Source organism: Pantoea rodasii (assembly GCF_002095465.1).
GTDB classification, from domain to species: Bacteria; Pseudomonadota; Gammaproteobacteria; order Enterobacterales; family Enterobacteriaceae; genus Pantoea; species Pantoea rodasii.
This window is the reverse complement of the sequence record NZ_MLFP01000004.1, coordinates 346,030-391,314: the sequence shown is the minus strand read 5'-3', so window position 1 is coordinate 391,314 and position 45,285 is coordinate 346,030. Positions and strand designations below refer to the sequence as shown.

At 54.1% G+C, this 45,285-nt stretch carries 38 protein-coding genes, 3 tRNA genes and 6 pseudogenes (1 of these 47 only partly in view); 19 read left to right on the top strand and 28 right to left on the bottom strand.

The annotated features are described in order from the left end of the window. Positions 1-307: 307 nt before the first annotated feature. The 4 genes and pseudogenes from HA45_RS08280 to rbsK form a co-directional block, all read right to left on the bottom strand. A pseudogene (locus tag HA45_RS08280) lies at positions 308-1,892 on the bottom strand (methyl-accepting chemotaxis protein). A 154-nt stretch (positions 1,893-2,046) separates the two neighbouring features. Further along, positions 2,047-3,060, bottom strand: coding sequence for an aldose 1-epimerase family protein (locus HA45_RS08275; RefSeq protein ID WP_100704517.1), 1,014 nt, complete (start codon positions 3,058-3,060; stop codon positions 2,047-2,049). Further along, the gene (gene fucP, locus HA45_RS08270; RefSeq protein WP_100704516.1) at positions 3,057-4,382 is read right to left on the bottom strand and encodes an L-fucose:H+ symporter permease; all 1,326 of its coding nucleotides are present in this window, start codon (positions 4,380-4,382) and stop codon (positions 3,057-3,059) included. The genes HA45_RS08275 and fucP overlap by 4 nt, the downstream gene beginning before the upstream one ends. 9 nt (positions 4,383-4,391) lie before the next feature. Further along, a pseudogene (gene rbsK / locus HA45_RS08265) lies at positions 4,392-5,308 on the bottom strand (ribokinase). 353 nt (positions 5,309-5,661) lie between these two features. Between rbsK and deoR the strand changes: the two are divergent. After that, positions 5,662-6,426, top strand: coding sequence for a DNA-binding transcriptional repressor DeoR (gene deoR, locus HA45_RS08260; protein WP_100704688.1), 765 nt, complete (start codon positions 5,662-5,664; stop codon positions 6,424-6,426). Positions 6,427-6,429: 3 nt separating this feature from the next. Here deoR and HA45_RS08255 read toward each other — a convergent pair whose 3' ends face one another. Both HA45_RS08255 and HA45_RS28050 read right to left on the bottom strand, forming a co-directional pair. Then, positions 6,430-7,119 carry an NAD(P)-dependent oxidoreductase gene (locus HA45_RS08255; RefSeq protein ID WP_244563423.1) on the bottom strand — a complete coding sequence of 230 codons (690 nt, stop codon included), beginning with the start codon at positions 7,117-7,119 and terminating at the stop codon, positions 6,430-6,432. Beyond that, positions 7,050-7,376, bottom strand: coding sequence for a Rossmann-fold NAD(P)-binding domain-containing protein (locus HA45_RS28050; RefSeq protein WP_244563422.1), 327 nt, complete (start codon positions 7,374-7,376; stop codon positions 7,050-7,052). The genes HA45_RS08255 and HA45_RS28050 overlap by 70 nt, the downstream gene beginning before the upstream one ends. A gap of 185 nt (positions 7,377-7,561) precedes the next feature. Here HA45_RS28050 and ettA point away from each other — a divergent pair, with 185 nt between their 5' ends. Then, positions 7,562-9,229: an energy-dependent translational throttle protein EttA gene (gene ettA, locus HA45_RS08250; RefSeq protein WP_100704513.1), complete on the top strand. Its 1,668-nt coding sequence runs from the start codon at positions 7,562-7,564 to the stop codon at positions 9,227-9,229. A gap of 53 nt (positions 9,230-9,282) precedes the next feature. Here the strand turns inward: ettA and nadR are convergent, their stop codons facing one another. From nadR to serB, 3 genes are all read right to left on the bottom strand, one after another. Continuing rightward, entirely contained in the window at positions 9,283-10,509 is a 1,227-nt protein-coding gene (gene nadR, locus HA45_RS08245) for a multifunctional transcriptional regulator/nicotinamide-nucleotide adenylyltransferase/ribosylnicotinamide kinase NadR (RefSeq protein ID WP_100704512.1), read from the bottom strand. 146 nt (positions 10,510-10,655) lie between these two features. Next, entirely contained in the window at positions 10,656-12,038 is a 1,383-nt protein-coding gene (gene radA / locus HA45_RS08240) for a DNA repair protein RadA (RefSeq protein WP_100704511.1), read from the bottom strand. 13 nt (positions 12,039-12,051) lie between these two features. Then, complete coding sequence (serB, locus tag HA45_RS08235) at positions 12,052-13,029, bottom strand: phosphoserine phosphatase (RefSeq protein ID WP_100704510.1); 978 nt, start codon at positions 13,027-13,029, stop codon at positions 12,052-12,054. 107 nt (positions 13,030-13,136) lie between these two features. Between serB and HA45_RS08230 the strand changes: the two genes are divergently transcribed. Next, a complete protein-coding gene (locus HA45_RS08230; RefSeq protein ID WP_100704509.1) occupies positions 13,137-13,820 on the top strand; it encodes a YtjB family periplasmic protein in 684 nt (227 codons plus the stop codon). 126 nt (positions 13,821-13,946) lie between these two features. Here the strand turns inward: HA45_RS08230 and yjjG are convergent, their stop codons facing one another. The 3 genes from yjjG to HA45_RS08215 are packed head-to-tail and all read right to left on the bottom strand — an operon-like array spanning position 13,947 to position 15,464. Next, on the bottom strand, positions 13,947-14,630 hold the full coding sequence (yjjG, locus tag HA45_RS08225; protein ID WP_100704508.1) for a pyrimidine 5'-nucleotidase: 684 nt from the start codon (positions 14,628-14,630) through the stop codon (positions 13,947-13,949). An 11-nt stretch (positions 14,631-14,641) separates the two neighbouring features. Then, complete coding sequence (rimI, locus tag HA45_RS08220; protein WP_100704507.1) at positions 14,642-15,082, bottom strand: ribosomal protein S18-alanine N-acetyltransferase; 441 nt, start codon at positions 15,080-15,082, stop codon at positions 14,642-14,644. Next, positions 15,054-15,464: a DNA polymerase III subunit psi gene (locus HA45_RS08215; protein WP_100704506.1), complete on the bottom strand. Its 411-nt coding sequence runs from the start codon at positions 15,462-15,464 to the stop codon at positions 15,054-15,056. The genes rimI and HA45_RS08215 overlap by 29 nt, the downstream gene beginning before the upstream one ends. A 106-nt stretch (positions 15,465-15,570) precedes the next feature. Here HA45_RS08215 and rsmC point away from each other — a divergent pair, with 106 nt between their 5' ends. The 4 genes from rsmC to HA45_RS08195 all read left to right on the top strand — a co-directional run bounded on the left by rsmC (position 15,571) and on the right by HA45_RS08195 (position 17,070). Continuing rightward, complete coding sequence (gene rsmC / locus HA45_RS08210; protein WP_100704505.1) at positions 15,571-16,605, top strand: 16S rRNA (guanine(1207)-N(2))-methyltransferase RsmC; 1,035 nt, start codon at positions 15,571-15,573, stop codon at positions 16,603-16,605. A gap of 140 nt (positions 16,606-16,745) precedes the next feature. Beyond that, a tRNA-Leu gene (locus tag HA45_RS08205) sits at positions 16,746-16,832 on the top strand. A 30-nt stretch (positions 16,833-16,862) separates the two neighbouring features. Then, positions 16,863-16,949, top strand: a tRNA-Leu gene (locus tag HA45_RS08200). Between the two features lie 34 nt (positions 16,950-16,983). Then, a tRNA-Leu gene (locus HA45_RS08195) sits at positions 16,984-17,070 on the top strand. A 97-nt stretch (positions 17,071-17,167) separates the two neighbouring features. On the opposite strand, the pseudogene HA45_RS08190 reads toward HA45_RS08195, so the two are convergent. After that, positions 17,168-17,453, bottom strand: a pseudogene (locus HA45_RS08190) (DUF1435 domain-containing protein). 229 nt (positions 17,454-17,682) lie between these two features. On the opposite strand from HA45_RS08190, the gene HA45_RS08185 reads away from it, so the two are divergent. The 3 genes from HA45_RS08185 (at position 17,683) to HA45_RS08175 (ending at position 20,214) form a co-directional block, all read left to right on the top strand. Next, a complete protein-coding gene (locus tag HA45_RS08185; RefSeq protein WP_100704503.1) occupies positions 17,683-18,777 on the top strand; it encodes a GGDEF domain-containing protein in 1,095 nt (364 codons plus the stop codon). Between the two features lie 82 nt (positions 18,778-18,859). Then, positions 18,860-19,654, top strand: a complete 795-nt coding sequence (gene fhuF / locus HA45_RS08180) for a siderophore-iron reductase FhuF (RefSeq protein WP_100704502.1) — start codon at positions 18,860-18,862, stop codon at positions 19,652-19,654. A gap of 95 nt (positions 19,655-19,749) precedes the next feature. Continuing rightward, positions 19,750-20,214 (top strand): YbaK/EbsC family protein, encoded by a 465-nt coding sequence (locus tag HA45_RS08175; RefSeq protein WP_100704501.1) that lies wholly within the window; start codon positions 19,750-19,752, stop codon positions 20,212-20,214. On the opposite strand, the gene HA45_RS08170 is transcribed toward HA45_RS08175, so the two are convergent. The 4 genes from HA45_RS08170 to HA45_RS08155 form a co-directional block, all read right to left on the bottom strand. Further along, positions 20,211-21,464 (bottom strand): MFS transporter, encoded by a 1,254-nt coding sequence (locus HA45_RS08170; protein ID WP_100704500.1) that lies wholly within the window; start codon positions 21,462-21,464, stop codon positions 20,211-20,213. The genes HA45_RS08175 and HA45_RS08170 overlap by 4 nt on opposite strands. A gap of 241 nt (positions 21,465-21,705) precedes the next feature. Next, positions 21,706-22,689 (bottom strand): nucleoside hydrolase, encoded by a 984-nt coding sequence (locus HA45_RS08165; RefSeq protein ID WP_100704499.1) that lies wholly within the window; start codon positions 22,687-22,689, stop codon positions 21,706-21,708. 12 nt (positions 22,690-22,701) lie between these two features. After that, the gene (locus HA45_RS08160; RefSeq protein WP_100704498.1) at positions 22,702-23,724 is read right to left on the bottom strand and encodes a LacI family DNA-binding transcriptional regulator; all 1,023 of its coding nucleotides are present in this window, start codon (positions 23,722-23,724) and stop codon (positions 22,702-22,704) included. 77 nt (positions 23,725-23,801) lie between these two features. Then, a complete protein-coding gene (locus HA45_RS08155; protein WP_100704497.1) occupies positions 23,802-25,196 on the bottom strand; it encodes an MFS transporter in 1,395 nt (464 codons plus the stop codon). A gap of 582 nt (positions 25,197-25,778) precedes the next feature. On the opposite strand from HA45_RS08155, the gene HA45_RS08150 reads away from it, so the two are divergent. Continuing rightward, complete coding sequence (locus HA45_RS08150) at positions 25,779-26,333, top strand: histidine phosphatase family protein (protein WP_100704496.1); 555 nt, start codon at positions 25,779-25,781, stop codon at positions 26,331-26,333. On the opposite strand, the gene HA45_RS08145 is transcribed toward HA45_RS08150, so the two are convergent. Continuing rightward, on the bottom strand, positions 26,326-27,276 hold the full coding sequence (locus HA45_RS08145; protein WP_100704495.1) for a YncE family protein: 951 nt from the start codon (positions 27,274-27,276) through the stop codon (positions 26,326-26,328). The two genes, HA45_RS08150 and HA45_RS08145, sit on opposite strands and share 8 nt — an antisense overlap. A 415-nt stretch (positions 27,277-27,691) precedes the next feature. On the opposite strand from HA45_RS08145, the gene HA45_RS08140 reads away from it, so the two are divergent. Next, the gene (locus HA45_RS08140; protein WP_100704494.1) at positions 27,692-28,705 is read left to right on the top strand and encodes a glycosyltransferase family 32 protein; all 1,014 of its coding nucleotides are present in this window, start codon (positions 27,692-27,694) and stop codon (positions 28,703-28,705) included. Here the strand turns inward: HA45_RS08140 and HA45_RS08135 are convergent. Further along, entirely contained in the window at positions 28,679-29,602 is a 924-nt protein-coding gene (locus tag HA45_RS08135; RefSeq protein ID WP_100704493.1) for a LysR family transcriptional regulator, read from the bottom strand. The genes HA45_RS08140 and HA45_RS08135 overlap by 27 nt on opposite strands. 120 nt (positions 29,603-29,722) lie before the next feature. Between HA45_RS08135 and HA45_RS08130 the strand changes: the two genes are divergently transcribed. From HA45_RS08130 to HA45_RS08120, 3 genes are all read left to right on the top strand, one after another. After that, complete coding sequence (locus HA45_RS08130) at positions 29,723-30,112, top strand: tautomerase family protein (protein ID WP_100704492.1); 390 nt, start codon at positions 29,723-29,725, stop codon at positions 30,110-30,112. Between the two features lie 214 nt (positions 30,113-30,326). Beyond that, positions 30,327-32,618 (top strand): phosphatidylglycerol--membrane-oligosaccharide glycerophosphotransferase, encoded by a 2,292-nt coding sequence (opgB, locus tag HA45_RS08125; protein ID WP_100704491.1) that lies wholly within the window; start codon positions 30,327-30,329, stop codon positions 32,616-32,618. Positions 32,619-32,817: 199 nt separating this feature from the next. After that, a complete protein-coding gene (locus HA45_RS08120) occupies positions 32,818-33,330 on the top strand; it encodes a hypothetical protein (RefSeq protein ID WP_240629318.1) in 513 nt (170 codons plus the stop codon). Between the two features lie 32 nt (positions 33,331-33,362). On the opposite strand, the gene HA45_RS08115 is transcribed toward HA45_RS08120, so the two are convergent. Next, positions 33,363-34,067, bottom strand: a complete 705-nt coding sequence (locus tag HA45_RS08115; protein ID WP_100704489.1) for a GNAT family N-acetyltransferase — start codon at positions 34,065-34,067, stop codon at positions 33,363-33,365. A 102-nt stretch (positions 34,068-34,169) separates the two neighbouring features. On the opposite strand from HA45_RS08115, the gene pdxR reads away from it, so the two are divergent. Beyond that, a complete protein-coding gene (pdxR, locus tag HA45_RS08110) occupies positions 34,170-35,636 on the top strand; it encodes a MocR-like pyridoxine biosynthesis transcription factor PdxR (RefSeq protein ID WP_100704687.1) in 1,467 nt (488 codons plus the stop codon). 20 nt (positions 35,637-35,656) lie between these two features. On the opposite strand, the gene HA45_RS08105 is transcribed toward pdxR, so the two are convergent. From HA45_RS08105 to HA45_RS08090, 4 genes and pseudogenes are all read right to left on the bottom strand, one after another. Further along, a complete protein-coding gene (locus HA45_RS08105; protein ID WP_100704488.1) occupies positions 35,657-36,151 on the bottom strand; it encodes an RcnB family protein in 495 nt (164 codons plus the stop codon). A gap of 160 nt (positions 36,152-36,311) precedes the next feature. Beyond that, complete coding sequence (locus HA45_RS08100) at positions 36,312-37,493, bottom strand: serine hydrolase domain-containing protein (RefSeq protein ID WP_100704487.1); 1,182 nt, start codon at positions 37,491-37,493, stop codon at positions 36,312-36,314. Positions 37,494-37,636: 143 nt separating this feature from the next. Next, the gene (locus HA45_RS08095; RefSeq protein ID WP_100704486.1) at positions 37,637-38,419 is read right to left on the bottom strand and encodes a MetQ/NlpA family ABC transporter substrate-binding protein; all 783 of its coding nucleotides are present in this window, start codon (positions 38,417-38,419) and stop codon (positions 37,637-37,639) included. An 18-nt stretch (positions 38,420-38,437) separates the two neighbouring features. Beyond that, positions 38,438-39,453: pseudogene (locus tag HA45_RS08090) on the bottom strand (isopenicillin N synthase family dioxygenase). Positions 39,454-39,661: 208 nt separating this feature from the next. On the opposite strand from HA45_RS08090, the gene HA45_RS08085 reads away from it, so the two are divergent. Further along, complete coding sequence (locus HA45_RS08085; protein WP_100704484.1) at positions 39,662-40,339, top strand: YecA/YgfB family protein; 678 nt, start codon at positions 39,662-39,664, stop codon at positions 40,337-40,339. A gap of 130 nt (positions 40,340-40,469) precedes the next feature. Here the strand turns inward: HA45_RS08085 and HA45_RS08080 are convergent, their stop codons facing one another. Continuing rightward, a complete protein-coding gene (locus HA45_RS08080) occupies positions 40,470-41,519 on the bottom strand; it encodes a DUF1176 domain-containing protein (protein WP_100704483.1) in 1,050 nt (349 codons plus the stop codon). 387 nt (positions 41,520-41,906) lie between these two features. Here HA45_RS08080 and HA45_RS08075 point away from each other — a divergent pair, with 387 nt between their 5' ends. Together HA45_RS08075 and HA45_RS28045 are read left to right on the top strand one after the other, a co-directional pair. Further along, positions 41,907-43,052 carry a helix-turn-helix domain-containing protein gene (locus tag HA45_RS08075; protein WP_100704482.1) on the top strand — a complete coding sequence of 382 codons (1,146 nt, stop codon included), beginning with the start codon at positions 41,907-41,909 and terminating at the stop codon, positions 43,050-43,052. Next, positions 43,049-43,546 (top strand): annotated as a pseudogene (locus tag HA45_RS28045) (DUF4411 family protein). The gene HA45_RS08075 and the pseudogene HA45_RS28045 overlap by 4 nt, the downstream one beginning before the upstream one ends. 40 nt (positions 43,547-43,586) lie before the next feature. Here the strand turns inward: HA45_RS28045 and HA45_RS08065 are convergent. From HA45_RS08065 to cheA, 3 genes and pseudogenes are all read right to left on the bottom strand, one after another. After that, entirely contained in the window at positions 43,587-43,916 is a 330-nt protein-coding gene (locus tag HA45_RS08065; RefSeq protein ID WP_100704481.1) for a DUF1493 family protein, read from the bottom strand. Positions 43,917-44,064: 148 nt separating this feature from the next. Then, the gene (locus HA45_RS08060) at positions 44,065-44,559 is read right to left on the bottom strand and encodes a chemotaxis protein CheW (protein WP_100704480.1); all 495 of its coding nucleotides are present in this window, start codon (positions 44,557-44,559) and stop codon (positions 44,065-44,067) included. Beyond that, a pseudogene (gene cheA / locus HA45_RS08055) lies at positions 44,556-45,285 on the bottom strand (chemotaxis protein CheA); it runs 1,252 nt beyond the window's last position. Before cheA ends, HA45_RS08060 begins: the two are co-directional and overlap by 4 nt.

The following is a 45,285-nucleotide window of genomic DNA, read 5'->3' as shown; positions in this document are numbered from 1 at the left end:
CCTCTGCTGCTGCAAGGGCTATCCGCAGCGCTGAGGCTTTTACGTTGGGCCAGGACGGCCTTACCCGAACGGTCCGTAGGCACGACGTGGAAGACGAAGGCACCGCGTCAGCGGCGCGAGGACGGCCCGGCAGCAGCAGAGGCGCTCGGGCCCGCACTCCGGAATGCCCACCAAAACGAAAAAAAGCTGCCACTATTAACAGTGACAGCCTTTGCAAATATCGCCCTAACTAACAAGCTTTACGCTATAAATAGCGCCGCCACAGGCCAGTGCCTATCGGTATAACGGCGTAGTTTGTTGCGCGACGTTACTGAGCCGGTTTCGTCTCCAACTGGAACACGCTGATATTCTCCACCAGCGAGCCGACCTGCTGATTCAGCGCGCGTGCCGATTGAGCGGACTGCTGCGACAGCGTGGCGTTCTGCTGGGTGGCGGCATCCAAATGGGTTACCGCCAGATTCACCTGCTCAATGCCGACGCTCTGTTCCGCGCTGGCGGATGAGATGTTCTCCATCAATTCACACAACTGCTTCACGCTTTCGACGATCTCCTGCATCGACGATCCCGCGCCTTTCACCAGCGTGTTGCCCTGCGCAATCAAGCTCACCGAACGATCGGTCAGGCCACGGATGTCGCGTGCCGCTGAAGCCGAGCGCTGTGCCAGCGCACGCACCTCCGACGCCACCACCGCGAAGCCACGGCCATCATTCCCGGCTCGTGCCGCTTCAACTGCGGCATTGAGTGCCAAAATGTTGGTCTGGAACGCGATGCCATCAATCACCGTGACGATCTCGTTGATCTCACGTGAGAACTGATGAATTTCGTCCATCGCCACCACCACTTTTTCCACTACCTCACCCCATCGCCGGCGCGCTGGCGGGTATCACGGGCGATATCGCTGGCATGGCGTGCGTTATCGGCATTGTTTTTCACCACTGACGTCAGCTGTTCCATTGAAGCGGCGGTCTCTTCCAATGCGCTGGCCTGCGCCTCATTGCGCGCCGACAGTTCGCGGCTGCCGTGCGCCACGTGGTCGGTGGTATCGGCAATCGCTTCGGTGCCGGAACGCACACCCGTGACAATGCGCGTAAGGTTATGGTTCATATCACGCAGCGCCGCCATCAGCTGTGCGGTTTCATCACGCCCTGAAACCTCAATCTGGGTGCGAAGGTCGCCCGCAGCGACAGTTTTCGCCACATTGATCGCTTGCTTGAGGGGACGCGTAATACTCTGGATCAGCCAGGCGGTAATGCAGATACCCACCAGCAAAATACAGCCCATGGCGATCAGCAGCAGCGTGCGGGTTTTCTGGTAATGCGCGAGGTTATTGGCTTCGATTTCCTGATGCATCTGCTGCGCGCGTTGCAGCGTGGCGGCCACCAGATCGTCAATTTGCTGCGTTGGGGCGCGGTCAATGCCGGTGACCAGGCGATCAACGCGTGCTGCGCTGTTGATATCACTAATGCTGTAGTTTTCCAGTGCCGCCAGATATTTGCTCTCCAGCCCGGCATGCACGTTGCGCGCCTGTTCAACCGGTGCGACAGGTAAGCCCAGCGCAGTTTGTATCTGACTCAACTTGCTCAGCAGCGCCTGCGTTTGCTGGCTCTCTTTTAAAAACGCCTTTTTGTACTTATCGAAGGCTCCTGCCCTTGAGTACCGCGCAGCAGGGTATTTTTCCACTCCTGTACCTGTATCTTGAACTGCACCTGCGCACTGCGCGCGGTGTCGATGCTGTCGGCAATCAAAACTTCACGTGCCATCACGTCCTGATTGTTTTCCAGCGCCTGCATATTGACTTGCAGTCCGTGCAGTCCCATCAACAACGTAGCGAGCAGCAGCAGCGTGGCGAGAAACCCCAGACGCTGGCCAATTTTAAACTGGTTGAGCTTCATAAATCTGAACCCTGGTGAAAAGAAATGTGACAAATGTCGCAGGGGTTATCGTCCAACAGGGCATTAGGCTTTATAGAATGAGCGAGGATATTGCGTGACAGTTTTATGAATAGCGAAGCGGTAGAAATCGAGGCGGCACAAGGGCCGCCGGTATTTACAGAATGCCGGTCTCCACGCTGAAATGGCGTTGCTCACCGGGAATCAACTCAATCAGCGTGCCGGCACGCTGCGCCGCCTTCAATCCTTCCGGCCGGCAAGTTGAGGGCAGCACGTAAGCCGCCACCTGCTGATCGTGATTGTGCAGCAGCCAGCGCGTGGCGTGAGGGAACTGTCGGCTGTCGAAGCGCGTCATTAAGGCATAGCCTTCCGGCGCATGCAGTTCGAACTGCACTTCGTTGCCGTACTGCGCCAGATCGTCGGCAAAGAACACGATCTCCGGATCGCACATCGCTGGCTGATCCAACTGCTGCAATGCCTGCGGATCGCGCGCCAGCTGTTCGGTGTACGCGCTCCACTGCGGCGTCGGTTTCACATGCGCCGGGATCGAGGTGCGCAGCTTGAAGGCATCCTGTGGGATCGACTGCTTAAAGCGCCCATTGCCCAGCCAGGCACTGTTCAGATGGCACATGTACTGCAGCGGCATCGGTGCGCCCGCCAGATTGGTGATGTTCATTTCGATGTGCAGGCGCGGCGTGTTAGCGTGCAAACGCACCGCTGGAGAGGCCAGATAGTGATGGCCAAAGCCTTTCACATATTCGGCTTCTCCTTCCAGCGACACGCGATCCTGCTCCAGCACCATCCATGCGCTGTCCATGCGCGCGCAGGCCATTTCACCGTGCAGCGGATGGTCGTCATCCGGCGCCGGACAGCCGTTCGCCAGCAGGCCGGAATGGAAGGCAAAACAGCCGTAGGTATCAATAATCGAGCTGCCCAGCAGCGGCTGTTTAAAACTGTGCCCCATGGTCAGCGAATGGCCATCGAAGGTCGCGTCCCACACCATCTGACCGTAAAACGGCAGCACGATCACCGTGCCACGCTGATTACGGATACGCACCGCTTCCACGCCCGCCGGATAGCGGAACAGCTCGACGTGGAAATACTCATTTTGCAGCAGCGTGCTGGGCGTTTCATGGAACTGTTCACGACGCAGCGGTAAACGGGTTTTCATGACATATCCTCAACCAGACGGCCAGCCTGCATCGCCTGATTTTTATGACGCAGCTCGCCCCAGAAATAGAAGCCGACCCACGCGAAGCACAGCAACGAGACACCAAATGCCAGCTGCATCGAACCCAGATGATCGGAGACGAAGCCCTGAATCGCCGGGATAAACGCCGCGCCAACAATCGACATGACGATAAACGCACCTGCCACTTCGGTGTACTTGTTATCCACCGTGGCCAGCGTGCCCGCGTAAATCGTTGCCCAGCAGGGTCCGAACAGCACGCTGACAAACACTGCCGCGTACACTGCGGTAAAGTTTGGCACAAACATCACCCACGCGAGGGTGATCACACCGAGCACCGAGTAGGCAATCAGCACTTTTTCTGCACGGAAGCGCGTCATCAGGAAGTTGGCGACAAACTTACCGATAAAGAAACAGATAAAGCTGTAAATCATAAAGTTAGAGGCATGACGTTCGTTTGCTGCACCCAACGTCAGCGCCAGACGAATGGTGAAGGACCACACCGCCACCTGCATGCCGACATACAAGAACTGCGCGACGATACCGCGTTTAAAGTGACGATTACCGGCCAGATAGCGGAAGGTTTCGCCCAGCGATGGCAGTGACTTTTCACTCGACGCAGGTTTGCAGCGTGGATAACGGGTAAACAGGAACAGCAGCATCACCACCACTAATACCATTACCAGATATTTGTACGGCTCAAGAGTATGTTCCAGCATGCTGAGGCGGAAGGCATGCGCCTGCTCGGCATTCATGGTCGCCATCTGCGTATGCAGACTTTCACCGTCCTGGAACACCAGATATTTGCCCAACACGATGCCCATCAGCGCGCCGATCGGGTAGAACGTCTGGCTGATATTGAGGCGCAGCGTGGCGTGATCGCGATGGCCAATCATTGAGCTATAGGTATTCGCGGCGGTTTCGAGGAAGCTGAGACCAATGGCGATGGCAAAGATCGCCGCAAGGAACATGGTGTACGTCGCCATGTGCGAAGCAGGATAGAACAGCACGCAGCCCACGATGTACAACACCAACCCCATTAGGATCGCCAGCTTGTAGGTGGCTTTGCGGATCACCAGCGAAGCCGGAATCGCAATCAAAAAGTAACCGCCGTAGAACGCGCTCTGCACCAGCGCGCTGGCGAAGTCGCTCAACGCAAACACGCTTTTGAACTGGGTGATCAGGATGTCGTTCAGGCTCGCGGCGCAGCCCCACAACGGGAACAGGCACGACAGCAAAATGAACTGGAACAGCGGCGTTTTATTCAGATAGCCGTCGGGTTGCTGAACAATGTTCGGTTGCATGGCTCGACCTCAGTTTACGTTGAGAAAACGCTGGAAGGTTTCCGCGTCAGGATAGGAGCGCTGCGTACCGCGACCGGTCACGCTGCAGGCAGCGTAGGCCGAGGCTTGCGCCATCGCTGCTGGAATATCGCCGGTTTTCACCAGCGCGTGGGCAAAGCAGCCAATAAAGGCATCACCGGCACCGCTGGTATCGACGGCTTTTACTGATGTGGGTGCAACCTGATGCAGCGTGTCGCCTGTCATCCACAGCGAACCACGTGCGCCGAGGGTGATAATCAGGTTTTGAGGCCACGCTTGAGCAGCGTCTGGCCCGCCCGTTTTACCTCATCATCGGTACCGACCGGCATGCCGGTCAGGATCTCCAGTTCGGTTTCGTTAGGCATAAAGAAGTCGCACTTGCAGGCATAATCAATATCCAGATTCGCCACCGCCGGTGCCGGATTGAGGATCACTTTGATGTCGTGCTGACGGGCAAAATCAATCGCGTAATAGACGGTTTCCAGTGGGATTTCGAGTTGCAAGATGATCAGTTGGCAGGCTTTTAGTGCCTCAGCGGCGGCATCGATATCAGCGGGTTTTAACTGTTGATTGGCACCTTTGATGATCAGAATGCGGTTCTGCGACTGATCGTCCACGAAGATCGGCGCCACGCCGCTGGAAGTGCCCGGCGCGGTGGTAACAAATTGAGTATCGACGCCCTGCTGTTTGAGGTTAGCCACCGTGTTGGGCGCAAACAGATCGTCACCGACTTTGCTCACCATCATCACGTTGCCGCCCATTTTCGCGGCGGCCACCGCTTGATTCGCCCCTTTGCCGCCACAACCGATGGCGAAATCAGGCGCCTCCAGCGTTTCGCCCGCTTTCGGCATCTGATTGGTGTAAGTAATAAGGTCGACCATATTTGACCCAATAACCGCGATATCCATTGCTCACTCCCCGGTGAATTTTTAACTTTAAAATGTTATTAAAATCACACTAGCAGGTAAATACAGAGAGTGATGTGACAAATTTCACATCCTGAGCCGGGAATTAAAACCATTTTTGCGGTGATTCCGCATGCGAAGATGTTATTATTCTAACAAAACAACATCAGCGTAGTTGACGCTTTTATCCCGCTATGGGAAGTTTGCGGGGCGATCTCATTACAGGTAATATTGAAAAATTGCCTGCTGGATGCGTCGCAAATCATTAAATTCAGAGAGATTTGTCGGTTGTACTCATACTGCCTTCACGGCCGAAAACCTTTCACCTTCAGGATACTCATTACACAGAGATGCTCATGGAAACCCGGCGCGACGAACGCATTCACAAGCTGGCGCAAGCACTGAAGCGCACCGATAAACTGCACCTGAAAGATGCGGCGCAACTATTGGGCGTCTCAGAAATGACGATTCGCCGCGATCTCACCGAACCGGCCTCCAGCGTGGTGCTGTTGGGTGGCTATATTGTTAGCGATCCGAAAAGCCATGCCGGGCACTATTTCGTCTCCGATCAGCATGGGCAAAATGCCGCACGCAAACAGCGTTTGGCGCAGGCTGCAGCCAGCCTGATTAACGAAAACGATACGGTGTTTTTTGACTGCGGCACCACCCTGCCTTATATCGTGGACGCGATTCCCGACACGCTGACGTTTACCGCGATTTGCTGCGCCATGAACACCTTTCTGGCGTTGAAAGAGAAACCAGCCTGCAATGTGATCCTCAGCGGTGGCGAATTTCATGCCGATAACGCGTTGTTCACGCCGATTGGCGCGCATTCGATTCTTGACGACCTGTGTCCCACGCTGGCCTTTATCTCGGCGGCGGGCATCGACCAGGAGCAAGGTGCAACGTGCTATAACATCAATGAATTAGCGATGAAACACCACGCCATGCTGCGAGCACGCACGCGGGTTTTGGTGGCCGACAGCAGCAAATATGGCAAAGTGCTGCCCGCCCGCATTGGCGAGCTGCGACATTTTGACATGCTGGTGAGTGACAGTGCGCCTGATGCGGCGCTGAAGGATTGGCTGGCGCAACAAAATATCCCGCTGCGCCTGCCGTAACGCTTAGGCCCAGCGATCGATAACCGCTTCGCCATCACGCAGACGGCGCAGGTTATCGCAAATCCCTTTGATATTGCCCGCCAGTGAAATGTCGGTCACGCCGCCAATGTGCGGTGTGGCAATCACGTTATAGCTGAACACCGGATCCTGTGGATCGGGTGGCTCCTGCCAGAACACATCCAGCCCGGCGCCCGCCAGTTTTTTGCTTTCCAGCGCCGCCAGAAAGGCCTGCTTCTCAATCAACCCACCGCGTCCAAGGTTAATCAGATAGCTATCCTGCTTCATCTGCACCAACGCATTGGCGTCGATGATGTTATGCGTTTCAGTATTGTCCGGCAGGCTAAGCACCACAAAATCGGCCTGCTGCAACAGCTCCGGCAGTTGCGCCATGGTTCCCAGCCAGTCGAGCTGATGCTGACGCGCAAAAGCCTCATCCGCCTCACGTTTCACGCCAATCATGCGCATGCCAAAAGGTGCAAGGCGCTTGGCTAGCGCTTTGCCGATGCCACCCAATCCTACCAGCCCCACCGTTTTACCCATCAATCCCAATCCAATGGGCTGGCCAAGTTTCTGCTGCGCCAGGCAATCCGCGATCTCGTGCTGACGCCGCGCCAGGCCAATCATCATCCAGATACCCAACTCGGCAACCGAATCCGCATTGCCTGAATGGTCGGAGGGAACATTCGCCACCATAATGCCGGCTTTTTTGCCGCATCGAGATCGACACCTTCCAGCCCCACGCCTGCCTGCTGTACCAGCTTCAGGCGATCGGCGGTGGCAATCAGTCGCGCATCCACACGGCACATGCCGGGGATCAGCGCATCAAATCCCGCCAGGCTTTCCGCCGCATGGCCCGCAGAGGCGACAAACTCCACATCGGGTAACGTCTGACGAATTGAAGGAATCAATCCGCCCCAGGCATGTTCATCGGCCGCAATTAGCACTCTCATCGAACCCTCCCGTTTTCAGGCAAAAAGGCAGCATAGTCCGGCAGTTGAGTGAGAATCAATCAGTTATCGGGTTGTGAGCCCGGCTTCAGAAGATTCAACGCCGTGTGGCTGTGATTGCAGGGTGAAAACGGCTAAACTTCAGCATCTGACGTTCACCACTCACTGACCAAGAGGCTCAATACAACGTGGCTCAATTCGTCTATAGCATGCATCGCGTCGGCAAAGTCGTTCCGCCGAAGCGTCACATCCTGAAAAATATTTCTCTTAGCTTCTTCCCTGGCGCCAAAATCGGCGTGCTCGGTCTGAACGGTTCCGGTAAATCCACTTTGCTGCGCATCATGGCCGGCATTGATACCGATATCGAAGGGGAAGCACGCCCACAGCCGGGCATTAAAGTCGGCTATCTGCCACAGGAACCGAAACTGAACCCAGAGCACACCGTGCGTGAATCTGTGGAAGAAGCGGTATTTGAAGTGGTTGGCGCGCTGAAACGTCTCGACGAAGTGTACGCACTGTATGCCGATCCCGATGCCGATTTCGATAAGCTGGCCGCCGAGCAGGGCCGTCTGGAAGAAGTGATCCAGGCACACGACGGTCACAACCTCGATACGCAGCTGAACCGTGCTGCCGATGCCATGCGTCTGCCAGACTGGGATGCCAAAATCGAGACCCTGTCCGGTGGTGAACGCCGCCGCGTCGCGCTGTGCCGTCTGCTGCTGGAAAAGCCAGACATGCTGCTGCTCGACGAACCAACTAACCACCTGGATGCCGAATCGGTAGCCTGGCTGGAACGCTTCCTGCACGACTTCGAAGGGACTGTTGTGGCGATTACGCACGACCGTTACTTCCTCGATAACGTTGCCGGCTGGATTCTGGAGCTGGACCGTGGTGAAGGTATTCCATGGGAAGGTAACTACTCTTCCTGGCTGGAGCAGAAAGATCAGCGTCTGGCGCAGGAAGCTTCTTCTGAAGCGGCGCGTCGTAAGTCGATTGAGAAAGAGCTGGAGTGGGTACGTCAGGGCGCGAAAGGCCGTCAGTCTAAGGGCAAAGCCCGTCTGGCACGCTTTGAAGAGCTGAACAATACCGATTACCAAAAGCGTAACGAAACCAACGAATTGTTCATTCCACCAGGCGCACGCCTCGGTGACAAAGTGTTGGAAGTCACCAACCTGAGCAAATCGTATGGCGATCGCGTGTTGATCGACGATCTGACCTTCGCGGTACCAAAGGGCGCGATTGTCGGCATCATCGGTCCGAACGGCGCGGGTAAATCGACTCTGTTCCGTATGATGTCAGGCCAGGAGCAGCCGGATTCCGGTACCATCGAGCTGGGCGAAACCGTCAAGCTGGCCTCTGTGGATCAGTTCCGTGATGCGATGGACAACTCTAAAACCGTGTTTGAAGAAGTGTCTGGCGGTCAGGACATTATGCGCGTCGGTAACACTGAGATGCCAAGCCGTGCGTATGTCGGTCGCTTCAACTTCAAAGGCACCGATCAGGGCAAACGCGTTGGCGAGCTGTCCGGTGGTGAGCGTGGTCGTCTGCACCTCGCGAAACTGCTGCAGGTTGGCGGCAACCTGTTGCTGCTCGATGAACCCACCAACGACCTCGACATCGAAACCCTGCGCGCGCTGGAAAACGCCCTGCTGGAATTCCCAGGCTGTGCCATGGTGATCTCGCATGACCGTTGGTTCCTCGACCGTATCGCCACCCACATCATCGATTATCAGGATGAAGGTAAGGTGGAGTTCTTCGAAGGTAACTTTACCGAGTACGAAGACTACAAGAAACGCACCCTCGGCGCAGATGCGCTGGAGCCAAAGCGTATCAAGTACAAGCGTATGACGAAGTAATTGTTATGCTGTGAAAAAGGCGCCGATAGGCGCCTTTTTTGTGGCTGAAGCGTTTAGGCTCCGAGCATCTGCTTCACCAGCTCGACACAGCGCAGGAAGCGCGCATCGTAGTCATCCTCTTTCACGTGCACGAACTCAATGTTGTTTTCACGCAGCATGGTCACCAGCATTGACTGAAACTCGCGGCGATCCATCGAACTGCCGAGGCTGCGTAAGCCATCGGCCACCCATGGCACATTATTCTCCAGCAGGATTACCAGATCGAAACGGTACTCATCGATCAGCGCCTGCACGAACGGATGCTCGCGCCCCTCATACTTAAGGCAGAACGCCTGCGTGGTAACAAAGTCGGTATCGATAAACGCCACTTTGCTGGCATATTTCACCGCGAAATCAATGTACTGTGCCTGACCCAACGCGATCTTGTCGTAATCGGAATACTGCAGCGCCATCTCATCGCCACCGAGATGCGAGAAGACATAATCGCGGCCATATTCCCACGCACTGGTGGTATTGAAGATATTCGCCAGCTTGTTCACCAGCGTCGACTTCCCACTCGATTCACCGCCGAGGATCGCCACGGTGCGCACGAAAAACGGCTTCACTTCAGTCGGAATGTATTCCCAGTAGCGGAACGGATCTTGGCGGATCTGCCCGCCGCTGATGCTCATAAACGACCGGTTGGGATCGATCACCACCGTTGGAATGCCGAGATGCTGTTGATACATGGCGGCATCGGGTTCTTCGCTGGTGTAGATGCAGTCCGGTTCGATGCCCTGCTCGGCGAGAAATTTCTTTACCCCCGCGCTCCACACATCCCAGCCGTGCGGATAAGGCTCGATTCCCTCTTCATCAAACGAGTGGATGCGGATGTTCTTCTGGTATTTGAAGGTCTGTAACAGCCAGCGTAAACGATCGCTGATGGTCGGCTGCTGCGACATCGCGCTGTTTTCAAACAGTTCACGATCGCGCGGATCGTCGTGTCCCATGATGATGTGCAGCTCATCCACCTGGCTACAGGCACGCTGAATCAAATAGATGTGGCCGGTGTGCAGCGGATAAAACTTACCGAACACCACGCCGACAGTTTTGTCGCGGCGCGGGAATTCCAGCCCAAGAAAACGGTGCAGCGCTTCCAGCTTCTGCGCGCTCGGGCTTTTGATTTTGGCATTCAGCAGCTGGCTTAAGTAGCCTTTGGTCATCCCGCTGGCATCTGCGACCTGCTGCAGCGTATGACCCTGCTGGCGTATGGCAGTTTTCAGGTAGTCGAACGATGACATTTAGTGCCTCCTGCATCGGCTGTAGCGGCGCAATGTATTGCGCATCTGCCAGCAAAATGGTCGCTTTCCGGCACGCGCGATACATCGCGCCGCGCCGGATAAGTGCTTATTGTGGGCCATTGCTAAAATAAAACGTCCGGGCGAGATTACAACTCGTCAAAAATCGCCAATGCATCTGACAGCTTTTTCGCGCTGTACACTTTCATGCCTTCGATCGCTTTCTTTGGTGCATTGCCCGCCGGCACAATCGCCCGCTTAAAACCGTGTTTGGCGGCTTCGGAAATACGCTCCTGACCACTCGGCACCGGACGAATCTCGCCCGCCAGACCCACTTCGCCGAAGATCACCAGATCCTGCGGCAGTGGGCGGTTACGCAAACTCGACACCATCGCCAGCAACAATGCCAGATCGGCACTGGTCTCGGTGACTTTCACGCCACCGACCACGTTGACGAACACATCCTGATCCGCCATCTGCAAGCCGCCGTGACGATGCAATACTGCCAGCAGAATCGCCAGACGGTTCTGCTCCAGACCCACGGCGACACGACGCGGATTGCCCATCATCGAGTGATCTACCAGCGCCTGAATCTCCACCAACAGCGGACGCGAACCCTCCCACACCACCATCACTGAACTGCCGGCGGTGACTTCATCACCACGTGACAGAAAAATGGCTGACGGGTTGCTGATTTCACGCATGCCCTGTTCGGTCATGGCAAACACGCCTAATTCATTCACCGCACCGAAGCGGTTTTTATGGCTGCGCAGCGTGCGGAAGCGCGAATCGGCATCGCCATCCAGCATCACCGAACAGTCGATACAGTGTTCCAGCACTTTCGGACCCGCCAGCGAGCCGTCTTTAGTCACGTGGCCGACCATCACAATCGCCACACCGCGCGTTTTGGCGAAACGCGTCAGGTAAGCAGCGGTTTCACGCACCTGCGCGACGCTGCCGGGCGAAGATTGGATATCCGCCATGTGCATCACCTGGATCGAGTCGATCACCATCAGTTTCGGCTGCTCCTGCTCGGCGATCAGACAGATCTGCTCGATGCTGGTTTCCGACAACATATTCAGGTTTTCCGTGGGCAATCCCAGACGATGGGCGCGCATCGCCACCTGTTGCAGTGATTCTTCGCCCGTGACGTACAGGGTTTTCATCCCTTCGGCCAGCTTACACATCACCTGTAGCAGCAGCGTCGATTTACCGGCACCCGGGTTACCGCCGATGAGAATCGCGCTGCCCGGCACCACACCGCCGCCCAGCACACGGTCAAACTCTTTGAAACTGGTGGAGAAGCGCGGCACGGCTTCCAGGCTGATTTCTGACAGCTTCTGCACCCGGCTGGGTCCGGCGCTACCGGCATAACCGCTTAAACGCTCGTTGCGCGCAGCCGCAGGCGAGGCGGCAATCCGCACCTCGGTGATGGTGTTCCACGCGTTGCAGGCGCTACATTGCCCCTGCCAGCGTGGATAATCTGCGCCGCATTCGTTACAAACGAAGGCGCGTTTTGCCGCTTTGGCCAAATCAAATCCTCTGTTAACGCTCTTCGTGAATCAGGCTGCCGCTCAGGATGCAGAACACCCCCATCAAATCGGCGTGGCGGATAATAATCGACGCCTGCTCATTCACTTTCGGTTTAGCATGGTAGGCGATACCCAATCCCGCCGCTTTGATCATCGGCAGATCGTTGGCACCGTCGCCAATCGCCACGGTTTGCTCAGGCGCAATCTCATAACGTTCGGCAAGGCTTTTCAGGGTATCGGCTTTAAATTGAGCATCGACAATCTGTCCCAGCACTTCGCCAGTCAGTTTGCCATCACGCATTTCCAGTTCGTTGGCCACCGCCGCCGTCAGGTGCAGCGTCTGACGCAGATAATCGGCATAGTAGGTGAATCCACCGGAAGCAATCGCCACTTGCCAGCCCAGCGCCTGCAGTTTCTGCACCAGCGTGGTCAAACCCGGCATTAATGGCAGCGTATCACGCACCTGCTTAAGGATGTTGGCATCCGCACCCGCCAGTTTCCCCACGCGTTCGCGCAGGCTGGCTTTGAAGTCCAACTCGCCGCGCATTGCGCGTTCGGTGACTTCAGATACCTGCTCACCACAGCCCGCCAGTTTGGCGATCTCGTCGATGCATTCGATCTCAATCGCGGTGGAATCCATGTCCATCACCAGCAGCCCTGGGGTTTTCAGGTGTGGGATTTTGCCGAGTGGCGCGACGTCAAAGCCCGCGTCATGCGCCAGTTTGGCAGCACGCGGCGTCAGCGAACCCGCCAGACGAATCACCTGATACTCATCGACATTCCAGGCGCTGACGATCACCATCGCCGCACCCAGCAGATGCTGGTAATCGGTGAGTTTTTGTTTATCGAGTCCGCGCCCATACAGCAACCAGCCAGTTCGACCGGCACGGTAATCCAGCGGCATCACTTCATCACCGCTGAGAGAAAGGGGTAGACCCGGCCAAAGTGAAACATCGGCGGGCAGATCGCACCAGGTAAGTCGATTTGGCATTACAGCTCCTGTAGGGACAACAAAACCACGCAAGAGGCTACCTTGTCTGCGCGGGTTCTGGCAACATAATTGCCAGCCTTTCTGCTGTTACGTCACACGGGTTTCTGATGGTTAAAACCGCACTGAAATTTCGCCTGCATCGCACGGTGATCGTTCTTATCTCGCTGGCCCTGTTAGTGGTGCTGATGCAAGGGGCATCCTGGTTCAGTCTCGGCCATCAAATGGCCCGCTCTGAGCAAGTGGAAGAACTGGCGCATACGCTGACGCGTCAGGTGGCGTTTAGCCTGAAACCGTTGATGGATAACAGCGACGACAATCGCACGCAAATCGAAGCCATCCTTAATCAGATGACCGACAACAGCCGCATTCTCGATGCCTCAGTGTATGCCGACGACGGCAGTCTGGTGGCGCACAGCGGCGAAAGCATTAACGTGCGCGATCGTCTGGCGCTGGATGGCAAACGCGCCGGCAGTTACTTCAACCATCAAATCGTGCAGCCGCTGGAAGGCAAAGAGGGGCCGCAAGGTTTCCTGCGCGTTACGCTGGATACCCACGTGCTGGTCACCGAATCTCGCCAGGTGGATAACACCACCAACATTCTGCGTTTGATGATGCTGCTGGCGCTGGCGATTGGCATCATCCTGACCCGCACCCTGCTGCGCGACCGCCGCACCCGCTGGCAGCAATCACCTTTCCTGCTCACCGCCAGTCGCGCGGTGAAAGAAGATAAGGAACGCGAGGAAGAAGAAGTGGCCAGTAACGTAACGCCAGAAAAAGAGAAAGATCACTGATAACGTACTCGTGAATAGATACATGAATAGATTCGTGAATAGATTCGTGAAGAGATTTTCCAATAAAAAAAGCCCGCACAGCGGGCTTCTTCGATTCATCACAACGTTAACGGTGAATAGATACTGTTAGCGTTCTGTCAGCAATACTTGCAGCTCAGCCAGCGTCTTCACCTGCCAGGTTGGCGTGATGTGTTCCGGCAACGGACGCGTGCCGTGATCAATCCAGCAGGTTTTCACTCCCGCGTTCATACCGCCCAGAATATCTGATTCTGGCGTATCACCGACCATCAACACCCGGCTGCGATCCGGGTTGCCGAGCAATTGCAGCGTGTGGTCGAAAATCGCCACATCCGGCTTCGGTACGCCGACCTGCTCTGAAATCACCAGCTCATCAAAGAACTCGCGGAATCCGGTACGTTCCAGACGCGCCTGCTGCAAAGCGGTAAAACCGTTAGTGATGATGGCGATCTTCACTTTTCCTTTCAGCGTGTTAAGCAATGCGGCTGCGCCCTCGAGTGGCAAGCAAATCTCCGCCATCGCGCTGAGAAAATCGCTGTTCAGCACTTCAGGCGCTACGCTAAGTTTCTCGCCCCACAAGGTGAAACGACGCGTTTGCAGCTGCAACGCCGAAATGGTGCCGTTTTGATAATCGACCCACAGCGGTTTGTTGATCGCCTGATAATCGGCGTAATCCTGATCGTTAAAATGAACGTCATAGCTGGCAAACATGCGCTGTAAACCGGCATAGGCGTCAAAATGAAAAAGCGTGTCATCCGCATCAAACAGGATGCAGTCCCAATCGTTTAACATAGTGTCCCTTTTTACAGTGTTAGCGCCATGATAATGGCATCTTCACGGCCGTTGGCGGTGGGATAGTAGTTGGGTCGTACGCTGACCTGATGAAAATCGAGCTGTTCGTACAGCGCAATCGCCGGATGATTCGAGGCTCGCACTTCCAGCCACAGCGTCATCACATCGCGCTTTTCCAGCTCGACAATCAAATGTTGCAGCAGCTGGCGCGCATAACCGCGGCGCTGGAAATCGGGATCGACCGCAATGTTGAACAGTGAGGCTTCATCCAGCACTACCTGCGTAATGGCGAATCCCGCCAGTTTACCTTCGGCTTCCAGACGATAATTCATAAAACGTTCGCCCTGATTACTGGCAAAGGTTTGCTCGCTCCACGGAAACGCGTGGCTGCGACGTTCAATGGCCAGCAGCTGCGGCTGGTCTTCAGGGGTGACTAAAGAGATGGCTGTCATGGTTACACATCTGTTGCCACAGGGCGCGTTTGGCGGCGCCGCTGCTGATTAATTCATTGAAAACGGCAGTGGAAAACGTGATGCCGTTAAAGGAGTATTCACTTTCGACGCCCAATAACCAACCGGCACAATCCACCTGCTCGGGCAGCATCGGTAGCTGTTCCGGCGTCAGCGTCATCACCTGCGAAGGCTGAATATTCAGGGCACGCAGGACATCGCGAATCAAAGGTTCCTGTAGCGCGGGTGCATGTTCCGCCACCATCACCAGACGCGTATCCGGTGCCAGCGTCACCGCAATTTCGCCCTGCAGCACGCGCGGACGCCGCAATTGGTACTGCGTAATCCCCATTTGCTGTAGAAGCCAGTCGCGCCTTGTGCTCATGCTATTACCCGTTATGCTGCCAGAATGCGACGCTATGCTAGCAAACCCATCGAACATGCGCCAACAAAGCACTATAATCCCCGCTCTGATTTAACAGGAGCGTTCCATGTCTGCTTTTACCCCGGCCAGCGAAGTCATTCTGCGCCACAGTGATGAATTTACCGCCCGCAATGTTTTGTTTGCTGGCGACCTGCAGGATGACCTGCCCGCCCAGCTGGAAACCGCGTCTACACGCGTGCATACCCAGCAATATCATCATTGGCAGAACCTGAGCCGTCGCCTCGGTGAACGTGCGGTTTACAGCATGGTGGCCACTGCCGCTGATGTTGAAGGCTGCGATACGCTGGTTTACTTCTGGTCGAAGAACAAACCGGAAGCACAGTTCCAGCTGCAGAATCTGCTGTCACTGATGCCGGCTGGCTGCGATATTTTCGTGGTCGGTGAAAACCGTGCCGGTGTACGCAGTGCTGAAGGCATGCTGGAAGCGTGGGCGAAGCTGGAAAAAGTCGACAGCGCGCGCCGCTGTGGTCTCTATCACGGCCGACTGGATACACAGCCGACCTTTGATGCCAGCGGCTATGGCAACACTTACATGATCGAACATCTCACCATTCATACCCTGCCGGGTGTGTTTAGCCGCGATGGATTAGATATCGGCAGTGACCTGCTGCTCTCTACGCTGACGCCGCACTTCCGTGGCAAAGTGCTGGATATCGGTTGCGGTAGCGGCGTGCTCGCCACCGTGATGGCGCAGATCTCCCCGCGCATTCGTTTGTGGCTGTGTGATGTGCATGCCGCAGCCATCGAAGCCAGTAAACTGACGCTGGCCGCTAACGAACTGGAAGGTGAAGTGTTTGCCAGTAACGTCTTCTCGGATGTCACCGGCCGTTTCGATATGATCATCTCCAACCCGCCGTTCCACGATGGCCTGCAAACCAGCCTCGATGCAGCCAATACGCTGATCCGCGGAGCGCTGAAGCATCTGAACAGCGGGGGTGAACTGCGCATTGTCGCCAACGCCTTCCTGCCTTATCCGCAGATTCTGGACGAAACCTTCGGCAACCACGAAGTGCTGGCACAGACTGGACGCTTCAAGGTGTATCGTGCGGTGTACGGTCGCGGCGCCAAAACGCGTAAATAACGCATTTTGATCTTCATGACGGTGAAAATGTTGTTTTTTGCAGCAATCGTTTCATCGTCGTGAAATATGTATTGACGCAAAGAGTAAAATCTCTAGAATGCGCCTCCGTGGTTAGCAATACTTAGGGTGTTGCATGGTACGCGACGGTGGCGGAATTGGTAGACGCGCTAGCTTCAGGTGTTAGTGTCCTAACGGACGTGAGGGTTCAAGTCCCTCCCCTCGCACCAATAATCACAAAGTTTATATCATAGCACTGAGCGATGGTGGCGGAATTGGTAGACGCGCTAGCTTCAGGTGTTAGTGTTCTTACGGACGTGAGGGTTCAAGTCCCTCCCTTCGCACCAATGCGATGGTATAAACAAAAAAAGACAACACAATGCGATGGTGGCGGAATTGGTAGACGCGCTAGCTTCAGGTGTTAGTGTTCTTACGGACGTGAGGGTTCAAGTCCCTCCCTTCGCACCACGTTGTCTTACTTTTCTGGCAGTACATCCCAAAAAAGTCAGAAAAAAATATCACGCGCTAAGCGTGATTTTGTCATTTCTGCCGTCCGGGAACGGCATCAGATAATGTGGAAGTTTACGGTGACCGCCGCCGCACCACCCGCTAATGCCAGGCAAGAAGGCAGCAATAAATAGTGCCGCAGGCGATGATGGAACAGCATCACCACGGTCATTAACAGCGCAACGATCATCACCACTCGCCACTGGCTGAAACTTGGTTCCCACAGCGCGAAAATCGGCAATGCCGCACAGGGCAGTAATACCCCCCCAGCCGCTGTCCAGACGTTTACCCATTATCCAGCTCACGCCCCATAAGCCACAGGCAGCCAACATCGCCATGATCATCGCGCAACCCTCAAATGATAAATATTCGTATTATCATATGACAATATTTCTCATCTTGCAGCGAATTTTTTAATATAAGTCACGCCAGATGACAGATTTACTGGAAAATGCTAAATTGCCGCCGATAACTCTTTCGATAACACGACTATAACGTGCTCACTATCCAATTTTCGGGAATATTTCCCTCGGGTAGCGCTTTGATATATCAGGGCTGTCACGAGTAATAATAATGAAATTACAATCTTATGATGAGTTGAAACACAGCAAATATCGGCTTTCGCTGATGCTCTTTTTGTTTTTAAATGTCGCCGTTTCGCTTTTTTGCCTGTTGCCTTTTTTAGGCACAGATAGCCCGGTAAGCTCGCTGCCCGTGGGGATTGTCGCCGCTTTCAGCCTGACGTTGCTCACCGTTTGCTTAGTGGTGCCAAAACAGAAATTACCGCTATTAAATCCTGTCGCATTGATATTAGGTGCGCTGTGGGCGTGGCATATTAACCACAGGTATCATCAGGTTTTTTATTTTGACGGCAGTTTTCTTATCATCAGCCTGTTAAGCGTATTTTTTGTCAGTGCCATTGCGCTAAGTGATTATTTGATCGCATTTTGTTTGCACATTACGCCGCCCGTATTAACCGTGCTGTTATTAGATGATGGTCAGCATTTAATGATGATTATCTTCACGATAACCCTGCCATTAATCGGTTTTTCACTACACCATTTAATGCGCCGCCGTTTTGATACGTTCACCCGTCGCCTGGTGAGCCAGTTGTATGAAGAAAAAGAGAGTTTCAGCGATTTAAGCATGCTGGATCCGCTCACCGGTTTATATAACCGTCGCGGACTGAAGAATCGCCTCGATACCATCCTGGAAAACCATGCGGGCAGTCATTATGTGCTGCTGCTGGATATCGATCACTTCAAAGCCTATAACGACAATTACGGTCACGCGATGGGCGATCAGGCGCTGGCACGAGTCTCAGTGGCAATTCGTGATGCGGTGCGTTCCCGCGATGTGGTGACGCGCTATGGTGGCGAGGAGTTTCTGGTGCTGATGACCAACGTTAACGCGTCGATCGCCATGAAGCTGGCCGAGCGCATTCGTCAGTACGTGGTGGATTTAGAAATCCCGCATCGCTTTAATGAAAAGGTTTCCACTCACGTCACCATCAGTGCCGGCATTGCGCCCATTTTCGCCGATGACTTTGACCAGGCCGTGTCTAACGCGGACCGCGCCCTGTATGTGGCGAAAAATCAGGGACGTAACACCATCCTCGCATGGGAAGATTTGCCTAAGCTGACCCAGGTTTCGAACGACCTTATCTGATGCCATGTTGATGGCATCTTGTACGTATTGTCGGTAACGATTATCATTTGCCTCACGATTCCCGTTTACACTCAGGACCGGCATGCCGATCATCACGCGTCAGGATCATCGCTTCAGCGAACATCCCCTGATCTTTATGCAGAGCGACCGCAGTTTAGCGAGCGCGCTGGAAGATCTGATGCGCGAGCAACGCAGTTATATGCTGGACAACGTCAAACTCGGCCAGGCCGCGCCAGCAGGCACGTTAACGCTGGCAGATTGGTCTACACCTGTACACTATCGCCGTCTGACGCAACGCTACAGCGATTATCTCTATCGTAACCACACCGATGTCCAGCCGGAAGCCAAGCCACTGCAATCACTGTGGGCGCAATGGTATTTTGGCTTACTGTTACCGCCGTTGATGCTGGCGCTATTGCAGGAACCGCGCGCGCTGAAATGCGCCCCGCATCTGATTCACGTCGAGTTCCATGAGAACGGCCATCCTTGCGCGTTCTGGATTGATGTGCAGGAAGATGACGAAGCGCGTTACCTCGGCGCACAACAGCGAATTGATCGCCTGATTCAGCAATGCCTGATCCCCGCCGTCAACGGCATGGCGCAGCACGGTGATATCAATGCCAGGCTCATCTGGAACAACATGGGATTCTCGTTTTACTGGTTCCTGGGCGAATTAAAAAACCAGTTAGCAGAGCCGGTGGTATCGCAACTGGAACTGGCGCTGTTCTATAGCCAAACGCTGCTGGATGGCAGTGATAATCCACTCTACCGCACCATGATCCCGCGTAATGGCAAGATGGAACGCCGCAGCTGCTGCCAGCGCTATCGCATCCCGGATGTTGAACGCTGCGGTAACTGCACGTTAAAAGTGGTTTAACCTGCGCGCATTCTGTTACAGATTCTCTTTTTATCCCGTTTACACTTTTCCGCCCTTGTGGCAGCTTTTAGGCTCTGTTTTTACCGGAGAAAAAAATGAGCCTGGAGTCGGTACGGCACTTCTTTGCCGAACATGCACCGGATATCGACATCATCGAGATGCCGGAGAGCACCGCCACTGTTGAACTGGCCGCACGCGTACATGGCGTGGCGCCGGGACAAATCGCCAAAACCCTGTCGCTGAAAGTGAAAGACGCGATTGTGCTGATCGTCACGCGCGGAGATGCCCGCCTCGACAACCGTAAGCTGAAAGCCGCGCTCGGCGCCAAGGCACGCATGTTAAGTGTCGATGAGGTGGTGAACTGGACCGGGCATCCGGTAGGCGGCGTCTGCCCGTTCGGGTTAGAAAATCCGCTGACCGTCTATTGCGATGTGACGCTGCGCAATTTTGATGAAGTCCTGCCCGCTGCGGGCTCAATTCACAGCGCCGTGCGCATTTCGCCGCAGCGTATGGCTGAATTGACTGCGGCGAAATGGGTCGACGTCTGCGAGGCGATCTAACGCGGTTCGCGCGCCACCGCACCGGATATCTCGATGCCGCGCGTCTCTCGTCCGAAGGCAACAAACACGCAAATCAACACCGCTACCGTGCCGGCAACGATCGCCATTCCGAGGCCATAGTTGCCGCCGTGCGCCTCGGCAATGCGTGACTGCAAGGTGGCATTGACCGAGGCAAGCAGATTACCTAATTGATATACAAATCCGGGCAGCACGGCGCGCGCATTGGAAGGCACCAGCTCGGTGAGATAAGTCGGTACCACACCCCATGCGCCCTGCACCATAAACTGCATCAGAAACGCGCCAATGCCAATCATCCAGGTTCCGCTGGAAAACGCCCACAGCGGCAGTACCGGCAGCGCGAGGAAGGACGCGAGCATAATGGCTTTTTTGCGGCCAATACGTTCTGACAGCGCACCAAAGGTAATTCCGCCCAGCATCGCCGCAATGTTATAGCTGATGGCGATAATGCTCACCGTATGCGGATCAAACTGGTGTTGCACTTTCAGGAAGGTGGGATAGAGATCCTGTGTGCCATGACTGAAGAAGTTAAAGCACGCCATCAGCAACACCATATAAATACAAATTTTCCAGTGTTGGCGAATAATCGGTAAGAGTGCAGTGCTCTCTTTGCGCTCACGCGCCGCCAGCCAAACCGGTGACTCTGGCACTTTGAAATAAATAAACGGCAGCAGCAGAATCGGCAGTGCGCCAATTAAGAACATGCCTCGCCAGCCAATCGCCGAGAAAAACAACCCAAACACAATGGATGCCAACAGATAGCCACACGGATAACCCGCCTGGAAGATGCCGGACATCAGACCGCGCGAGCGATCCGGGATGGTTTCCAGTGCCAAAGACGAGGCAACACCCCAGATACCGCCCATCGCCACGCCGTAAATCACGCGGAAAGCGAGGAACGCCGTGAAGGTCGGTGACCACGCCGAGAGCAGTTCAAACAGCGAGAACATCACAATATTGAGCATTAAAATCGGACGTCGACCATATTTTTCGGCCAGACGACCAAAGATCAATGCACCAATCGGTCGCACCGCCAGCGTGAGCATGATGGCAATGGAAATATCGGAGACGCTGGTGTTGAAATACTGGGCAAGATCGCTGAGTACAAACACCAGAATAAAGAAGTCGAACGCATCCAGCGTCCAGCTGGCGAAACTGGCAAATGCCACGTTTCGCTGGGTCGCAGTCCAGTTGAACATAGGGGTATCCTGTCTGATTAGCTTCCGGTTCATTGACCAGAATTTATTGGAACGTTATCCGGCGAATGATTTCGCTGGTTATTATTGTGTTAACTATTTGTATATAGCATGTCAGAAAGGTGGGCGGCGGCGGGGAATTGTCAGGGAGTGATTCGCGGTGTAAGGAAGCATGTCATTGCACTGCAGGGCAACAGTGCAATGTGTCAGGCCAGGATAAAAGCGGCATTGCAGAACAACCGGTGCGACAACATACGCCGCACGCAGTCATCGGCAATCAGCGTTGTAGCTGATTAAACGCCTTCTCAATCATCTCCAGCAGCAGCGGATTGTTAACGCTGTGCATCACATGCACCAGCGCCCCGGAATGCTCCGGCACGCCAATGTCCAAACGCAGTGGCGAACGGTAGCGCCAGCTCTTGCCGCGTGTGGCTCCTGCACGCAGTTCGATATCAACAAAGTAATCTACGCCATCGGCCACGCGCTGATTCAGCAACCAGGCGATCACCAGCGCATCATGGATCCAGCAGCCCGGCAAATGACGAGTCCGAATCGAGTAGTCAATCCACGGGCGCAGCGTTTCGCGCACAAACTGCGGCAACGGATGATCGTTAGCGGTAAGACGATTAAGATCCTGATGGGTCATCAACGTCTGCGTGGTGGCATCCATCGGCACCAGCGTAATGGTCGCGCCGCTATGCAGCACTTGATGCGCAGCCTCGGGATCAAGACCAAAGTTGGTATCCTTAATGTAATCATCCAGCGCGAAGACCCCGCCCATGATCACAATCTCTGCTACCGATTCGGCCATCTGTGGATAACGCTGCAGCGCCAGCGCCACATTGGTCAGCGGACCAATGGCCACCAGGGTAAACTCACCGGGATTGTCGCAAATCAACTGGCCCATCACGCCTGCGGCATCATTGCCATCCGCGGCAATCAGCTGCGGTTTACGCACCCCTCGCCATAGCTCACCCAACGCCGCGTCCTTGACACCATCCAGGCGCGCGCGCCAGGGGGCGGGATCTTCACGTAGCGCCTGCAACGCGCCCTGCACCACCGGAATGTTGAGTCCCAATCGCTTGAGTAAATCTTTGGCGACCTGGGCGCCCACCGCGCTCGGCGTATTGCCCGTCACGGTGGTAATCAGTTCAACCGATAACGACGGTGACGCCAACGCCAGTGCCAGCGCCAGGCCGTCATCGGTGTTCGCACCCGCTATTCCATTCCCCGGATCACAATCAATAATCAGTCTTTTCATCGTCTTATAGGTTTATTTATGTTGAATAAGCGGGCAACCGCAGGACTCACCGATCTCAAGATGGTGAGGAAACTCCGCGAGTTTTGCCTCGCCATCCCAATTTTTCAGCATGGCGATGGCGCTGCGTGCCATTTCGCGCAATGGCTGGCGTGCAGTGGTCAGCGTGGGCACGTGGAAGGCGGACTGATCGGTTCCGTTAAAACACACCAGCGCGACATCCTGCGGTACCCGTAAACCGTGCTCAGAAAGCGCGCGGATGCAGCCAATCGCCTGGCCTTCATTACTGGTAAACAGCGCGCGCGGTACGCGTCCGCTGGCAACCATACGTTTGGCAGCGTCATAACCGCCCTGCCGCGTGTAGCTGGCCGGGAAAATCAGCGCCTCATCGACCTGCAGGCCTTGTTCTGCCATGGCATCGCGCCAGCCTTCAATACGATCCTGCGCGTTGAGCATCTCCAGCGGACCGCTGATCATGCCAACTTGCTGATAACCGTGGCTGAGCAGATGCGCTGTGACCTGTCGTGATGCCTCGCGCTCGTTCACCCGCAACATACTGACGCCGGGACGCGGCTCCACACGATCCAGCATCACAAACGGGGTTCCGCTGGCCTGAATCACATCAATGTAAGGATGGCGGTCAACGCTGTTGTAAAACAGGCCATCGACCTGACGATTCAACAGGCCCTGAATCAGCTCCAGCTCGCGTTTACGATCGTCTCCGGCATCGCCCAGCAGCATGACGTGACCGTGATCCAGCGACTCCTGCAGCAGCACATGCGCCATGGAAGCCACGAACGGGTTACTGATATTCGGCACCACCAGACCAAAGGTTTTGGTGCTGCCGGAAGCTAATGCACGCGCCACCGCATTTGGCCGATAGCCCGTATGCTTGATCGCCTCCAGCACGCGCTGGCGGGTGGCTTCTGCCACCGGGCGCGGACCGTTATTAATCACGTAGCTCACCACCGCCACTGAGGTGCCAGCGGCTTTTGCCACATCACTGCGTGTCACATTTCCAGTTGGGGATTTCGCCAATGCTCTTGCCTCTGCATCAAATGCCTTAGGCCGGAATATCCGGCCTAAGCAATATTTCATTCACCTTTGCATGCGTGTCAGATCGCATCTTCCGGCAGATTCAGATCGCGTCCACGCGTTTCCGGTGCCACAAACGTCGTGAGGAAACCGATGGTCGCCATTGCCGAGAAGTAGACGGCTATTGCCCACCAGTGTCCGGTGAACGACAACAATGCCGCTGCCACTAAAGGTGCTGTACCACCCGAAAGAATAGACCCCAACTCTTTCGCCACCGCCATTTTGGTGTAACGGTGTTTGACACCAAACATCTCCACGCCCCAGGCCGCCTGAACACCAAAGATGCCCAGCGAAGCCAGGGCCATGCCGACCACCATCACGCTGATTACAATCGCCGGATCGCGGCTGTCCATCAGGCTAAAGGCCGGCCAGGCGTAGATCATCAGCAGCAGGCAAAAGCCGCGATAGGTGATGCGCCGACCGAACCGGTCTGATAACCAGCCGGCAAAAGGAATGATCAGGAAACCGAGTAACGAGGCGATGAATACCGCTTTGGTCGGTACCGATTTATCCAGCATCAGTACTTTGGCGACGTAACCGACGATAAAGCCCTGAGCTAAATAGGATGGGCCGTTTTCGCCGATGCGCAGACCCACCATGGTCAAGAAAGCACGACTGCGCTGCCAGAAACCGCGGGTATCCACCTCGACTGCAGCCTGCTGCAGAGTGACCTGCCGTTCGGCCTGCAGTTCTGCCTGCTGGCGTTCAAACACCGGCGTTTCACGCAGATGACGACGCAGCCACAAAGCCACCACCGCAATCAGCACACTGCTGAGGAACGGAATACGCCAACCCCAGGCGAGCAAACTCTCTTTATCCATTTGAATCACTGCCAGCCACACCAACGAGGCAATCAGCGTGCCGCTGTTAGAACCCAAAGCAATGACAGAAGAGACCAGACCACGACGCTCAACGGGTGCATATTCACCCAACATCACGGTGCCGCCAGAAAGCTCAGCGCCCGCACCCAGCCCCTGGCTAAAGCGCAGTAATACCAGACAAGCCGGTGCCCAAACGCCAATGGTGGCATAGGAGGGAATCAAACCAATTAATGTGGTGGATGCGCCCATCAGGATGATAGTGGCGATCATCACCGTTTTGCGGCCTTTGCGATCGCCAATCCAGCCAAACAGCAGTGCGCCTATCGGACGGGCAATAAAGCCCACCGACCAGGTGGCGAAACTGGAAAGCAGCGCCATGGTGGGTGTGGCATTAGGGAAGAAAACATCGCCAAAAATAATCCCCGCAGCCAGACCATAGAGCGCGAAATCCGCGTACTCCATTGCCGTGCCCAGCCAACAGGAGAAGGTGGCGCGCCAGAAATCTTTGCGGCCAGAGGGAGTTTCCAGCCGCGCATCGGCAGCTGAAGAGGAACTCAGTGAGGTTTGTTGCGAAACGGATTCATGTACCGTCATAACCCTTTCCCTGAAAATAGGTGAAAACAGCAAACGCCCTTCCGTGGGACGGTTTCCATGCAACAAGCGAAACACCCCGGTGACGACGTTCAGTAGGCAAACCTGGATGAAAGTAAAAGAACTCCCTGGTGTTGGAATTCACTCATCCGCCTTTTCTCGCCGATGTTTTTTCCATCGATCGCATTAGCAAGGCAAATGTAACTGGGTCATCTCAAGGCCAACGTTGTCTTCGGCACCGCGAGCTATCACTGTGGATACAGTCTATCTACGCGCGTAGATAAATCAAGTGATAAAAGTGAAAACAATTAATTTATCTTCACTATAGTTCGAGATTAAAAGACAAAAATGGCGTTAATTCATGACATTACATCTAATGCGCGCAGGCAAATAATCGTTGAACACCCTGAAATTAACGATTATTGCTTATCATTAGCTGAGTGGCGGCTGATTCTTCATCGCGTTTTTTTTTCGCACAAATCAGTTAAGCTTTGATGACAATTGCGAATTATTCTTAAATCCCTGCCGCACATGCCGTTCGGCTACCACCTGCATTACACTGGATAAAAATGACTCAGGACGCTTATGACTATCATCCTCATGCGACATGGCAAACCTGACCATCCAGTGAGCGGACGCTTTTCGGCGCAAGCGCTGGCCGACTGGTGTGAAGGTTACGATTTGGCCGCTATCTGCGACTCGCCGCCGCCGCGCAGTATGGCGATTGCCCGCGAGGCTAGCGTGATTGCCTCCAGCCCGCTGCCGCGTGCTCGTTCGTCGCTGGCGCGCCTGGGTTTGCAACCGCATGACGTGGATGAGGTGTTTAGTGAAGTCGCCATGCCCATGCTGCCGTTTGAACGGCTGCATTTGCCCCTCACCGTCTGGCTCGCGCTGCTGCGTCTGCTGTGGTTATGCGGCTATGCCGGACATGTCGAATCGGTAACACATGCGCGTCAACGTGCACGCCAGGCAGCAGACAAGCTGGTGGCATTATCCAAACAGGGAACGGTATTGCTGGTTGGCCACGGCATCATGAACAAGTTAATTGCCCGTGAACTGCGTAAACGCGGCTGGCAGGCAGAAAAACATGCCAGCAGCCGCCACTGGAGCAGTGCGATTTACCACCGACCGTTTATTTGAGATGGAAATAGCTCAGCACTTCACAGCCCGTTCCCGCCGTCGGCGTGGCAATCACCTTCATCTGCTGTAAATCAATCACACTCAGCGAACCATCGCCTTCGTTGGCGATTAACAGCGTGTGGTTGTCTGCGCTGAAACAGCCATCCATTGGCTTATTGCCCACCTGAATGTCACCTAATGGATTGAGCAGATCGTCAAACAGCGTGATCAGCGGTTCCTGATCGCCAATCGCCACCAAACGCTCACCGTTGGCGCTGAAGCGCACGACCTGGCACGGCTGTTGGTGAGCCGGTAATTTAATGCGCTGGCGAACGCGATGACTTTGGCGATCGACCACATACAGTAACGGCGCATCTGCAGCACTTGCCACCAGATAGGGATGCTTAGGAGAAGCCGCGATCCCTGAAATGGGTCCGGGCAGCAAAATGTTGTCGATGATGCGCCCTTCTGTCTCGCATAAATCCACTACCGTAATGCTGGCGTCCTCTTCGTTTTCGGTAAACAACTTACGCCCGCTGGGGGAGAGCGTCAGACGATGGGCATTGTGCGATGGCAGCTTAATGATTTTCTCTACCCGATCGCTCTGCGGATCGATAACTGCGACGGCCGCGCTGTTTTCACAGCACAGATACACTTTCCCATCGCGCCCCAATTGCCCACTGTGCGGCGACTGCAAAGGCGATAAATCTATAAATCCGCTGATCTGCCGCAAGCGCAAATCGATGACGGCCACTTTGTGACCTGGGTGCGGGTTATCCCCGTGAATGCCGTCACCGTAAATCGGCACATACGCTTTCTCAAGTTCGGGCAGCATCAGCAACTCATGCGGACGCGGCGGAAACGCATTCAGCTCCTGCTGCACGGCAAAGGTGTCGGGATCGAGAAACAGTACCCGATTCCCTTGTTTATCGACCGCCAGTAATCCACGGTTGTGTGGCTGCATAGTGCCTCCTTTGTGTTAACCACCTTGTTTAAGCGTAGTTAACCTGCATCAACAAGGGGAAAATCCAGACCAGGCCAACGAAAAATGCAGTCCTCTTAAACGGTTTCATTCTGGACGATTTTTATCTAAGCCACAGCCTGTGCTGTGCCCAGGTTATTTTATTAGGAATAGTCCTAACGCCGATTAATTATAGAATTAGTCATCCATTCAATTATTTCTGCGAAATTTTATGCTTAACGGATCCTTCATTTTCCGGTTTATCTGAAAGCAAAAAAAGTGATAGCCTCTAAGGCCAGAATGTTTTATTAAGCTGAGGTGAGTACTTTTTACACACAGCCGTGAGGAAACATAAGAGCGCAAAAGCTGCCAGCATCAGGGAATCCTTGCCACCATAATCACAATAATCAGGTGCATCATGAATAAAAAACGTCTCCAGCCAGCGCTCGCGCTCTGGCACAACTGGAAAAGAATTGCCTTTACCAGCCAGACATTACTGCAGAAAAAACAGCATACTGCGCTCTGCGCGCCGGAGTACGATCCCAGCGAAGAGGACAATATCGTGTTGTTTTCTGGCGAGAAAGCATTGCCAGAAATCCCGAAAAAAGTCTGGATGTATTGGGACGATGAATATTTGCCTAAATCGATGATGTTGAATATTCAAAAACTACGCAAAGATAATCCTGACCACGATATTCATTTACTTAACCGATTAACGGTAAAAGAAGTTTTGCCCGATTTTATTTTCACTTCAACCCAATTAAGCGAACAACAAAAAAGTGAAGTGATTCGTCTGGAACTGTTATTACGTTATGGCGGCATTGCCATTGATTGCAGTACGCTGTTATTTGAAGATTTGTCGTGGGTGCATCGTGCTCATCAAGAACGCAGCATGGATGTGATTGGTTACTATCGTGAAATTTCCACCGTCAATTATCTGGCGCCGGTGATTGAAAACTGGTTCCTGGCAGCAGCACCGAACAACCCGTTTATTCGTGAATGGCAGAAACAGTACGCGCCAATCAAACATCTTGGTGAACAGAATTACTTTCATGAACTGACTAAGCGCGATGACTATGCACTGCTGACGCAAAAGATTGACCAACCGCAGCAGCAATTAGGTTCTCTGGCGCAGCAAGCGGCGATGCGGGAATACCGTCGAGTGAATCTCTACCTGCGCAAGTGCGAAGCCAACGCTTACTATTATCAGCGGTTGAGCGGCTGGAAAAGCGAAGCGTTTGCCCATGCCATCCTGTTCAATCAGCGCCCACTGACACCCCCGCCGGTGATTAAGTTAAGCGGCAACGAGCAGTTGCACCTCGACTTCAACCTGCGGCTGGGAAATTACAACCGCAGCAGCCTGTTAGGTGAAATGATGCAACCGCCGGCTACCCTGACGCTGGCATCACCCATCAACAAAGCGCGCGCGTAACCAGTGGATAAAAGTGGTCACCGCCCGTGGCACCTGTGCGGCATACGGGCGTACCACCCAAAGTCTATCGGCGAAGGCATCCACGGTACGCCACTGCGGCAATACCTGTTGCAGCGTACCTGCGGCCAGCGCCGCAGTGGCACTGAAATCCGGTAGCATCGCAATACCTAATCCCTGCAGTGCCGCGTCACGAATGGATTCGCTGTTATTGGTGGCAAAGTTGCCCTGAATCTTCACCTGGACCGTTTCGCTCCCGCCGCTCACCGGGCGAAAGCGCCACTGGGGTGATTCCAGCCCGCGCGGGTAGTACAAACAGTTATGCTGCTGCAACGCTTCGGGCGTTTGCGGTACGCCGTTTTGTGCCAGATAAGCCGGTGACGCCACCAGCAGCGCCTGTGTTTCACACAGTGGCAGCGCCACGTGGGTTTCAGGCAGCGTCTGACTGTGGCGGATAGCCAAATCAAACCCTTCACTACCCAGCGATACCAGACGGTCAGTGACATCCAGCTGCAAGCGCACCTGCGGATATTCCCGCAGAAAATCACCAATCATCGGCACCAGCTGCTGGCGTGCAAACGCCACCGGCGCGCTCACCCGCACTAAACCACGCACCGGCCCCGCCTCATCACGCACGCTAAAAAAGCTCTGGGCGATGCGCGCGAAGGGATCGCGCAGCTCATCCACCAGCTTTTCGCCGGCCGAGGTCAGACGCACGCTGCGCGTGGTGCGTTGCACCAGTGACACGCCCGCCATCTCTTCCAGCTCTTTAATTTTTTGGCTCATGGCCGCTTTGCTGACATCTAATCGTTCAGCAGCACGCGTAAAACTGCCCAGTTCAGCCAGCACCGTTAACCAGTGCAAATGCACCCAAAGCGCATCAGTTTTGATTTCTTTCATATGGATTGTTCAAAATAATAAATAATCATTTCAACCAGCGCGCTTTTTCTTTCCTGCAGCAAGCGGCAGCATAGAGCCACATCCTACTCTTATCTTGTGAGCAAAAACGAGGGTTTATTTATGCCATTACTGACATTTGACGTGATTCAGGGCCGTTCTGAATCAGAGTTACGCACTTTATTGGATGCCGCGCACCGCGCCGTATTAACCGCGTTCAAAGTACCCGCACGCGATCGCTATCAGATTGTTCATGAAAATAAACGCTACCAGATGGTATTCCAGGATACCGGGCTGGGTTTCGAACGCAGCGATAATCTGGTGATGGTACGTGTTTACACCAGCCCGAGAAGTGAAGAACAGAAGACGCTGTTTATGGCAGAGTTAGCCCGCGAGTTGCAGGAAAACTGTGGCGTGAAGGGTAGCGATCTGATGATCAGTTTTATCACCAACAGCAAAGGTGACTGGAGCTTTGCTGACGGTGAAGCACAGTATCTTACGGGTAAACTCTGATCGCACTTCCTCCCCCTCGCTGGCAGCAACCCGAGCGTTGCTGCCAGGTCAAACCATAGCCAATCTAAACCCGTCTTAAACGAATCGGAACGCGCCGCACAAATCTGTTTGCTTATGTTGCAGCCCTGTGACAGCCCATATAAATTGTCGCATAACCCCCAAAGAGGGCCGAGGGCGCAAGGATGGCGTCACTATTTAATGTGAGGATCAAACCTTGTCCGAATTGGTTTCGGTTATACTCTTTTTGGCTGCGATCGCCGTTTACTCCTACAAAGCCGGGCGAAATAAATTCTGGTTTATCCTGATCTTAGTGTTACTCACGCTGTTTATCGTGCTCAATGCCACGCTGTTCGCCAGTAACTATTTTACCGGCGATGGCATCACCGATGCCGTGCTGTACACCCTGACCAACAGCCTGACCGGCGCGGGTGTCAGTAAATATGTGGTGCCCGCGATTGGATTAATCATTGGCCTGTTTTTGCTGTTTTGCCTGCTTTCCTGGCTACTGCGCCGCCGTAAACGGCCGCATCACCTAGGCTGGAGTCTACTGGCTATTGCCTGCGCTGCCGGTTCAGTGCAAACCACACCTGCATTTCGCCAGGTGAAGGATCTGATTGCCTCGCACTCACGTCTGGCCGACTCTGATTTCGACAACTACTACATCGCGCCCGGTAAAGTGATTCAGGAGCCAAAGCTCAATTTGGTCTATATCTACGGTGAAAGCCTGGAACGCACTTACTTTGATCAGCAAGCATTTCCTGGACTGGCACCTGAACTGAGTCGGGAGAAAGACCAAAGCATTGATTTCAGCGAAACCGAGCAGTTACCCGGCACGGACTACACCATCGCGGGGATGGTCGCTTCGCAATGTGGCATTCCGCTGTTTGCGCCTTTTGATGGTAATGCCTCAGCCGCGCTTTCCAGCTTCTATCCTCAGAATATTTGCCTGGGCGATATCCTGAAGAATTCTGGCTATGAAAACTGGTTTATTCAGGGTGCCGATCTGCGCTTTGCGGGCAAGGACACGTTCTTACTGTCACACGGCTTCGCCCCGGCACACATGTACGGTTCAGAAGAGTTAAAGAGCCGGGTTGCCGATCCTGGCTACCGCAATAACTGGGGTTTTTACGACGACACGGTGATGGATGAAGTGTTTGAGAAGTATGAGGAACTGTCGCGCCAGCAAAAACGTTTTGCTCTGTTCACGTTGACGGTGGATACCCATCATCCAGACGGCTTTATCTCACGTAGCTGTCAGCGAAAAAGTTACAGCTACGACGGGAAACCGAACCAATCCTTCAGTGCAGTTGCCTGTTCACAGGAACATGTTGCTCGTCTGATAGAGCGTATTAAAGCCTCGCCCTGGTTTAAAAACACCGTCATCGTGGTCAGTTCGGATCATCTGGCCATGAACAACACCGCGCATCAGTATCTGATCAAACAGCCGCGACGCGATTTGTTTATGGTGATCCGCGGCGACCAGCCGCAGGCAGAAGTCATGGATGGTAAACGCAGCACGCTGGATAACGGCGCAACGGTGCTGGATATCCTCGGCGGTGATAAAGCCATTGGCCTCGGCCGTAGCGGCCTGTCCTCGACTTCGCTATCCGCGCAGTTTGATGACATGGCTCAGAAAGTTACCGCGTGGAAAGCCGATATCATTCAACTGTGGAATTTCCCCAGCAAGCTGGATGCCTTTACCATTGATCAGCCTAAAAACACCTTCAGCTTCTCCGGCTCAACATTTAAATTGCCGATTCTCTTCCGCGTAGGGCAGGATCGCGTCGAGCCACTGCCAGAAGGCGAATACTCGGCGCCGCTGCGTTACCAGCTCGCGGACTTCACCGCTGCGGATAAATTTGTCTGGGTCGATCGCTGTTTTAAAATGGGTCGTTTATGGCAGCCTGATTTAGCGCTCTCTTCCGATCTCTGCGTCGCGATGGGCCAGATGGGCGCAAAACCCACGGTGACGCGTATTGATAAGCCGCAGTGGAAAGGCAAAGCCATTTTTCCAAAAGCCGAGGTGAGCGCCGCAACGTATCAGCTTAACGAGCAGCAGATCCGCGTGGAGGATAATGCCATCCGTTATCCTGCCGACAGCTTCCTGCTAACCGTGCCGGGGGCGCCTAACAGCGTGAAAGCGTTCTCAGGAATATCCCGTCCAGAGCTGTGGGGGCGTTGGTCCAATGCCAATTTGGCGCCTGAAGTGAACATCGAATATATCGATGCTTTACCTGCTCGCTTTGATGTGGAGATTACCGCACGCGCCTTTGGCCCCAATGCACATCGACCTATTCCGGTTCGCGTGGGCGATGAAGAGCAGGTACTGAATCTGGGCGATGAGTTCTCCACGACCACGCTGCACTTCAGCAATCCTAACGGCAGCCACAACCTGACGATTACACCGCCCGAGCCGCAGCTCTCTAATGAAGGCAATATCACCGGCCAGGATCCGCGTAAATTAGGCATTGGCATGGTGGATATAAAAATTATTCCGCAGCCGTAACGTTGACCCAATCGCGATAAACCAAGGCCTGCCAATGCGCAGGCCTTTTTCATTAGCCATTCCCGTTACTTGTTGTAAGCATTGATTTTTTTCGAGACAGCGCGCAAAATCCACATCGTAACATTGAGGAACTATCACCCACTGGATAGGCTTCCATCTTCACGGAAAGACACCAGAGGAAATAAGGATGATATTGACAATGCTTAACACTCATAAAGCCTATAAAGCGTTGCAGGACGCGGGCGTTGCGGACAAGCAGGCCGAAGTTATGGTGGATATTTTTGCTGAAATGCAGCAAGAGAATACCTTAACCAAATTCGACTTATCGCAAGCAATGGAAACCCTGGCACGGGAACAAAGAGCAACCAACCATCGCATTGATTCTCTTGAAGGGCGTGTCGACAAATTCGAAACGGAGGTCAATCAGCGATTTGACAAAATCGATGCAAGATTTGAGAAAATCGACCAGAGATTTGAAAAAATTGACCAGAGGTTTGAGAAAATTGACCAGAGGTTTGAGAAAATCGACCAAAGGTTTGAGAAAATTGATGAAAAACTCGAACAGCACGATGCTAAATTTAACGAATTAGATCAACGCATGCAGATTGGTTTTGCGGAGCTAAAACAAGACAATGTCTGGATGAGGCGCATCATGTTTACTATCGCCACCACATTGATCGCGTTTACCACCAAATATATGTTAAGCAACTGAACCGGGCATCTCACCCGGCTGTCGACATGCTCTTAGCGCAGCGCCTGCAACTTTGCGCGCTGCGTTCCATCCTCATTGAAATTGTCTGCTGCCAGCCAGCGCTCAAAGGCCTGTTTCAACTGCGGCCACTCCCCATCAATAACGGAGAACCAGCAGGTGTCGCGGCTGCGGCCTTTGTATACGATTGCCTGACGAAAGATGCCTTCAAACTGGAAACCCAAGCGTAATGCTGCCAGGCGTGAGGGTAGATTGCAGCTGTCGCATTTCCATTCGTAGCGACGATAGCCTAGCTGATCAAAGGCATAGCGCATCAGCAGATAGTGCGCTTCCGTTGCCATGCGGGTTTGCTTAAGCAGCGGTGAAAACGCCACATGCCCCACTTCCATCACACCGTGCGTGGTGTCGATGCGCATCAGCGCCAACGTCCCGACTGCACGCTGGCTGTGCAGATCAATCACCGCGAAATGCATTGGGTCGCGTCCCTGCTCAATTTTGCGGGCATTGGCCAGATAGGCCTCCTCATCGGCGAAAGGCTCAGCAAACATATAGGTCCAGTCGCGCCCGTCTCTCGCCTGTGCATAAGCAGCATAAAGATCGCGAGCGTGGCGTTGCGCACTCAAGGGTTCCAGGCGGCAGTAGTGGCCGGTGAAAGTCTCATAAGACGGCCAGCTGCATGGTTGCCAATCCGGCAATGGTGCACCAACCGGTTGTCCGAAGGTATTGGTGTGTTGCGTCATAGTCCAGTTCCCTGTTTGTCTAAGCCTGTTGCACAGCGTGCCACTTAACTGGCATGTTAAAAAGCACCACATTCGATAAAATCTATGGGTCCACAAATCACCATGAACGATCGCGAGCTGCACAATCTATTACTGGCCCCGCTGGCGGCTCGCAGCGATCTGACGCTGCAACAGCAGCTTCTGCAGCGGTTTAAGCAAGCCATTCTGAACGGTGTGCTCTCAGCGGGTACGCGTTTACCGGCCACACGCCAGCTGGCTGCCGATCTCAGCGTGTCACGCAATACCGTTACCGGTGTTTGGGCGCAGTTGCAGGCGGAGGGGTTTATCGTGAGCGACCGCCAGGGCAGCCACATCAGTTCAATCGCGCAACTGCCGGTCGCCAGGCGCCATGATGTCAGTGAATGCGCGATAGCGCTGTCACCGCGCGTTGCGCAGCTCCGTTCTGGTCATCGCATTCTGAGTCAGGAGCTGGCGCTGCGTCCGGGTATTCCTGCACTCGCACACTTTCCGCTTGCCCAGTGGCGACGTACGCTCAATCGAGTGATGCAGCACTCGCCACAGCAACTATTAGGGTATGGCGATCCTCTGGGCGAGCATTCCTTGCGTGAAGCGCTGGCACAGCATCTGGCTGTGGCACGCGGCGTGCGTTGTACCGCTGAGCAAATCGTGATCACTGAAGGTGCGCAGCAGGCGCTAACGCTGTGTGTATCGCTACTCAGCCAACGTGGCGACATTGGCTGGGTTGAAGAACCCGGCTATCGCGGTGCCAAAGCCGCAATGCGCCTCGGTGACATGCGTATTGAACCTATTGCGGTGGATGCGCAGGGCTTATCCCCGCAATCCAGCGATTGGCAACAACGTCCGCCACGCCTGATTTACACCACACCAACCCACCAATATCCTACTGGCGTGGTGATGAGCGCACCGCGTCGTCTGGCACTGCTCGCGGCGGCACAGCAACATCAGAGCTGGATTATTGAAGACGATTACGACAGTGATTTCCGTTACAGCGGTGAGCCCATCGCGGCAATGCAGGGAATGATGCAGCCCACGCCGGTTATTTACGTGGGATCCTTCAGTAAAACGCTATTCCCGGCGCTGCGCATCGGATTTATGGTGTTGCCCCCTCAGCTGGTGCCACTCTTGCGTCCGGCGTTACACGAACTGTTGCGCGGGGGTAACCGTCCTGAACAGATAGCGCTCGCGCGGTTCCTCAGCAGCGGCGACTATGGTCGGCACTTAAGCAAAATGCGTCGTTTATATCGTCAGCGTCAGGGCTACTTGCGAGAGGCGTTACAGTTAGCATTGGGTGCGCAGGTGCGGCTGTTGGGCGGCGATTGTGGCATGCATCTGGTGCTGAGTTTGTCTGATGAACAACAGGATGTGGCGTTGGTGGATCACTTAATCCCCCGGGGTTACGCGCCTGGCGCATTGTCGAGCTTTTATATCGGGCAGGAAAAGCAACAAGGGTTGGTGCTGGGCTACGGCAACACCAGTAGTAGCCAGATTATCGCGGGCGTCGCGCAAATTGCGCAATGCGTAACAGTAATCGAACGTGGGCGCACCTGAGCACGCCCAACAAAGGGAAATTAGCCCTTAAAGAAGATATCGCCAGATTTACCCATCACGATTTTGCCGCTATCGTCGGTGATCAGGATGTAGTTAGCATTGATATAAGCCCAGTGGGTACCCGGCTGCGGTGCTGGCAGGTGACGCGGCTGCCACTCCACAATGGTGTACTGCTTTTTACGGTACTCATCTGGCACCACATCACCGACTTTGTACTCTTTGTAGTCGATAATAATGGTATTCAGATCGTAATTATTCTGCCCGGCAGGCGCATCTTGCATACCGTTTTGTGATGGGCGAATCGGAGCCACATCGCCGGAAGATTCCGCCGGTTCAGTGCTGGCCGGCGCATCAGCAGCAGGAGCCTGCGTCTGTGCGTCGGGTGCGGTCTGCTGCACCTGCGGTGGAGGGGGTACGTTATCCGTTTGCTCGCCTTCAGCCAGTGCGGCTGGAGTCAGGCTCAAAGCGCCCAGAAAAATTCCTGCAGAAAGAAGGGTGACGTGTGTCCTGCGCATTGGTGATTTCCACTCTGGTTAATTATTAACTGTCCAATTTACTGACAAGTGCAGCACGCAGAAGGTTCCCGCGGCGCGCTTTGCGCGTCAAATTTCGCTGCACAGCATACCTCAGCAAAAGCGACTTTTGGCGCAGTAAAATTGCAAGCAACCATGTTCATTACTCCGCCTGGTTCTTCTGCGCCAAATCCATTAGCAGTGCGATACCGAGATAATTGCTCCAGTTAAACGCATTCTGCAGCACCACTATCGCATTGCCGTTTTGTTTATCAAAACCAATAAAACTTGAGTAGCCACCGATATAGCCAACCTGATAGGTAATCTTCTGCTGACCATAGGTATCCGTTACCCAGGCAATATTTTGCGACTGGTTACCATGCTGCTCATAACCGTGGCTAACTTGCGCGAAAGCGGCGTTGATGGGCGTACTGGCGTCATCGTGCAGATGCGCATCCAGATAGCGAATCAAATCGCGCGCGTTGCTGTAAAGGCTGGCGGCGGCCACCATGTTATTGGTAAATGCCCAGTCCGGCGTCAGTTCACCACGCGAAATGAGTTTGGGCTGATCGCCTGCATGCCCTAACGCACGTTGCGGATAGCCGCGCAGGGTCTGCGGTTTGAAACTGCTGCTGGTCATGCCAAGTGGCTGAAACAGATTGCGTTGCGCCAGCGTTTCGATGTCCTGATGCAAACGGTGTTTGAGGATATAGCCGAGCAGCGCATAGCCCAAATTGGAATACTCTGCCGCCGGTTTTGCTGGCGCGTCAAAATCAGCCAGATAACTGAGCACCGCATCACTATCGAGGTTACCGTAAAAATTCTCACCGCTGCGCAGATAAGCCATAAATTTCATAAACATCGGCAGATCCATATCCTGACGCGGCAAACCAGAGGTATGCGTGACCAATTGCAGCAGCGTGATGCGTTTCGCGTCTTCACTGAGCGGCACACCTGGTGGCAGCAGCGTGGCGAGCGTGTCATTCCAGTGCAACTCCCCGCGATCCACCAGCTCAATGATCACTTCCGCCGTCATGCCTTTACTGAGCGAGCCAAGTGCAAAGAGCGTATCCGGCGTAATCGGATAACGTCGAGTCGAGTCGGTCACGCCATAACTGTAAAACTTCGCTGGCTGGCGCTGATGGATAATCGCGATGCTGATGCCCGACACCTGCTTCTGCTGCATGTAGTGCCGCACGATGTCATCGACGTTTTCATTGAAGGTTGCGTGGGAAAGATAGACTTTATCGCCCACCGGCGCGGATGTCTGTGACAGCGTGCCACACGCGCTCAGCAGCAGACTGCAGCACAACAACAGCACAAGCGGAATGATGCGTTGCATCATCCATAGATCCTGGTGAAAGTTTTCATAGCAATTGATTTATATACTATTTTTTATTTTTAGCAAAACGTGCGGTGAATATTTGTGGCGAAATATAACACAGAAGAGGGTAATCACCACCTGCCAGAAACAGGTGGCGGCAGGGATTATTGATTCACTGGAATCACCGAACCTTTATAGTGCTGGTTGATAAATTCAGCAGTTTGCTTTGACTCCAGATCTTTTGCTAGTTCAAGGATGCGCGGGTCATGCGCCAGTTTTGGCGTGGTCACCAGCACATTGGCATACGGATTATCTTTGGCCTGTTCCAGCGCCAGCGCATCTTTCGACGGTACTAAACCCGCCTGTAACGCGTAGTTGCCGTTGATGATCGCTAACTGTGCATCATCCAGTGCACGCGGCAACTGCGGCGACTCGATTCCAATGATCTTCAGATGATGCGGGTTATCACTAATATCCGCCGTCGTTACTAAGGTACTGGCATTGCTGTCCTTTAACTTAATCAAACCGTTGGCCTGCAGCAGATAGAGTGCACGACTGAGGTTGGTGACATTATTCGGCACGGCAACCTGCGCGCCATCAGGCAAATCTTTCAGTGATTTCACTTTATGCGAATAAATGCCCAACGGCTCAATATGCACCGTCGCCACCACCGCAAATTTCTCACCCAGGGCTTTTTCCTGATCGCGCAAATAAGGCACATGCTGGAAATAGTTAGCATCCACATCGCCGCGCGCTAACAGCTCATTGGCGTTCAGATTGCCGTTAAGCTCAATCACTTTCAGATCGAGTTTTTTATCGGTTTCTTTGATGTGGTTGAGGATTTCGCTATGCGGTACCGGATCGGCCGCCACGCGCAATGCAGCTGCCGAAGCATAAGTGCTCAATACCGAGAGCAGTGCCAGGGTTGCTATCACCTTTTTAGTCATGTGCTTTCCTTACTTTTATTATGATTGAACAGTGTTATGGGCGTCGGCGTAGTAACGCGCTGCCACGTCGCGATGCGATCGCAAACGCCCTTTGAGATAGTTCCAGCCCACTTCACGCAGTAGCGGGTTGGTGGGATCGCTGGTCGGACCACGTGCTTCAGAAGCCAGCTGCGGCGGTAATTGATAAATCGGCACTTCGGCATCCAGCTGCGCGCCGAGGAAAAAGGCGATCGACACACGCTCGTTGCGCGCGGGTGGCGACACCACGCGATGCACCGTGGCGCGCAAATAACCATTGGTGGCAATCTCTAACAGTTCTCCGATGTTCACGACAAATGCACCCGGTTTTGGCAATGCATCCACCCAGTTATCCGGCGTCACTTCAACCTGTAAGCCGGGTTGATCATCCTGTAACAGAAACGTCAGGAAGCCTGAGTCTTTATGCGCACCGACGCCCTGCTGGCTGGCACTGTCTGCCTGTCCGGGATAGCGAATCAGCTTCACATGTTCGTTGGGATGCGTGCCGTACAGCGCATCAAACGCATCTGGCGGCAGCGACAATGATTTGGCGAACGCGCGCAGCAGGCGCAATGCAATGCCAGTCATCGCCTGCTGCCACGCGTGGATCACCGGCCTGAGTTGCGGCAACGCCTCTGGCCATAGATTTGGCCCCTGCAGACGCTTCCATGCGGGATCGCCGGCTTGTAACGCCAACGCCACCCGTTCCGCGCCAATATCAAACTGCTCACGTTGGTCGCGTTGCTCACGGGTATATTCCACGCCAGCCCGGTTGTAGCCGCGGAAGTGCGGTGAGTGGATCATCGAGACACGCTGCTTCTCCTCATCCGGCAGGGCAAAAAACGCCTGCGTGATGCTTGGCACGTTCTGCAGCAGCTGTGGATTGATGCCATGATTGATCAGATAGAAAAACCGACATCGCGCGCCGTGTTGCGCAGTTCGGCGAGATAAGGCGACTGGTCAGCATCCGGGAGTTCCAGCAGCGCTAAATCCAGTACCGGCAAAGTTTCCGCCATACTAATGCATCCTTAATCCTGAGAAATTCTGTGTTTACGCTGCCATTAGCCATCCATTCCAGCCAATACTGTTGTGCAATATGTTATGGCGAATGATTTTTAGGAAAGCTTCAGCAATCGATATGCAAAAAGCGGTAAATCCACGTCGCTTCCCGCTATAATCGCGCCGTCAATTTTTTGCCCACCCGCACCGCACAGGAGATGCCGTATGAACCAAGGCCCGTTAACCGAAAAAGAACTGAACTGGCTGGAAGATATGCTGGAGAAGTACGGCAATGAACAGTCGGTGGTCGATACCTCCGAGCTGGATGGCATGCTGACTGCCCTGCTCTCCGGCCCGAATGACATCGAACCGAGTGAGTGGCTGGTAGCGATGTGGGGCGACAAGAAGCACATTCCAAAATGGTCTAACGAGCGCGAGATGGATCGCTTTATGGCGCTGATTTTCCAGCACTTCAATGATATTGCTGAGCGCCTGGCTGAATTTCCGGAGCAGTTTGATCCCCTGTTTGGCACGCAGGAGATGGAAGGTCAGGAGTTCACCGTGGTAGAAGACTGGTGTTATGGCTATCTGCGCGGCGTGGCGCTAGATGCGGACTGGGATCAACTGCCGGCAACCCTGCAACCGGCGATGCATGCGATTAAGCTGCACGGCAGTGAAGCGGAGCTGGCAAAGCGTGAAGCTTTCTCGCCGGACGAATTTGAAGCCAGCATTGAAGCCATTCGCCCCGCGGCGCTGGAACTGCATGAATACTGGCAAGAGCAGCGCATGGCGCAGCCGGATCCAGAACCGCAACTGCCGCACTTCGCAGGCGATAAAACCGGCCGTAACGATCCCTGCCCGTGCGGCAGCGGCAAGAAGTACAAGCAGTGTTGCGGTAAATAACGCGAAAACATGGCAAGGGCGCGCCCTTGCCAGAGCCGGAGTAAGCCGGTTATAGCGCTTATCCAGCACATTCAACTCGCGCAGGATGCGGCCTTCAGGCCGCCTTTTTGTGGGAGGGAAGCCAAACGGATTAAGATGCGGGCTTCACATCAGTGACGAGCGTTGGCAATTGCCATGCGCCGCCAGCGCGAATCGCACGACACATACCGGTGGTGGCATCACTGCTTTGCACAAAATCTTTGCCATTCCAAACCCAGGCTGCGGTACTCCAGCAGTCGCCAATCCCGCGCCCTTTCTGTGCCTCGGAAATCACGCCTTCACTGTAATCAGAACCAGAATCGGTGATCAGCTGCGGTTTACCCTGCAAGGCACGATCCATCAGCCAATAGCCATAGCCTTCGTTATAGGCACCGCGCCAGCACAGTGCGGCAATCAGCACATGCGCGTCATCCACTGGCGTTAATGTCAGCGGCTCAGCGCCTTCTTCGGGTTGATCATCCGTCGGGTCCAGATTATCGCAGCTGTCGTCATCGGTCAGAGAAGCAATCAGCTTTGGCTTGAGCAGCGTCAGTTCATCCGCAGTGAGCGGACGCGGCGCGGCTTTTTCGACGTTGACCTGCTGGATCACCGGCATTGCCACTGCCGCTGGAACGCTGTTCTCGGGCTTATTGCCTTTACGCACCAGCGCACCCGGCGTGCTTAAGCGTCCTTGTGAATCGTCCATCTTCAGCAATGTGGCAAACGCGCCGTTGCTGGAAAGCTCAAACGGCTCTTCCCCCCCGCGAAACTCGACTTTACCGCTGCCTCTGATGGCATTAATCAGTGCCTGAGTTTGTGCATCGGTTAGCGTCCACTCATCGTTCTCGGCTTTCGTCACTTCGCCCTGCGCATGGTCATCAATCCACAGCGCCAGCGCATCCACTTGCTTGGAGTCATCATCGCCAGTGTCGGCCAGCACCACACGTCCGTGGGTCGGCGCATTGGGTCCGCCCGCACGCGTGAGCAGCACCGATCCCCCTGCGCCCTCTTCAGCGCTGTAACCCGCCGCGCGACAGGTTAAGGTGTTGTCGCAGGCGAGTTCCCAGTCCTTATGGCTAAAGGAGACGCCATCTTCATCTGCCAGCAATGGCGCGCTCAAACTGGTGAGCAGCGCGAACGCCAGCAGCAATCGGGTTTTCATGCCATCACTCCGTAACGGTAAAGGTGGCTAGTGTGATGATTTTTAGGGCGCGGGAGAAGTGAATTTTTTGCGCTGATATGTTTTCCATGATACTGCGTGATAATGAACGCCACACCAGTGAATCGGATGCCCCGCAAGAAAATAAAACTCACTATTTCCTCTTTTTTAAAAGATTTTTTTAATAAGTGAACGGCATCTGGCGCGCTGATATTAGATCAGAAAAGTAATCTGAAGTGGCATGACCGCTGGGTTGATGGAAACACCGGCGTTAACGTTTCACGTAATGAGCCACATTGGCTTGAGGGGAACACGTTATTTGGGCAGGTATTGAACGACTGAAAGCTTGCGCACATACTCTCATCACATTCATTGAACGCCCGATGCCTTATGACAATTGCCAATATTAATCCTGCCATGCTTAGTTGGTCCCGCGAACGGGCGGGTCTTACCATGGAGAAATTGGCACAAAAGTGCGGCATCAGCCTGGAACGTCTACAGGAATGGGAAAGTGGCCAGCAACCCTTAACATTCAATCAGGCAATGACGTTTGCTGGCAAAGTACATGTACCCTTTGGCTACCTTTTCCTGCCCCTTCCTCCCGAAGAACAACTGCCCATCCCAGACTTGCGCACAATTGGCAGCAAAGGGCCACTGCGCCCAAGTGCTGAATTGATCGACCTGCTGAAAGTTATGCTGATGCGCCAGGAATGGTACAGAGAGTACTTACAGCAACAGTTAACTGCGGCACCCAATATTAGTGGGCGTTTTACCGTTGGGAGTTCAGCTAACGCGATAGTTGAGGATATGCGCCACAAGCTTAATCTACCGGCACACCCAACGCGCGGTACCTGGGAGAGCTATTACAATGAATTGATTAAGCGCATCGAGGATCTCGGTGTTCTGGTAATGCGAGCGCCTTATCTCAATCATCATACGCGTCCTTTCAACGTGGATGAGTTTAGAGGATTCGCCATTGCGGATGATTTTGCTCCCATTATCTTCATCAATCATGCAGATACACCCGGCGCTCGACTGTTTACGTTAATTCATGAGCTTAGTCATATCTGGATTGGACAATCCGGTGTTTCAGATGGTGGCACATCAACTCACCGACAGGAAGAAATCCTGTGCAATGCCGTCGCTGCCGAATTCCTGGTTCCGGCAAGTGAGTTCCTCTCTTTATGGAATGCCTATAAGGAAAACTGGCGCGAAAATCTTGCCCCGTTGGAAGGACACTTTCATGTCAGTTGTTGGGTCATCGCCCGCCGGGCTTTGACACTTCATTTGATTTCCCATGAGGATTATCAGCAATTTACTCAAGAGCAGAAACTTGCCCATCAACAGCGCAGTAAAAATGATAACGGCGGTCCCAGTTATTTCAGAACGAAGAAGGCACAAATAAGTCCCTCTTTTTCTCGTGCTGTCTTAAGCCAGGCACTGAGTGGTCAAATGTTATTACGTGAAGCCAGCGATTTGCTGGATGGTATGCAGCCTTCCAGGCTATCAAAATTTGCAGAGGAGTTGGGGCTTTGAAATATTTGCTGGATGCAAACACTTATATCATGGCGAAAAACTTTTACTACGGAATGGATATTTGCCCCGGCTATTGGGAATGGCTGGATAGGCAGTATACATTCAACATTGTCGGCAGCGTAGACATGATCGCCCGCGAATTACGAGACGGAAATGATGAGCTATCAGACTGGGTAAAAGCGAGGCCTGCACATTTCATTGCTAATGATGATCATGATACCCAGCGGATTTTTCAGTAAATAGTGGAAAGTGTAATGAAAGCCGATTTCAATCCAGGGTCACGCGATTTATTTCTGGCAAAAGCTGACCCATGGATCATCGCAAAAAGTAAAAGCATTGGAGCTACCGTCATCACGCATGAACTTCCTCTGCCTGCCAACGCACGCAAAGTGAAAGTACCCAATATCTGCCGCCAATTTGATGTTCCTTGCATGACCACTTTTGAGTTTTTAAGAAAGCTCAACGCGCGTTTCGTGTTGGAACGGCACGATTAATAGCCGCAACTGCATGTGAAATGATCGCGCGGCGTTGGCGCTATTCATACAGCCAACGCCCTGCTTTGGCGGATTCAATCAGCATCCCCAGGGTAAAGTCCGGCACCACCGGGACTTCGCGCTTGTTGAAAGGATTCAGGATCTGCGCCAGCGACGGTTCGTCCGGATAATAGGTATCAATCAAAAACCCGCTGCGATCCACTGCGAATTCGCTGAAGAACTCGTCCATTAACGCCTGCGCTTCTTCACGCTCGAAGTTAAGATCGGTATCGATATCAATCTGTGGCGTCAGCATTTTTTGCTTGAACAGATAGACGCCGTCATAGCGACGCACTAATTCGTAGATACGCTGGTCGATTTCGTCGGTCATGATCTACCTCCTGCTAAACGAGGGGGCTATTCTGCCACGCAATCTCATCGGCCTGGTAATAAACTGTGCGCCGCAACCCTTTTCTGCACACCTCCGTGGCGGCGCGATTTATCGCGCAACGGCGCTAATTGCATCCCACTTGATGCCGCTACGCTAACGCATCGGTCACTGCATCCATCGCATCCAGCTCTTCCCGGCTCAGCAGCTTCTCGATATTCACCAAAATCATCATGCGATTATCCACCACGCCCAGGCCCAGCAAATAGCGGCTGGACAGCGCTGCCGATACATCCGGCGTGGGTTTAATCTGCTCGTGATCCAGCGACAGCACGTCCGCCACGCCATCCACCACAATACCGACGATACGGTCGCTGAGATTCAGCACAATCACCACCGTATTCTCATCCTGGCCGATCACTGGCAGATTAAAGCGCACGCGCAAATCCACAATCGGCACTATCACGCCGCGCAGATTGGTCACGCCAGTGAGAAAATCCGGTGCGTTCGGCACGCGCGTCACCCGATCGCAGCCACGAATTTCCTGCACTTTGAGAATATCGATGCCGTACTCTTCATCGCCGAGACGAAAAATCAGATACTCCTGCGCTGCCGTATCATCCCTGAGCGATTTTGATAACGTCATGCTGCCACCTCCTGTTCGCTGACGCATGCGCGGCCAGCTTTTGCCTGTGGATGCGTGAAGGCTGATAGTTCAACCACATCCAGAATCAACGCCACACTGCCGTCACCGAGAATGGTGGCAGCCGATACGCCGGTCACTTTGCGATAGTTTTGTTCGAGGTTTTTCACCACTACCTGCTGCTGGCCAATCAGCTGATCGACCCACAGCGCATAGCGACAGCCGGCGCTCTGCACAATCACCACGATGCCGTTGTCACTCGGGGCTTGCCCGCTCACTGAAAAACGCTGACGCAACATCACCAGCGGCAAATACTCGCCGCGCACTTGCAGCAAGCGTTCGTCACCCACATAGCGATACAGCATCTCCTCTTGCGGCAGCAGCGACTCCATCACCGCACCCAGCGGTATCACATAAATCTCATCAGCCACCCTAACCAGCATGCCGTCGAGGATCGCCAGCGTCAGCGGCAGCAGGATGCGCACCGTAGTGCCCTTGCCCTGCCGCGACTGCACCTCCACGTGACCGCCCATCGCCAGAATATTTCGCCGCACCACATCCATACCCACGCCGCGCCCGGAGACGTCGGTGACACTTTCTGCGGTAGAGAAACCGGCGGCGAAGATGAGCATCCATACCTCATCATCGCTTAAGGTGTCACTGATGCTCATGCCCTGCGAGCGCGCTTTCGCCAGAATTTTCTCCCGGTTCAAGCCCGCGCCATCATCC

What these genes read in the sequence shown, in the direction of transcription:
- HA45_RS08275 (WP_100704517.1), bottom strand. Translation starts at nt 3,060, where the DNA reads ATGAAAACCCGTTTACCGCTGCGTCGTGAACAGTTCCATGAAACGCCC.
- fucP (WP_100704516.1), bottom strand. Translation starts at nt 4,382, where the DNA reads ATGCAACCGAACATTGTTCAGCAACCCGACGGCTATCTGAATAAAACG.
- deoR (WP_100704688.1), top strand. Translation starts at nt 5,662, where the DNA reads ATGGAAACCCGGCGCGACGAACGCATTCACAAGCTGGCGCAAGCACTG.
- HA45_RS08255 (WP_244563423.1), bottom strand. Translation starts at nt 7,119, where the DNA reads ATGGTGGCGAATGTTCCCTCCGACCATTCAGGCAATGCGGATTCGGTT.
- HA45_RS28050 (WP_244563422.1), bottom strand. Translation starts at nt 7,376, where the DNA reads ATGAGAGTGCTAATTGCGGCCGATGAACATGCCTGGGGCGGATTGATT.
- nadR (WP_100704512.1), bottom strand. Translation starts at nt 10,509, where the DNA reads ATGTCATCGTTCGACTACCTGAAAACTGCCATACGCCAGCAGGGTCAT.
- serB (WP_100704510.1), bottom strand. Translation starts at nt 13,029, where the DNA reads ATGCCAAATCGACTTACCTGGTGCGATCTGCCCGCCGATGTTTCACTT.
- HA45_RS08230 (WP_100704509.1), top strand. Translation starts at nt 13,137, where the DNA reads ATGGTTAAAACCGCACTGAAATTTCGCCTGCATCGCACGGTGATCGTT.
- yjjG (WP_100704508.1), bottom strand. Translation starts at nt 14,630, where the DNA reads ATGTTAAACGATTGGGACTGCATCCTGTTTGATGCGGATGACACGCTT.
- rimI (WP_100704507.1), bottom strand. Translation starts at nt 15,082, where the DNA reads ATGACAGCCATCTCTTTAGTCACCCCTGAAGACCAGCCGCAGCTGCTG.
- HA45_RS08215 (WP_100704506.1), bottom strand. Translation starts at nt 15,464, where the DNA reads ATGAGCACAAGGCGCGACTGGCTTCTACAGCAAATGGGGATTACGCAG.
- rsmC (WP_100704505.1), top strand. Translation starts at nt 15,571, where the DNA reads ATGTCTGCTTTTACCCCGGCCAGCGAAGTCATTCTGCGCCACAGTGAT.
- HA45_RS08185 (WP_100704503.1), top strand. Translation starts at nt 17,683, where the DNA reads ATGAAATTACAATCTTATGATGAGTTGAAACACAGCAAATATCGGCTT.
- fhuF (WP_100704502.1), top strand. Translation starts at nt 18,860, where the DNA reads ATGCCGATCATCACGCGTCAGGATCATCGCTTCAGCGAACATCCCCTG.
- HA45_RS08175 (WP_100704501.1), top strand. Translation starts at nt 19,750, where the DNA reads ATGAGCCTGGAGTCGGTACGGCACTTCTTTGCCGAACATGCACCGGAT.
- HA45_RS08170 (WP_100704500.1), bottom strand. Translation starts at nt 21,464, where the DNA reads ATGAACCGGAAGCTAATCAGACAGGATACCCCTATGTTCAACTGGACT.
- HA45_RS08165 (WP_100704499.1), bottom strand. Translation starts at nt 22,689, where the DNA reads ATGAAAAGACTGATTATTGATTGTGATCCGGGGAATGGAATAGCGGGT.
- HA45_RS08155 (WP_100704497.1), bottom strand. Translation starts at nt 25,196, where the DNA reads ATGACGGTACATGAATCCGTTTCGCAACAAACCTCACTGAGTTCCTCT.
- HA45_RS08150 (WP_100704496.1), top strand. Translation starts at nt 25,779, where the DNA reads ATGACTATCATCCTCATGCGACATGGCAAACCTGACCATCCAGTGAGC.
- HA45_RS08145 (WP_100704495.1), bottom strand. Translation starts at nt 27,276, where the DNA reads ATGCAGCCACACAACCGTGGATTACTGGCGGTCGATAAACAAGGGAAT.
- HA45_RS08140 (WP_100704494.1), top strand. Translation starts at nt 27,692, where the DNA reads ATGAATAAAAAACGTCTCCAGCCAGCGCTCGCGCTCTGGCACAACTGG.
- HA45_RS08135 (WP_100704493.1), bottom strand. Translation starts at nt 29,602, where the DNA reads ATGAAAGAAATCAAAACTGATGCGCTTTGGGTGCATTTGCACTGGTTA.
- HA45_RS08130 (WP_100704492.1), top strand. Translation starts at nt 29,723, where the DNA reads ATGCCATTACTGACATTTGACGTGATTCAGGGCCGTTCTGAATCAGAG.
- HA45_RS08120 (WP_240629318.1), top strand. Translation starts at nt 32,818, where the DNA reads ATGCTTAACACTCATAAAGCCTATAAAGCGTTGCAGGACGCGGGCGTT.
- HA45_RS08115 (WP_100704489.1), bottom strand. Translation starts at nt 34,067, where the DNA reads ATGACGCAACACACCAATACCTTCGGACAACCGGTTGGTGCACCATTG.
- pdxR (WP_100704687.1), top strand. Translation starts at nt 34,170, where the DNA reads ATGAACGATCGCGAGCTGCACAATCTATTACTGGCCCCGCTGGCGGCT.
- HA45_RS08105 (WP_100704488.1), bottom strand. Translation starts at nt 36,151, where the DNA reads ATGCGCAGGACACACGTCACCCTTCTTTCTGCAGGAATTTTTCTGGGC.
- HA45_RS08100 (WP_100704487.1), bottom strand. Translation starts at nt 37,493, where the DNA reads ATGATGCAACGCATCATTCCGCTTGTGCTGTTGTTGTGCTGCAGTCTG.
- HA45_RS08095 (WP_100704486.1), bottom strand. Translation starts at nt 38,419, where the DNA reads ATGACTAAAAAGGTGATAGCAACCCTGGCACTGCTCTCGGTATTGAGC.
- HA45_RS08085 (WP_100704484.1), top strand. Translation starts at nt 39,662, where the DNA reads ATGAACCAAGGCCCGTTAACCGAAAAAGAACTGAACTGGCTGGAAGAT.
- HA45_RS08080 (WP_100704483.1), bottom strand. Translation starts at nt 41,519, where the DNA reads ATGAAAACCCGATTGCTGCTGGCGTTCGCGCTGCTCACCAGTTTGAGC.
- HA45_RS08075 (WP_100704482.1), top strand. Translation starts at nt 41,907, where the DNA reads ATGACAATTGCCAATATTAATCCTGCCATGCTTAGTTGGTCCCGCGAA.
- HA45_RS08065 (WP_100704481.1), bottom strand. Translation starts at nt 43,916, where the DNA reads ATGACCGACGAAATCGACCAGCGTATCTACGAATTAGTGCGTCGCTAT.
- HA45_RS08060 (WP_100704480.1), bottom strand. Translation starts at nt 44,559, where the DNA reads ATGACGTTATCAAAATCGCTCAGGGATGATACGGCAGCGCAGGAGTAT.